Source organism: Vibrio sp. NFR (assembly GCF_027587095.1).
Classification (GTDB): Bacteria; Pseudomonadota; Gammaproteobacteria; order Enterobacterales; family Vibrionaceae; genus Vibrio; species Vibrio harveyi.
Genome location: NZ_JAPPTN010000011.1, coordinates 115,344 through 173,014 on the forward strand (window position 1 = coordinate 115,344; position 57,671 = coordinate 173,014).

At 45.5% G+C, this 57,671-nt stretch carries 50 protein-coding genes and 2 tRNA genes (1 of these 52 only partly in view); 24 read left to right on the forward strand and 28 right to left on the reverse strand.

What is annotated here, in order from left to right:
* Positions 1 to 184: 184 nt before the first annotated feature.
* Genes OH463_RS19540 through citC form a run of 7 tightly spaced genes read right to left on the reverse strand, consistent with a single transcriptional unit; the run spans position 185 to position 6,293 of the window.
* Entirely contained in the window at positions 185 to 1,012 is an 828-nt protein-coding gene (locus OH463_RS19540; RefSeq protein WP_269992212.1) for a DUF5718 family protein, read from the reverse strand.
* A gap of 18 nt (positions 1,013 to 1,030) precedes the next feature.
* Positions 1,031 to 1,990 (reverse strand): triphosphoribosyl-dephospho-CoA synthase CitG, encoded by a 960-nt coding sequence (gene citG, locus OH463_RS19545; protein WP_269992214.1) that lies wholly within the window; start codon positions 1,988 to 1,990, stop codon positions 1,031 to 1,033.
* A complete protein-coding gene (gene citX / locus OH463_RS19550; protein ID WP_005446098.1) occupies positions 1,971 to 2,507 on the reverse strand; it encodes a citrate lyase holo-[acyl-carrier protein] synthase in 537 nt (178 codons plus the stop codon). Before citX ends, citG begins: the two co-directional genes overlap by 20 nt.
* Positions 2,504 to 4,012 carry a citrate lyase subunit alpha gene (citF, locus tag OH463_RS19555; RefSeq protein WP_422456095.1) on the reverse strand — a complete coding sequence of 503 codons (1,509 nt, stop codon included), beginning with the start codon at positions 4,010 to 4,012 and terminating at the stop codon, positions 2,504 to 2,506. Before citF ends, citX begins: the two co-directional genes overlap by 4 nt.
* Positions 4,013 to 4,030: 18 nt before the next feature.
* A complete protein-coding gene (gene citE, locus OH463_RS19560; RefSeq protein ID WP_269992217.1) occupies positions 4,031 to 4,906 on the reverse strand; it encodes a citrate (pro-3S)-lyase subunit beta in 876 nt (291 codons plus the stop codon).
* Positions 4,903 to 5,199, reverse strand: a complete 297-nt coding sequence (citD, locus tag OH463_RS19565) for a citrate lyase acyl carrier protein (RefSeq protein WP_017818060.1) — start codon at positions 5,197 to 5,199, stop codon at positions 4,903 to 4,905. Before citD ends, citE begins: the two co-directional genes overlap by 4 nt.
* Before the next feature lie 41 nt (positions 5,200 to 5,240).
* A complete protein-coding gene (citC, locus tag OH463_RS19570) occupies positions 5,241 to 6,293 on the reverse strand; it encodes a [citrate (pro-3S)-lyase] ligase (protein ID WP_269992220.1) in 1,053 nt (350 codons plus the stop codon).
* 270 nt (positions 6,294 to 6,563) lie between these two features.
* Here citC and citS point away from each other — a divergent pair, with 270 nt between their 5' ends.
* The 6 genes from citS (at position 6,564) to OH463_RS19600 (ending at position 13,802) form a co-directional block, all read left to right on the forward strand.
* Positions 6,564 to 7,907 carry a citrate/sodium symporter CitS gene (citS, locus tag OH463_RS19575; RefSeq protein ID WP_017190260.1) on the forward strand — a complete coding sequence of 448 codons (1,344 nt, stop codon included), beginning with the start codon at positions 6,564 to 6,566 and terminating at the stop codon, positions 7,905 to 7,907.
* A gap of 68 nt (positions 7,908 to 7,975) precedes the next feature.
* Entirely contained in the window at positions 7,976 to 8,227 is a 252-nt protein-coding gene (locus OH463_RS19580) for an OadG family protein (RefSeq protein WP_005445447.1), read from the forward strand.
* An 11-nt stretch (positions 8,228 to 8,238) separates the two neighbouring features.
* Complete coding sequence (gene oadA / locus OH463_RS19585; RefSeq protein WP_269992225.1) at positions 8,239 to 10,050, forward strand: sodium-extruding oxaloacetate decarboxylase subunit alpha; 1,812 nt, start codon at positions 8,239 to 8,241, stop codon at positions 10,048 to 10,050.
* A gap of 15 nt (positions 10,051 to 10,065) precedes the next feature.
* On the forward strand, positions 10,066 to 11,367 hold the full coding sequence (locus tag OH463_RS19590; RefSeq protein ID WP_005445449.1) for a sodium ion-translocating decarboxylase subunit beta: 1,302 nt from the start codon (positions 10,066 to 10,068) through the stop codon (positions 11,365 to 11,367).
* A gap of 112 nt (positions 11,368 to 11,479) precedes the next feature.
* Positions 11,480 to 13,135 carry an ATP-binding protein gene (locus tag OH463_RS19595; RefSeq protein ID WP_269992227.1) on the forward strand — a complete coding sequence of 552 codons (1,656 nt, stop codon included), beginning with the start codon at positions 11,480 to 11,482 and terminating at the stop codon, positions 13,133 to 13,135.
* A complete protein-coding gene (locus OH463_RS19600) occupies positions 13,122 to 13,802 on the forward strand; it encodes a response regulator (RefSeq protein ID WP_005445452.1) in 681 nt (226 codons plus the stop codon). The genes OH463_RS19595 and OH463_RS19600 overlap by 14 nt, the downstream gene beginning before the upstream one ends.
* A gap of 81 nt (positions 13,803 to 13,883) precedes the next feature.
* On the opposite strand, the gene OH463_RS19605 is transcribed toward OH463_RS19600, so the two are convergent.
* Positions 13,884 to 14,153, reverse strand: a complete 270-nt coding sequence (locus tag OH463_RS19605; RefSeq protein WP_005445453.1) for a hypothetical protein — start codon at positions 14,151 to 14,153, stop codon at positions 13,884 to 13,886.
* A 555-nt stretch (positions 14,154 to 14,708) separates the two neighbouring features.
* On the opposite strand from OH463_RS19605, the gene OH463_RS19610 reads away from it, so the two are divergent.
* Positions 14,709 to 15,068: a hypothetical protein gene (locus OH463_RS19610; protein WP_049535930.1), complete on the forward strand. Its 360-nt coding sequence runs from the start codon at positions 14,709 to 14,711 to the stop codon at positions 15,066 to 15,068.
* Between the two features lie 146 nt (positions 15,069 to 15,214).
* Here the strand turns inward: OH463_RS19610 and OH463_RS19615 are convergent, their stop codons facing one another.
* On the reverse strand, positions 15,215 to 15,928 hold the full coding sequence (locus tag OH463_RS19615; protein ID WP_269992229.1) for a hypothetical protein: 714 nt from the start codon (positions 15,926 to 15,928) through the stop codon (positions 15,215 to 15,217).
* A 615-nt stretch (positions 15,929 to 16,543) separates the two neighbouring features.
* Between OH463_RS19615 and OH463_RS19620 the strand changes: the two genes are divergently transcribed.
* Complete coding sequence (locus OH463_RS19620; protein WP_269992231.1) at positions 16,544 to 17,341, forward strand: DoxX family protein; 798 nt, start codon at positions 16,544 to 16,546, stop codon at positions 17,339 to 17,341.
* A 105-nt stretch (positions 17,342 to 17,446) separates the two neighbouring features.
* Here the strand turns inward: OH463_RS19620 and OH463_RS19625 are convergent, their stop codons facing one another.
* A complete protein-coding gene (locus tag OH463_RS19625) occupies positions 17,447 to 19,081 on the reverse strand; it encodes an ABC transporter substrate-binding protein (RefSeq protein WP_009697438.1) in 1,635 nt (544 codons plus the stop codon).
* A 360-nt stretch (positions 19,082 to 19,441) separates the two neighbouring features.
* Between OH463_RS19625 and OH463_RS19630 the strand changes: the two genes are divergently transcribed.
* Positions 19,442 to 20,551 carry an L-dopachrome tautomerase-related protein gene (locus OH463_RS19630; protein ID WP_269992234.1) on the forward strand — a complete coding sequence of 370 codons (1,110 nt, stop codon included), beginning with the start codon at positions 19,442 to 19,444 and terminating at the stop codon, positions 20,549 to 20,551.
* Between the two features lie 112 nt (positions 20,552 to 20,663).
* Entirely contained in the window at positions 20,664 to 21,029 is a 366-nt protein-coding gene (locus OH463_RS19635; RefSeq protein ID WP_269992236.1) for a cupin domain-containing protein, read from the forward strand.
* 125 nt (positions 21,030 to 21,154) lie between these two features.
* On the opposite strand, the gene OH463_RS19640 is transcribed toward OH463_RS19635, so the two are convergent.
* Entirely contained in the window at positions 21,155 to 21,583 is a 429-nt protein-coding gene (locus tag OH463_RS19640) for a nucleotide triphosphate diphosphatase NUDT15 (protein WP_005445461.1), read from the reverse strand.
* 95 nt (positions 21,584 to 21,678) lie between these two features.
* Entirely contained in the window at positions 21,679 to 22,059 is a 381-nt protein-coding gene (locus OH463_RS19645) for a hypothetical protein (RefSeq protein ID WP_017190266.1), read from the reverse strand.
* A gap of 278 nt (positions 22,060 to 22,337) precedes the next feature.
* Between OH463_RS19645 and OH463_RS19650 the strand changes: the two genes are divergently transcribed.
* Together OH463_RS19650 and OH463_RS19655 are read left to right on the forward strand one after the other, a co-directional pair.
* Complete coding sequence (locus tag OH463_RS19650; RefSeq protein WP_017190267.1) at positions 22,338 to 22,676, forward strand: YceK/YidQ family lipoprotein; 339 nt, start codon at positions 22,338 to 22,340, stop codon at positions 22,674 to 22,676.
* A 107-nt stretch (positions 22,677 to 22,783) separates the two neighbouring features.
* Positions 22,784 to 23,506 (forward strand): peptidase, encoded by a 723-nt coding sequence (locus OH463_RS19655; RefSeq protein WP_104026131.1) that lies wholly within the window; start codon positions 22,784 to 22,786, stop codon positions 23,504 to 23,506.
* Positions 23,507 to 23,616: 110 nt separating this feature from the next.
* On the opposite strand, the gene OH463_RS19660 is transcribed toward OH463_RS19655, so the two are convergent.
* The 9 genes from OH463_RS19660 to hppD all read right to left on the reverse strand — a co-directional run bounded on the left by OH463_RS19660 (position 23,617) and on the right by hppD (position 30,569).
* Positions 23,617 to 24,087: a hypothetical protein gene (locus tag OH463_RS19660; RefSeq protein ID WP_029791034.1), complete on the reverse strand. Its 471-nt coding sequence runs from the start codon at positions 24,085 to 24,087 to the stop codon at positions 23,617 to 23,619.
* An 819-nt stretch (positions 24,088 to 24,906) separates the two neighbouring features.
* Positions 24,907 to 24,983 (reverse strand) — tRNA-Val (locus OH463_RS19665).
* A gap of 46 nt (positions 24,984 to 25,029) precedes the next feature.
* Positions 25,030 to 25,106, reverse strand: a tRNA-Val gene (locus OH463_RS19670).
* 179 nt (positions 25,107 to 25,285) lie between these two features.
* Positions 25,286 to 25,624, reverse strand: coding sequence for a hypothetical protein (locus OH463_RS19675; protein ID WP_009697431.1), 339 nt, complete (start codon positions 25,622 to 25,624; stop codon positions 25,286 to 25,288).
* Positions 25,625 to 25,777: 153 nt separating this feature from the next.
* On the reverse strand, positions 25,778 to 26,440 hold the full coding sequence (locus tag OH463_RS19680; protein WP_009701558.1) for a DUF2726 domain-containing protein: 663 nt from the start codon (positions 26,438 to 26,440) through the stop codon (positions 25,778 to 25,780).
* A gap of 196 nt (positions 26,441 to 26,636) precedes the next feature.
* The gene (maiA, locus tag OH463_RS19685; protein WP_009697429.1) at positions 26,637 to 27,305 is read right to left on the reverse strand and encodes a maleylacetoacetate isomerase; all 669 of its coding nucleotides are present in this window, start codon (positions 27,303 to 27,305) and stop codon (positions 26,637 to 26,639) included.
* 20 nt (positions 27,306 to 27,325) lie between these two features.
* Positions 27,326 to 28,363 carry a fumarylacetoacetate hydrolase family protein gene (locus OH463_RS19690; RefSeq protein ID WP_009697428.1) on the reverse strand — a complete coding sequence of 346 codons (1,038 nt, stop codon included), beginning with the start codon at positions 28,361 to 28,363 and terminating at the stop codon, positions 27,326 to 27,328.
* A 9-nt stretch (positions 28,364 to 28,372) separates the two neighbouring features.
* Positions 28,373 to 29,503 carry a homogentisate 1,2-dioxygenase gene (locus OH463_RS19695; protein ID WP_033008437.1) on the reverse strand — a complete coding sequence of 377 codons (1,131 nt, stop codon included), beginning with the start codon at positions 29,501 to 29,503 and terminating at the stop codon, positions 28,373 to 28,375.
* Positions 29,496 to 30,569, reverse strand: coding sequence for a 4-hydroxyphenylpyruvate dioxygenase (gene hppD / locus OH463_RS19700; protein WP_005445472.1), 1,074 nt, complete (start codon positions 30,567 to 30,569; stop codon positions 29,496 to 29,498). Before hppD ends, OH463_RS19695 begins: the two co-directional genes overlap by 8 nt.
* Before the next feature lie 388 nt (positions 30,570 to 30,957).
* Here hppD and OH463_RS19705 point away from each other — a divergent pair, with 388 nt between their 5' ends.
* From OH463_RS19705 to OH463_RS19745, 9 genes are all read left to right on the forward strand, one after another.
* Positions 30,958 to 31,422: a TetR family transcriptional regulator gene (locus tag OH463_RS19705; protein ID WP_009697426.1), complete on the forward strand. Its 465-nt coding sequence runs from the start codon at positions 30,958 to 30,960 to the stop codon at positions 31,420 to 31,422.
* A gap of 682 nt (positions 31,423 to 32,104) precedes the next feature.
* Positions 32,105 to 33,211, forward strand: coding sequence for a M20/M25/M40 family metallo-hydrolase (locus tag OH463_RS19710; protein WP_005445476.1), 1,107 nt, complete (start codon positions 32,105 to 32,107; stop codon positions 33,209 to 33,211).
* 317 nt (positions 33,212 to 33,528) lie between these two features.
* The gene (locus OH463_RS19715; protein WP_269992246.1) at positions 33,529 to 35,139 is read left to right on the forward strand and encodes a peptide ABC transporter substrate-binding protein; all 1,611 of its coding nucleotides are present in this window, start codon (positions 33,529 to 33,531) and stop codon (positions 35,137 to 35,139) included.
* A gap of 164 nt (positions 35,140 to 35,303) precedes the next feature.
* Positions 35,304 to 36,224 (forward strand): oligopeptide ABC transporter permease OppB, encoded by a 921-nt coding sequence (gene oppB, locus OH463_RS19720; protein WP_009705956.1) that lies wholly within the window; start codon positions 35,304 to 35,306, stop codon positions 36,222 to 36,224.
* Positions 36,225 to 36,233: 9 nt separating this feature from the next.
* Complete coding sequence (locus OH463_RS19725) at positions 36,234 to 37,166, forward strand: ABC transporter permease subunit (RefSeq protein WP_269992249.1); 933 nt, start codon at positions 36,234 to 36,236, stop codon at positions 37,164 to 37,166.
* A gap of 9 nt (positions 37,167 to 37,175) precedes the next feature.
* Positions 37,176 to 38,159 carry an ABC transporter ATP-binding protein gene (locus tag OH463_RS19730; protein ID WP_269992251.1) on the forward strand — a complete coding sequence of 328 codons (984 nt, stop codon included), beginning with the start codon at positions 37,176 to 37,178 and terminating at the stop codon, positions 38,157 to 38,159.
* 9 nt (positions 38,160 to 38,168) lie between these two features.
* Complete coding sequence (locus tag OH463_RS19735) at positions 38,169 to 39,164, forward strand: ABC transporter ATP-binding protein (protein WP_050939506.1); 996 nt, start codon at positions 38,169 to 38,171, stop codon at positions 39,162 to 39,164.
* Positions 39,161 to 40,957 (forward strand): aminopeptidase P family protein, encoded by a 1,797-nt coding sequence (locus tag OH463_RS19740; RefSeq protein ID WP_269992253.1) that lies wholly within the window; start codon positions 39,161 to 39,163, stop codon positions 40,955 to 40,957. Before OH463_RS19735 ends, OH463_RS19740 begins: the two co-directional genes overlap by 4 nt.
* A gap of 395 nt (positions 40,958 to 41,352) precedes the next feature.
* Positions 41,353 to 45,063, forward strand: a complete 3,711-nt coding sequence (locus OH463_RS19745) for a M66 family metalloprotease (RefSeq protein ID WP_269992329.1) — start codon at positions 41,353 to 41,355, stop codon at positions 45,061 to 45,063.
* 115 nt (positions 45,064 to 45,178) lie between these two features.
* On the opposite strand, the gene OH463_RS19750 is transcribed toward OH463_RS19745, so the two are convergent.
* Positions 45,179 to 47,623: a collagenase gene (locus tag OH463_RS19750; protein WP_269992255.1), complete on the reverse strand. Its 2,445-nt coding sequence runs from the start codon at positions 47,621 to 47,623 to the stop codon at positions 45,179 to 45,181.
* Positions 47,624 to 48,118: 495 nt separating this feature from the next.
* Between OH463_RS19750 and OH463_RS19755 the strand changes: the two genes are divergently transcribed.
* Complete coding sequence (locus OH463_RS19755; RefSeq protein WP_230544367.1) at positions 48,119 to 48,613, forward strand: beta/gamma crystallin-related protein; 495 nt, start codon at positions 48,119 to 48,121, stop codon at positions 48,611 to 48,613.
* Positions 48,614 to 48,687: 74 nt separating this feature from the next.
* On the opposite strand, the gene OH463_RS19760 is transcribed toward OH463_RS19755, so the two are convergent.
* The 5 genes from OH463_RS19760 to OH463_RS19780 form a co-directional block, all read right to left on the reverse strand.
* Complete coding sequence (locus OH463_RS19760; RefSeq protein ID WP_017190284.1) at positions 48,688 to 49,947, reverse strand: sensor histidine kinase; 1,260 nt, start codon at positions 49,945 to 49,947, stop codon at positions 48,688 to 48,690.
* Complete coding sequence (locus OH463_RS19765; RefSeq protein ID WP_017818034.1) at positions 49,944 to 50,633, reverse strand: response regulator transcription factor; 690 nt, start codon at positions 50,631 to 50,633, stop codon at positions 49,944 to 49,946. Before OH463_RS19765 ends, OH463_RS19760 begins: the two co-directional genes overlap by 4 nt.
* Positions 50,634 to 50,686: 53 nt before the next feature.
* Complete coding sequence (locus tag OH463_RS19770) at positions 50,687 to 51,184, reverse strand: winged helix-turn-helix domain-containing protein (RefSeq protein WP_047516943.1); 498 nt, start codon at positions 51,182 to 51,184, stop codon at positions 50,687 to 50,689.
* A gap of 200 nt (positions 51,185 to 51,384) precedes the next feature.
* Positions 51,385 to 54,474, reverse strand: coding sequence for a multidrug efflux RND transporter permease subunit (locus tag OH463_RS19775; RefSeq protein ID WP_009697411.1), 3,090 nt, complete (start codon positions 54,472 to 54,474; stop codon positions 51,385 to 51,387).
* 5 nt (positions 54,475 to 54,479) lie between these two features.
* Positions 54,480 to 55,619: an efflux RND transporter periplasmic adaptor subunit gene (locus OH463_RS19780; protein WP_047516949.1), complete on the reverse strand. Its 1,140-nt coding sequence runs from the start codon at positions 55,617 to 55,619 to the stop codon at positions 54,480 to 54,482.
* A gap of 224 nt (positions 55,620 to 55,843) precedes the next feature.
* Between OH463_RS19780 and OH463_RS19785 the strand changes: the two genes are divergently transcribed.
* Both OH463_RS19785 and OH463_RS19790 read left to right on the forward strand, forming a co-directional pair.
* Positions 55,844 to 56,272, forward strand: a complete 429-nt coding sequence (locus tag OH463_RS19785; protein ID WP_269992263.1) for a hypothetical protein — start codon at positions 55,844 to 55,846, stop codon at positions 56,270 to 56,272.
* A gap of 9 nt (positions 56,273 to 56,281) precedes the next feature.
* Entirely contained in the window at positions 56,282 to 56,956 is a 675-nt protein-coding gene (locus OH463_RS19790) for a Crp/Fnr family transcriptional regulator (RefSeq protein WP_038873229.1), read from the forward strand.
* A 72-nt stretch (positions 56,957 to 57,028) separates the two neighbouring features.
* Here OH463_RS19790 and tsgA read toward each other — a convergent pair whose 3' ends face one another.
* Positions 57,029 to 57,671 carry the 3' portion of an MFS transporter TsgA gene (gene tsgA, locus OH463_RS19795; protein ID WP_269992268.1) on the reverse strand. 524 nt of this gene lie beyond the right edge of the window, so the window shows 643 of its 1,167 coding nt (coding positions 525–1,167); its start codon lies off the right edge, out of view; its stop codon occupies positions 57,029 to 57,031.

Consider the following 57,671-nt stretch of genomic DNA (forward strand, 5'->3'; position numbering starts at 1 on the left):
TGCACTTAACGAATCTGTGATTCACTGTCCACTTTTAAAACTTGAACAAAATACATTAAATATCAATAAGACAAACACTAATATAAACACTAGATATATATCACTCCTTTTATTTCACCCAGCGAATAAGACATTAAAAAGCCCGCTAATTTGCGGGCTTTTTTTGTTCTCTATTGACTTAAACTCAAAGCACTTTTTGACTCACATAAGAAAAGCCTGTCGCTTCATACTGCGCCTTCTGTACCATGCCGAGCACATCTTTTGGTTGGTATAGGTGACTGTCATACACAACAACCACACTTTCATCACCTCTTTCCAAGAAATTCTGCTCACCATATTCGGTGTAGCGCGTTGCACCCACTGCGACCACTAGCTGGCTTGGGAGATTTGCTTGTTTGAGTAATGCGTGAATGTTTTCCATCGGACCACGATCCACTTGATGATTCATCTGATCACGTATCCAATCCAGCAGATCCGCATAGAAATAGGAGTATTCGTTTACCGCGCAATCTTCCCCGTAGGCGAATACCTGCTCTCCTCGCTTATGAAAGCTCGCGATTCTAAATCTGCCGATATCGCTATCAGGAGTGAGTCGTTCTAGTTCAATAAGTTGCGATGCCAAGCCTTTTGACGCTGCACCCCAATTTTTCTTCTCACTGATTTTATTCGCATCAGGGCGTCGAATCGAACAATCATTAAATGCGCCAAAATGCGTCGGCGTGAGTTGTAAGACCTGACCACCTTCATAAGTAACATCACAGATCAGAGCAAGCTCTGGTTCAATTTGTAAGTTCAAAATATCATTTGGCAACTTGGTCGTATCGGCACTTATTGGATATGTCGACAAATACGGATGTTCGATAAAAGGCACATAAATGGGGAACAATGCTTGGGGCTTATTAGCGTTCACATCTCCGTAGAGAGCAAAGTCATCAGCCTCACCAGCTTGTTGCAGGTGACCTGCGAAGTTTCCCGCGATACCTAAGATCATCGCATCTTCAAAATTGTGCATACGTTTACTTGTTCCTAATTATTCGTCGTTATTCGCGATGATATGTCTCGTCAAATCATCAATTTCTGCCAGCAACCAAGTCAGCGCGAGCAAATCTGCACTGCCGCCCGGACTAACGTTTTTTTCAGTAAGCTGGCGGTCAAAATCCAGTAGCTGCTCTTCAAGGTTTGGATTATGCCAACCACCACTCTCAATAAGCTTCGATGCTATGTTCTGCACATAACGCAAACCATGCATTCCACCACGAGATACCACGTTGGTATCTTGATTGTGCACCATTAGCGTGAGCAACACTTGCCATAACGCTTGTTCTGCGGACGCGCCTTCATACAGCGCTTGTTGGTATGCAGGCAAACTGTAAGTCATGATCGTTTGATAGCCAGACGCCGCCTCACCTCTCGCTCCAGTTAAACCAAATTCTCGATACAGCCGCTCACCATGAGTTTCCGTTTTAGAGTCGGTATTTTTCAGCTCTTGAAATACCATTAACGCACAGCTGCGCTTAATAACTTGGCTAATGTGCAGAGAGTCAACCGCAATGCCTTTGCCTTTTAACCAGCCGATCGCGCCACATACCAGTCCAAGTCCAAAGATCATCCCTTTGTGCGTATTCACACCACCAGTCGCGGCAAACATTGCGCGTTCAGCTTGAATTCCAACCGGACGCAACACATCCAGTAATGTCTCTGCCGAGTGCGTTGAATGCGCAAGACCAGCGTTAAGAAAGCTATTGAGAAAAGGACGAATTGCACTCGCGCTGGCTTCAAACAGCGGCACATTCATATCTGAGTGAGCACCGTTGCTAATAAGGTCAACAAGCCCCGGTTTTGGGGACAAGTGCACTTCCACCAGCATCGCGTGATACGCTAACTCAGAAACCAAAGAGAACAGATTCACCTTTACAGCAGAGTGATGCGTAACGCTTGGAACACGCTCGATATTTTGGTCGAGCAACAGTTTAAGAGCAACATTCGTCATAACACACCATCGACTCTATGTGAGAAACCAAGGTTTGAAGATCATGTTTACGCGAGCGCGCGCAAATCACAGCATCTTGTTCGCAAATAAGGCATTTTCTTCGAGTCATCCCTTGCCCTTTTCTTGAGATGATCTTTCCATCGACATCGATCACATCTAAATCCATTAACCGACCGAGACGATGGTTATTCTCTATCTCAATCATGGCTCGTTTGAGCGCCATGGCATTCGGTGCTTGGACCGCAAAAATTGCCTCTGGACCTGTGACTTGTCGCAGCAATTGTCGTCCTGCCATTGACCAGCCTTTTTCGAGACAAATGGCTTGAATCGCTTGCACACCCTGTTCGAAGATTCGCTCCGTGCACTCCGTCATTTTCTGCGGACCTGGCATATTGACGGTAAACGACAGCAAAGGAAGGGAGTGGCGTTTTAACCACTCACCTTGTCGTTTCACACGAGCTTCTTTGTTACTCAAGACATCATCGAGACCAACTTTCAGCCCATAGCGAATGCTCATTCAGATTTAACCTTTCTGATGACATCAATCACAGAGCCATCGCGATAACGTACATAACCCACCACTTGATCGTCATATTCAATTGGTCCCGCTTTGCCCGTTAATGATTGCGCTCTCGCAACCAAGGCTTCCATATCAAGCACAGGCAGTCCAGCGTCCAACAAACGCTCTTTTACTTCTGGGCGTCGAGGATTCACTGCAATACCATGGTCAGTCACCAACACATCTATCGATTGACCCGGCGTTACCACGTTTAACACTTGCTCTACGACAGTTGGAATACGACCACGCACGAGCGGAGCAACAATTACGGCAAGGTTTGCGCCTGCCGCTGCGTCGCAGTGACCACCAGACGCGCCACGAATCACACCATCAGAACCGGTGATAACGTTGACGTTGAAGTTCACATCAATTTCAAGCGCGCTGAGAATGACCACGTCTAGACGATCAACCACTGCGCCTTTGGAAGATGGGTTAGCGTATTCATTCGCTGAGATTTCAATATGGTTTGGGTTTCGAGCAAGTGAGTCCGCAGCACCAGAGTCAAAACACTGCACGTCGATTAGATTTCGGATCAGCCCTTTCTCGTGCATAGAGACCATAGTTGAGGTAATGCCACCCAGCCCAAACTCAGCAGTTATACCTCGTTTTTCCATGCTATTTTCTAGAAAACGTGTGACGGCAAGCGACGCACCACCAGACCCAGTTTGTAAGCTAAAGTCTTGCTTAAAGTAACCAGAATTAATAATCACATCGGCAGCACGTTTTGCAATAAGCAGTTCACGTGGGTTACTGGTAAGACGCGTTTCACCGCCACCAATTTTGCTCGCATCACCAACTTCTTCGACTTCGACTACGGCATCCACCAAATCTTGTGTGATTGATGCTGGGTGATTTGGATAACCGACGATAGATTCAGTAAGCATGACCACTTTACGCGCGTGTTGAGCATCGATTTTGGCGTAACCCAAAGAGCCGCAGCGAGATTTGCCGTTCATGCCATTAGCATTGCCAAACTCATCGCAACAAGGCACACCGATGAACGCCACATCGATGTTTAGCTCGCCTGATTTAATCAAGTGCACACGTCCTCCATGGGAGTGAATATGCACAGGTTCTTTGAGCAAACCATGAGAAATGGCTTCACCAAGCTCACCGCGAATACCTGATGTGTAAATCTTACTCACTACGCCGTTTTTGATGTGCTCAACAACCGGCGAATGAATACCCGTTAAAGAGCTTGAAGCCAGTGTCAGATTCTTATATCCCATCTGAGCGATAGTATCTAACACCAAGTTAACCACCTTATCGCCACCTCGAAACGCGTGATGGAAAGAGATCGTCATACCGTCTTTAAGCCCAGAATCTAAAATGGCGGAACGCAGATCTGACTTTAGCTTTCTCGACTTTTTAGAGTTTGAGTCTTTGAGATGAGGCGTTAACGCATTTGCCTCTGAAAACAGTGACAACGTCTCTGGCAGCAATGCTGGTTTGATGGATTCCATTTGTTTCATGTTCGTGCCCTACTCTTTAATTCCAGATTGCGCTTTTTGTAACGTCCAACGAGCTCGCTCGATAATTGGTCCATCGACCATTTTTCCGTTAAGTGAAACCACACCAAGCCCTTGCTCTTGCGCTTCTTCTGCTGCCTCGATAACTTGAATCGCGTAATCCACCTCTTTTTGAGTCGGTGCAAATACGTTGTGAAGTAGCTCGATTTGCCTTGGGTTAATCAGCGATTTTCCGTCGAAACCTAACGACTTGATGTGTTCCGCTTCGTTGAGGAATCCTTGCTCGTTATTAGCGTCGGAATAAACGGTATCGAACGCCATAATGCCCGCAGCACGCGCAGCTTGCAGAATAGAACAACGAGCGAACAGCAACTCTGTCCCTTCTGGGCTACGTTGCGTTTTTAAGTCCCTGACATAATCTTCAGCACCCAGTGCAATGCCAATTAAACGCGAAGACGATTGAGCAATTTCGATGGCGTTATTCACACCTTGCGCACTTTCGATTGCCGCCATCATTTTTGTGCTGCCAACTTCTCTGCCACATACACGTTCGATGTCTTCAATGCAGCGCTCCATTTCTTGCACGTCTTCTGCACTGTCTGTTTTTGGTAGACGAACCACATTGACGCCCGCACGCACAACGGCATGCAGATCTTTCAAACCAAACTCAGACTCTAGTGGGTTCACACGGACTACTGTTTCAATATCTTGATACAAAGGATGTTGCAGCGCGTTAAACACCAACATACGGGCGGTGTCTTTTTCTCTCAGCGCCACAGAGTCTTCCAAATCAAACATGATTGCATCAGGCTGATAAATGAAGGTATTACTTAACATGGCGGCGCTTGCCCCTGGAACAAACAACATGCTACGGCGTAACTTACTCATGATAATTTGCTCCATTGAATGTCATTGCTGTCTGCCGCGCGCATGACTGCAGCCTGAACGCGAGCTTTAATCACACAATCTAGTGCGCCTTTGTCTTCCACTTCTAACGTTGCGGAAGTCACGCCCATCGAATTGAGCACATCATGAATCAACGCTTCAATGGCTTTGCCAAACTGCTTTTTCACTGTGCTATCAAGAGAAATGTCGATGTCACCTTCTGGATTGGGTGAGATACGAACTTGCAAGTCACTGGATTCCAGCGTCCCTGCAAAAGCGGGTTTTATTATTTTCATTGAAAGACCTTTAACACCTTGGTTAAAAATTAATTGGGCTGTTAAGCAGCCACTGTTTCTTGGGTAAGACACGGTAAAGCGTCCGTGTGCCTTTGTAGGTAGTCGATAGAGGTTGAGGGTAAAAAGTGAACCAGTTGATCCAATTGCCCTTTCTGCAAGAGTTTTCGCACCGTTGACGCTGAAATCGTGGTTCCTGACGCACACTTACGCTCTATTTCAATAACGCTGATTGGTGCGCCGTTGAGATCCTTGGTGGTTAATCTGTGTTTCATTTGTTGGTTGTAATACTGAGTCACAACACAGTCTGGCTCCGTCCCAACAAATCGGTGTGTAATGCCTAATGCTGGCGCAATATGCTGACGATATAAATTTAGATCAATAGCGGTATGACAATAATCAATCAGTCGCTTCTCTTTAATAAAGTAAGTAGGAAACGTTGCTTTAGATATTATATATTTTGAACCATGATGAATCGTAAGATTAGGAATATGTTTAGTGCCACTTTCAATCATGTTCAAACGATCGTGATAAGAAAAACCTTTACCCTCTTCGCTGACGACAAATAAATGTAGCCAATCGCATTGTGACGCCGCCGTTTCAATTAAGTATTGATGCCCTAAAGTAAACGGGTTTGCATTCATCACAATGCTGCCTATTTTATCACCGTCTTTCTTTTTCTTTCTTAATGAACGTACAAAGTTTCTTAAATTGGTCTGACTATTTTCCATCAAGACTAATTTATCGTCTGCAAAAGAAATGGGGAAAAAGCCAGATTCACGAAACCTTTGCATATTCTGAGGCTTGGTAAACAAGAATAGATCAAAACGCCCCATTTCATAAGCCATCGTGGTCAACTCAGTCATTAATCGCAGAGAAAATCCAGTACCTTGTAAGGCAGGATCAATCGCAATAGATTTTAGTGTTGAGTCAGCAAGACCGCCGCAAGCAATGATTTGACCTTGAGACTTCGCCACCACAAATCTCTCTACATCAGCGTCAACATCCAAATCATAACAAGTTAGAAACTCGGTAATAGCACCAAACTTCTCGTATTGATTTCGGTTCACTCGACTAAATGCGTAGGTGTCAAACATGATCATCATCCTCTTTCGTGTTGCCGCCATCATGCGTCACTTGAATTTAAAAAATGATGATCCGTATCGACTATTTTCTTCTACTAAACGTCATTTATGAATTTAATGAATTTAATTACTTAACTATCTGTAAATTAAGTGATTGAATAATTAAAAACTTTAAATTCATAAGTGTGTATATATTCCACAAAGTAAAATGATCACACTCACAGTTAGGTTTTTCATTCAAATTTAAATTACGCCATGTTAAATCAACACGGAATAATAATGATGAACGAAAAGACCCTTTCAATAACTGAAACAAGAAGCCCGGGATTAGACTTATTATCTCAAGTCCGAATCTTTGGCTTACCATTACCGCTATATGCATTTATGTTCGCGGTCATGTTAATTGCACATATGACAGACACCATCCCTGATAATATTGTCGGCGGTTTTGGTTTTATGTTTGTTGTTGGTGCGCTATTTGGCGAACTGGGTAAACGCCTGCCTATTTTTAACAAATACATTGGCGGTGCGCCTGTTATGATCTTCCTTGTCGCAGCTTGGTTTGTTCATGCAGGTTTATTAACCCAAAACGAAATTGACACTGTTACTGCAGTCATGAAGAAGACCGATTTCCTCGACTTGTTCATTGCCGTTCTGATCACTGGCTCGATTTTGGCGGTTAACCGTAAGCTACTGCTTAAATCATTAGTTGGTTACATTCCGACCATTCTTGCAGCCGTTGCAGGTGCTTCAATTCTCGGCATTCTTGGCGGCATGATGTTTGGCATTTCTATCGACAAAATCATGATGCTTTACGTACTGCCTATCATGGGTGGTGGTAACGGTGCAGGTGCGATTCCACTTTCTGAAATCTATGAGTCAGTCACGGGTGGCTCTAAAGAACAGTACTACTCGGTTGCAATTGCAATTTTAACCATCGCTAACATCGTAGCGATTGTCGCAGCAGCCGTTCTAAACAGCATCGGTGAAAAAGTACCGTCTTTGACTGGTAATGGTGAGCTATTGCGTAAGTCTAATTTCGATGTTGAAGAGAGCGAAGCTCCAAAAATCACTCCACGTGAAATCGCGATTGGCTTGATGATGGCGGCATGTATTTACACCTTCTCATCCGCCCTTTCTAAAGAAATACTGCCAGGTTTTGGTGACGTAAAAATCCACACTTTCGCTTACATGGTCATCATCGTTGCGATTGTTAACGCCTGTGGTATCTGCTCTGAAGAAGTGAAAGAAGGCGCAAAACGTTTGTCTTCATTCTTCTCAAAACAATTGCTTTGGGTGCTCATGGTGGGCGTTGGTATCGCTTATACCGACCTTGGCGAAATCATGAATGCACTAACCTTCACGAACTTAATCATCGCAACATTGATCGTTGCTGGCGCAATCATTGGTGCCTCTGTCGGTGGTTGGTTAATGGGCTTTTACCCAATCGAGTCTTCAATCACTGCTGGTCTATGTATGGCAAACCGTGGTGGCTCTGGTGACCTTGAAGTTCTTGCTGCGTCAAACCGCATGAGCTTGCTGTCTTACGCGCAAATCTCATCTCGTCTTGGTGGCGGTATTGTACTAGTCATCGCAAGTGTCGTGTTTGGCATGTTGGGCGGTTAATCCCCTTCTTATTTTGTCAAAGAGCAAAGTCTTCCTTTGCTCTTTGTTTTGTCCAATGGGAGATATTAATGGAAGTTAATTTATTTGCCGAAGGCTTAAACCTCATGACACTGGGTATGGGTTTTGTCTTCACTTTTCTTGTTTTCTTGGTCTTTGCTGTCAAAGCCATGTCTCGCTTTTTGGGGCGCTTTCATGTCGAACCAACTCCCCCTCCGCAAAAGAAAGTGTGTGCTGCCAAACCATCAAACGATGATAACCAACTCGTCGCTGTGATTGCTGCCGCTATTCATCATCAAAAAATCAAACAAAGCTCGCTATAAGAGGAATTCGAATGTCTGAGTCTACTAAACGCATTGGTATCACTGACGTTGTATTACGTGATGCCCACCAGTCGTTATTTGCCACCCGTTTACGCATCGACGATATGCTGCCAATCGCCCAACAGTTGGATGACATCGGCTATTGGTCACTTGAGTGTTGGGGTGGCGCTACGTTTGATAGTTGCATTCGTTTTCTAGGGGAAGATCCTTGGGAAAGACTGCGAGAGCTCAAAAAAGCGATGCCAAAAACGCCGTTGCAAATGTTGCTTCGAGGTCAAAATCTATTAGGTTATCGCCATTACGCTGACGACGTCGTTGATAAGTTCATTGAGCGCTCCGTGGTAAACGGCATGGATGTATTCCGCGTATTTGATGCGATGAACGATCCACGAAACATGCAACAAGCGATTGCTGCGGTGAAAAAACAAGGCGCACACGCTCAAGGTACACTCTGTTACACCACTAGCCCTGTTCATAACCTACAAACCTGGGTAGACATCGCGCAACAATTGAGTGAACTGGGCGTTGATTCGATCGCAATCAAAGACATGGCGGGTATCCTGACGCCAACCTTAGCCAGTGAGCTGGTTTCAACATTAAAACAGCAAGTGGATGTTGACCTTCACCTGCATTGCCACTCGACCGCTGGCATGGCTGATATGACGTTAATGAAAGCCATTGAAGCTGGTGTAGATCGTGTGGACACAGCGATTTCTTCCATGAGCGGCACTTACGGTCACCCAGCAACAGAATCTCTGGTTGCATCACTTCAAAACACTGAATACGACACAGGTTTGGACATTTCAGCGCTGGAAGCTGTCGCTGCATACTTTAGAGAAGTACGTAAAAAATACGCCGCTTTTGAAGGTCAGTTAAAAGGCTCAGACTCTCGCATTATCGTGGCGCAAGTCCCTGGTGGAATGTTGACCAACATGGAAAGTCAGTTGAAACAGCAAAACGCCGCAGACAAGCTTGATGCCGTGTTAGAAGAGATCCCGAAAGTCAGAAAAGAGCTGGGGTATCTGCCGCTTGTCACGCCAACGTCGCAAATCGTCGGCACACAGTCTGTCATCAATGTCCTTATGGGTGAGCGCTACAAGACCATTACCAAAGAAACCGCGGGGGTCTTGAGAGGCGAGTACGGCAAAACGCCTGCCCCTGTCGACACGGAACTGCAACAGCGTGTGTTGGAAGGTTCAGAACCAATTACTTGCCGCCCTGCCGATAAGTTGGAGCCAGAACTGGAGCACCTGACCACAGAAGTGACCACTCAAGCAAAAGCGCAAAACATTCCGCTCTCCGGCAGCGCCATTGATGATGTACTTACTATCGCGCTTTTCCCACAAGTGGGTTGGAAGTTCCTAGAAAACCGCAACAACCCAGACGCCTTTGAACCCGCACCTTGCAATGAAGCAGCAAGAGCAACAGCACAAACAAAAAATAAGACCAAACCAGAGAAACAAACCATGAATGCTACCTCAGAAAGCGGTGTTTACACCATTACCGTCAACAACCAAAGCTATGTCGTTCAGGTTGACGCAGGTGGCGATATTCAAGCCGTGTCAGCCCCCCAACCTGCACCATCAAAGCCAGTGACAACCGCTCAAGATGCCGAGCCGATGAACGCCCCACTTGCGGGTAACATTTGGAAGATCCACACCAAGCCTGGTGATGAAGTTGAAGAAGGCGATGTGCTGCTGATTCTTGAAGCGATGAAGATGGAAACAGAAGTTCGTGCACCACGTTCCGGAAAAATCGCCAGCATTGATGTGTCTGAAGGCGACGCAGTAGATGTAGGCGAACCTTTACTTCAACTGGCGTAACGAGGCATTAGTCACATGGAAAATGTCTTAGCGTTAGTGAATGACTTTGGTTTGTTCCACCTCGAATGGGGACAAGCCATCATGCTTATTGTTGGCTTGATTTTGCTTTATCTCGCCATTGTTAAACAGTTCGAGCCTTTGTTGTTGGTGCCAATCGGTTTTGGTGGGATTCTTGCTAACCTACCTGATGCAGGCTTAGCCTTGTCAGCGGTAGAAAACGCGCTCCATGCTGCCAAACCAGAGGTAATGTCAGCATTTGGCTCTGTGTTGAACATTGCGACGGACTCCGCTGCCGAAGTAAAAACGGCACTTGCAACGGCGACACCAACTCAACTTGCCAATATCCACTTACTCGCAGAAGAGTATCAATACTCAGATGGCATGCTGTACCTATTTTACAGCATTGCAATTGCATCTGGCGCTGGTCCTTTGGTGATATTCATGGGCGTAGGCGCAATGACGGACTTTGGTCCATTGTTAGCCAACCCTAAAACCTTGCTTCTTGGTGCGGCAGCTCAGTTTGGTATCTTCGCAACTGTGCTCGGCGCTTTGGGTTTGAGCTCTATGGGCTTGATGGATTTCAGTGTCGCACAAGCCGCTGCTGTGGGCATCATTGGTGGCGCAGATGGTCCAACAGCAATTTACGTATCTAGTCTGCTCGCACCAGAATTACTGGGTGCTATCGCTGTAGCAGCTTACTCTTATATGGCACTTGTACCTTTGATTCAGCCGCCAATCATGCGTGCGCTGACCACAGAATCAGAACGCCAAATCACGATGCAGCAATTGCGTAAAGTAAGCAAGTTAGAAAAGATATGCTTCCCTTTGCTCCTGTTGATTCTGATTGCCATGTTGCTTCCTTCGGCGACACCGCTACTAGGTATGTTCTGCTTTGGTAACTTAATGCGTGAATGTGGCGTAGTTGAACGTTTATCGGATACTGCTCAAAACGCGTTGATCAACGTCGTCACCATCTTTTTGGGTCTTTCTGTGGGTTCCAAATTGGTTGCCGATAAGTTCTTACAGCCGCAAACCATCGGTATTCTCGCACTTGGCATCGTCGCGTTTTGTATTGGCACAATGGCAGGCGTATTGATGGCAAAACTAATGAACCGTTTCGCGAGTGAAAAAGTGAATCCACTGATTGGCTCTGCGGGTGTCTCTGCGGTTCCGATGGCAGCAAGGGTGTCAAACAAAGTGGGTCTAGAAGCAAATGCACAGAATTTCCTACTAATGCACGCGATGGGACCAAACGTAGCCGGCGTTATTGGCTCGGCGGTTGCAGCAGGCGTGATGATCAAATATGTGATCGGTTAGACAGTTACACAAGGAACGAGGCTCGATTGACTATCTTCAATAGATCTCGATCAGGTCTCTTCCTTGTTTCATTTGATAATTTACCCTTCAATCAATAAGAAGCTTACCATTCATGCCAGACCGAACATTTCACGACTACCTCTGCCGTAACCTCTCTTTTAGACAGCGTGTATGGGCGCTGCTTTTTGTGGTTGTTTCATTTCAATTACTCCTTATCGGTGGCTATTTCCACCACATCCTTTCTGATACGTTAAACCATCAGGTCAGTGCGCGCGCAGTCATACAAGCTCGTGAAATTGCCAGCGACCCTCAACTGATCGAAGCTGTCTCTTTACGAGATACAGCGCGGGTACAAAAACAAATTAAGCGCCTACAAGGGATTTCCGATGCCAACTTCATCGTCGTCGGCGATAGTAAGGGCATTCGCTTAGCGCATCCAGACATCAAAAAAGTTGGCTACCCGATGCAAGGTGGAGACAACATACGCGCCCTTCAACAAGGATTGCATTACTACTCAATACGAGAAGGTAGCTTAGGCTTTGCGATACGTGGAAAATCCCCCATTATTTCCTCAACTGGCGAGATCATTGGTGTTGTTTCAGTAGGCTATTTACTGGATACCGTTAGTAATTTACTGCTCCTCTACTCCACGCCGTTTTTCTTTGCCTTATTGATCATTCTAGTTTGCTCATCTTTGGGCGCTTGGTTCTTCTCCCGTCATATCAAAAGTCAAATGTATGGTATGGAACCAGAAGAGATCGCCCTCTCCCTCCGCGTGCAAAACTCGGTATTCGAAGCAGTTTACGAAGGCATTATTGCGGTCGACAAACAAGGTCGTATTTTGTCGGCAAACCAGAGGGGACTTAAGATTCTAGGAATTGCGCGTAATCTATCCCACCTCCAAGGTCGAATGGTCAACGAATACGTCACCCCTGCTGACTTTTTCTTGGGAGCGAAGATGGCAGAAGACGCGGAGGAGTCACAAAGACAGCATCAAGTGATTACCTGTAACGGCGAAACTTTGGTCGCAACTCGCGTAAAGATTTGGGAAGACAATCAACACTCCGGCTGGGTCATCAGCTTCAGACCGCGCAATGATTTAAGCACGCTCACATCACAACTTAGCCAAGTTCAGCAGCAAACCGACAATTTACGAGTATTGAGCCACGAATACGCAAATAAGCTTTCTACAGTCAGTGGGTTGATTCAAATTGGCGCGTACGAAGAGGCGCTCAGTGCTATAAGGCAAGAAACAGAAACACATCAAAAGCTGATTGATTTCATTTCTCGTACGTTCAACTCCAAAGTGATTGCGGGTCTGTTATTAGGCAAATACAGCCGAGCAAAAGAACTTGGTCTCGCTCTCCATTTTGATCCGTACTGCCACCTGAGCGGTACACCAACCAAGCTTACTGATGATGAGTTAGCCGCCATCATAGGTAACCTACTCGACAATGCTTATGAAGCAACGTTGAAAAACCCTGACAGCAACAAATGCATCTCGATACTAATTTCTGACGCCAACGAAACGGAATTAGTTGTCGAGGTTGCTGACAATGGCACTGGAATACCCGATGAAATCGCAGAATCCCTATTTGATAAAGGGATCACCAGCAAATCGCAACCGGGACACGGTATTGGCTTGTATTTGGTCCACCAGCTTGTCAATAACGCTGGCGGTGCAATCCTTGTCGACGATGCCGAACCAACCGGAACAATCTTTTCTTTATTTATTCCTAACGAGAGTTTGAAAGATGGAAATTTATGACGTTTTGATAGTAGAAGATGAATCCAATATCGCGGACTTTCATTCTTACTATCTTCAGCAAACACAACGTTTCAGACCTATCGGAATTGCAAAAAGTATCGCTGAAGCCAGAAAGATGATTCAGTTACTGAAGCCAAAACTGGTCTTATTGGATAACTACTTGCCTGACGGCAAAGGTATCGATTTATTGAAAGACATAACCGCTGCCAAGCAGTCACCAGATGTTATTTTTATCACCGCCGCCAATGACATGGAAACAGTAAGAGAAGGCGTAAGGTGTGGCGTGTTCGACTATCTGCTAAAACCGATCTCTTATGATCGCTTAACCGATTCTTTAGAGCGCTATCTGAAGTACACCAGTTCGTTAAAAGCAAATGACAACATCAATCAACGCCACGTCGACGAGCTGTTTAACTTTCAATCCAAATCATCACACATGCAAGCCTTACCCAAGGGGATCGATGAGCTCACGCTCGATAAAGTCACGAATGCCTTTGATGATGGCGAAATTATTTACACGGCGGAGTCTCTAGGCAATGAAGTCGGCATCAGCAAAACAACAGCAAGACGTTATCTTGAGTTTTTAGCCGCAAAAGGGTTTCTACTTGCTGTGATTCAACATGGTAAAGTTGGTCGCCCTGAAAGGGTTTATCAAAAGAAAATGTAACCTCCCCCTTGCTTAGGAAGAACGCTTTGAAACCCTACGATTCAAAGCGTTCCCTAAACGTCGTTGGAGCAACAACGTAAATCACAAGGTCAGATCCGCGGAGATAATTTCTGTGCCGTCGGAGACTTCCAATCGTTCAAGATTATCACTGTGCGCCTTGCATAAGGGCACCACGAAAACCTTACGCTCTTCCCCGTCTTTTCTAACCAGAACACCATAATCATGCTCTGCGGTACAGTTGGCTTCGCAGCAAAGGCGATGCTTAACGGTACTGAAGTGGCGCCAATACGCTAGCCACTCTAGTTTTGCTTTTTCCGTAATCAGCTCATCAGATATCTTACTTACTATCATACTCATACCATTTGTTTAGTAGACAGAAGCATTACACCGGATCATCGAGTTTGAGTTTCTAAGCGCGTTCAAAGAAAAGCGCAGATTTAATGCATGATTTAATTTCTATGGTTTTTATTCTCTTTACGCTCCCAAAGGGCACTCTTTGCAAATATAAGGGCCTTGGCTTGTATACTTTGTTGCCGATTCTTGATTTAGAATGACTAGATCTTTAAATCGCCGCGCGTCTACAAACCAAGTCATTTTCGCTGAACCTAGCATCTCGAGGTTACTTGGGTATAGAACACCCATTAAAAACAAAGCGTATTCAAATGTTGATTTCAAAAAAGATCACTAAAAACAATAATATCAACAATGATTTTGTCGATATGCAAAATCTAAGATTCAAATAATAGCAAGTGAAATTTAGTTCAATAAAAATAAATAAAGCAAAATCCAATCAGTGTTATATCTATGGTAAATAAAACATAGAGAATGGCTTATTGACACAAATGTAACAATATGTTTCCATAAAAACATCAAGTTCAACTTTTCATCAAAAGGTGCCTGATAGCCATGGAAAAACTAAGTAAAGAAGAGCTTAATGCGATTGCAACAAGAATGCTGCAAGACCTTATTATGTGTCGGATGCTTGATTTCCCCGAGCAAGGAAAAACAGCAAAGGAAATATCATTACTAACGAGGATCGATATATTCTCTGCATTTAGCATGCTCAACAAGCTAATCGATTGTGGTTTGATAGAAGAAAATAAATATCGGGATGACATTTATTATCGAGCGATCAATATTCCCGAATATTTTCACGTAAGTGTGCATCCCAATATTATTCTTGATTATGCAACAAGAAAAACAGAGCACATAAAGTTCTCTGGCACTTCAAAGCGATTATACAAAAAGCACTATATTTCTGACTGATACGAAGGCTAGTCGTTATCCTAGCAACAACAAAAATGAAGGCTTACCGTGGCAAGCCTTCATCTTGATGATGTTTAGATGAATATTGATTTAAGAGACGTGGTATCGAAAGGACTAACGGCTAGGAGCTAGAGCTAGAGCTAGAGCTAGGAGCCATTTTTGTTAATGTAAACGTCCGGCATCAAACAAGACGTGATGTCTGAGTTTTCGTACTCCACACTGTTCATTAGCTTTGCGCCTTGTAGATCAACGTTTTTCACTCCCATTTGTTTAAGGTCGTTAAGTGAGTAGTACCAACCTTCTGTGAGCTTGTTTTTTTGGCAACTTCTGTCTCTTATCTGACCATAAACCGTGATATATGGGTCGACATTGATGTAATTAAAGTACGCCTTTTCTTTGACCCTCAGATGGTTGAGGTAACCTTCATATTGATTCCAATAACCGTTTGGAATGGTTTGTTTCCACAGTTCATCAGATTGTAACGCACCACCGTGCCACCCTATCAAGGCGTCCTTTTTAATGGTAATACTATTGGCAGCCGTTAAGACATAGTTTGCGCATGCTGAAAAACATAGACGGCTGACTTCCACATCAAGATTATTTTCTTTTACAAAGTACCCAAACTCGATACCGGTATCAATCTCGCCTCCAGGACTGGTAATTCTGAGCTTTTTAATCTTCTTATCGCTAGATTTTACTAACCGAATTGCTTTTAAAACATCACCGCCAGAAATGACACCATCATAAACCAAAGTATCACCAACAATGATGACTTTACTCGCGGTTGGAACCATCAATTGTTGTGATGCACAGCCTGACAATATTACTGACAAACCAACAAGAATATGCTGACGCTTCATAAACTGTTCTCGTTTTATATTTCGATTAAGCCACAGAAAAACAGCAAAAAGAGACACTTTACATCTTTTTTGCTTAGTCTTTTCATGAGGAAATAAAGACACGAGAAGAAAATTCGTTATATCTTCTCCAATTGATTCATAAAAGCACAGTTTGATCTCACAAGATAATAGATATCAGATAGTTATGCGATCAGGTTCAAACATTAATTGCAGGGAAATATATTTACCCCATTGACACATAAGACATAAATATAGTTAAGCACAGAATCTAATTGAATATATGAATGACATATTCTCAAGTGACTTCAAGATGCAGGGTTCAGAGCATTGTCATTGATTCCCTGTTTACCGAAATTAAGTAATAAAAGTCAGTTTTTATCAATAGTCGACAACGTGTTGAATTGAAGGATACTTATTAACATCGGCTTCACGTTCTGCCTCTCCTCTCTTCCACCTTAATTACTCGCTGTCTTGCAGCTGTCACTCGCTTTGTCTGTGTATTGTTCATCTCAGCCAAAGAATGATTTCACTTATTCCCTAATTATCAGAGAGTTAATAAGGCGTATTTTATTGTTCAGACACTCACTACAAATTCATAAACCTGATGAGGACAGGATGACTGCTCTTACTGGTCACGAGATGGAGAAACTATCAATGAACAATAAAAACAACACGTGGGTCGGGTTACAAATAACGTCTTTAGCGTCACTGGCAGCGATCGTATTTAAACTCAATACCTACAATGATATGTGGCTAACCACATCCCTTCTATTCTTTGGCGTATTGACACCTATCCTTGTTTTCGCCCTGAGAAATCGAAACAGACTGTCATTTTTGATGACCATTGCTCCAACCATAGTCATCATTCGTATCGGTGATCAAAATGACATTTCATTGGTTGGGTGGTTAACCGCCTTATCGTTGATCCCGTTGCTTGTTCAGTTCATCGGCATTGCGAAAGCGATATACAAAGAGAGCCCAAACGAATTTGCCCTTACCTGTATACGCCTATTTCTCGGATTGAACTTCTTAACCCACGGAACGGAAAAGTTGTTTGCAGGAACCCAGATACACAATGGAATGCGAGGTTACTTTGGGCAGGTTGCTGGCTTTGATGCGGTCGGTCCTTGGTTCACTGACTTAATGATCTACGTAGGTGGTATAACGGAAATTTCCGTGGCGCTATTGATTGGCTGGGGATTGTTTACACGCATCGGCGTTTTGTGGGCAATTGCGTATTTAATTGCAGCGGAGCTCTTCTCGGGTCACTTCTTCACAGGATATACGTGGGCACTGCCGGGCGGCGGATGGGAATTTCCTTTCTTCTGGGCAATGGCATTGTACCCATTCTTGTTCCTGCACAATCAAGGGGCGTTATCTCTAGATAGCATGCTTCGTCGAGTTCGCGCTTAAGCTGGTTTTCTCAGCTTAGCCACCCTTGCCGATTTCCCCCGTCCAAAAAAGAGAGTTTGAGTTTCGCAAATCTCACGAAACTCAAACTCTTATCTAGCAATAAGCTTATTTCGCTTTGATGTACAGATCTTTGGTGTAGATCTTATCCTCAGCGTTGCCTTTCGGATAACCACCGAGAAGTGGAGAAACTAAACGAGTCGTCACGTACTGATAGATAGGCGCTAATGGCATGTCTTTCGCCATCTGAGTTTCTGCCGCGTAGTAAAGCTTGGTTCGCTCTTCTTCTGAGGTCGAGTTCAACGCTTTTTCTATGATGTCATCGTACGCTTTGCTCTTATAGTGAACTCCACCATTAACGTTAGATCCGATCATCAAAGTCAGGAAGGTTGATGCTTCGTTGTAATCCCCACACCACGCGGCGCGCGTAACATCAAAGTTCCCTTCATCACGACTGGCTAAATAAGATTTCCACTCTTGGTTTTCTAAGTGAACTGTCACGCCCAATGTTTTCTTCCACATTGATGAAATGGCAACGGCGAGTTTCTTGTGGTTTTCTGATGTGTTGTACAGCAGATTAATATCTAGAGGATGTTGTTTGTCATAGCCCGCCTCTTTAAGCAGTGCTTTTGCTTTTTCATTACGCTGCTTTTGAGTGAGTTTGCCGTATTCAGGCAACTGAGGGGAAAATCCGGCCGTGATTTCTGGCGTCAGGAAGTACGCAGGCTTTTGTCCCTGCCCGAGGATGGCTTTGGTAATAATGTCTCGGTCAATCGCATAAGACAGCGCTTTACGTACTCGAACATCATCAAACGGTGCACGTTGAGTATTGAACTGATAGTAGTAGCTACATAGATTGCCTTTTATCGACAAGTCCTCAGGGTACTCTTTTTGAAGTCGACGGAAGTGTTCGTTTGGCACTTCGTTAGTCATTTGAATCTCACCTGACAAGAAGCGGTTCATTTCTGACACCTGATCTTCAATAGGCAGATAAGTCACTTTGTTAATGACGGTGTGTACATCATCCCAATACTTTGGATTTCGCTTAAGCACGAGACGCTCGTTGACCACCCATCGGTCTGGCACATATGCACCATTCCCCACAAAGTGTTCTGGCTTGGTCCACTTATCTCCCCACTTCTCTACCGTTGCTTTATGGACTGGCATCATGGTGGTATGAGCGAGCATCTTAACAAAGTATGGTACTTCAGCATCGAGCTCGACCTTAAGGGTATAGTCATCAAGCGCTTGGACACCTAACTGACTGATGTCTTTCTTGCCTTCTATGATGTCTTGCGCGTTTTTCATTTTGGTCGAAGAAAGATACCAAGCGTAAGGTGACGCAGTTTTTGGGTCTACGACTCGACGGAAGCTATAAACAAAATCTTGCGCCGTAACCGGGTCACCATTAGACCATTCTGCGTTGTGTCGTAAATGAAAAACGAAGGTGCGATTGTCCGTTGTTTCCCAAGACTCCGCGACGCCAGGGATGGTTTTACCATCGGCATCTTGCGTTACTAAGCCTTCCAGTAAATCGCGAATCACATTAGATTCTGGAACGCCCTCGGACTTTTGTGGATCAATGGTCGCGACTTCGGTGCCATTACCTCGAACAAACTCCTGCTTTTTAGCCAGCTTTACTCCGTCTGGCACGTTCGCGGCGAACGCAGGTTGAGTAACGGCATAGCCGATGATACTGGTACTGATAAGAAGTGTAATTTTAGTATTGTTATTAATGAACATGGTTGTGCCTGCTTGTTTGCTGTGAAACTTTTTATTAACAACCACTATTCACTACAATATCTCTCTTCAAAAGATAATAATTATTCACAAAATCAGACGCTTTACATCACTTCATCACCACAACTTATCTCTTGCTAATTAGATTCAATAAAATAGTCACGTTGGAGCTTTGAGCTTTGAACTTTGAACTTTGAGCTCACGGATTATCAAAAATTATTAGAAAATAAATCAAATACAGAACTGTTTTTAATGGACTATTCCGAGGCTAGGATTTCAATACGCACTGAATGAGACGCTCAACATCTCATTCGAGTCGCCAAAATCCATACATCAAACTGTTCATTTCAAAATGGAAATAAAATGAAAAAGCATCTTTTAACTACCAGCCTCTTCACTGCTGCTGCCGCAATTTCAGCGGTGGCATCCCATTTAACTTACGCTGCGGAAATCGGTTCTCTAGAAGCCGTGACACAATTTAACGACTACCGCGGCGCAGGTGTCACCGTAACACCCGAAGGTCGCTTGATCGTAAGCATGCACCCTTTGGACAATCCCAAATATCGAGTCGTCGAAGTGATGGCGAATGGTACTAAAAGACCCTTCCCAACCATGGACTGGTCAGACGGACCAGAGGTCGGCGATGTAGGCTTAAGTGCGGTTATTGGCGTTCACTCCGACAGCAAAGGTACGGTCTGGATGCTCGATATGGGCAGCGAAACCTCACCAGCACAATTGGTCTCGTGGGACACGTCTAAAAATAAGTTGAGCAACCAAATTACAATTAACTCATCTGCGCTAAGAGACAACTCGTTCCTGCAAGATTTTGCCATCGATGAAAAGCACGCGAAGATCTACATCGCTGACATGACCTTTGGCAACTTCATTGGTGCAACGAAACCCGCTATTGTCGTGGTAGATTTAAAAACGGGTCAGTCGACACGTGTATTAGAAAATGCCCACCAACTTATGCCAGAAGACAGAGATATAGTCATCGAAGCTTCTCTATTGGCATCGAAAACAGAACAAGGTGCCACGAACCACTTACGTTTTGGGTTAAACCCAATCGCTATTGATGACAATAACGAATGGCTCTACTTTGGCGCATTTACTGGCACAAAAATCTATCGAGTTCCGACTTCAGCCCTAGAAAATGCAAAAAACACAGATAGTAAGCTGCAGAATAAAATCGAAGTATATGGACCAAAAAGACCCAGCGATGGCATTGCGTATGCGCCAGGGGGTGGCATTTTAGCGACCGATCTCGAACATAGTGGTGTTGGTTTGGTAACCAAAGGCAAATATCAGACACTTATTCAAGACAAAAAGCTATCTTGGCCGGACAGTATGGCAGTCAGCGGCGATTACATTTATGTCACCCAAGACCAGCTTCATCAGCACCCAGCATTCAGTCAAGGTCTCGGTAATGCAAAGGCGCCTTACACCCTGTATCGCTTCAAATATCAACCTTAACGGTCATCTATTACGTGTGAACAATGTTTCTCTTTACATACGGTCAGTAGCGACATAACGTCGAAGGAGATAAAAAGCGTTTCAATCCCAAAAATTCAAGGAGTTATCATCAATGAAGAAGATCAACATTAATGAGAAATTTGGGCTTTTTTCAGAGCAGTGGACACCCAAAATATTAGCTGAGTCGAACGGTCAGCTAGTTAAAATCGCAAAAGGCTCTGGCGAATTAGTTTGGCATAAACATGACAACGAAGATGAACTATTTATCGTCTTTAAGGGTGAACTGACGCTGAAATTACCAGAGCAAGAAGTGGTACTAAAGCCGGGTGAAATGTTTGTTGTACCGAAAGGTGTCAAGCACTGCCCTGTCGCTGAGCCAGACACTCACTTCATGATGATTGAGCCATCCACAACGGCGCATACTGGTGAGCTGAAAAGCGATATTACCGTATCAGTTGAAGAACAAGAGTGGATATAGCGCGATAAAATTAACCACTAGTCATTATATCCCTGCACCTTGAGGTGACTTAGGGATTAGTATCAAAGCTGGTCTAGAGCTCAAAACTAAACCAGCTTTTACCAAAGGGGCAACGCTACGGCTCTCTATTCAGCGCTAGCTTGGAAAAGCACATCTAGTTCGGTTTGTGCTTTTAGCAAATTCTCTAAAGGCAAAAATAGAGGTTCCGGAAGCTTGTCTAAGTCAAACCATTTCCATTGCTTACACTTCTCCGGTTCAGCGACCTGAGGCTCTCCGACCTCACATGAAGCAGCAACAAACAAAGTGACATAGTGCTTACCCTCTTTCTCGAAAACATCATTCGTGAAGCTCAACTTCTTAAAAGACCCAACAACTAAGCCGGTTTCTTCGAGTGTTTCGCGCTTAGCACAATCTTCAATAGATTCACCCCATTCAAGGTGTCCTCCGGGTGTAGCCCAAGTATGAGCCCCGTGTGAGCCAATACGTTCACCAAGTAGCACTCGTCCTTCGCGCACAATCACTGCCGCGACACCTACTCTTACTGCTTTATCCAATCTAATCCCCTTTTTAATTACTACATAACGCCGCAATACTTTGCTATGTATTTAATACCGATAGAAAAACATCCTGCTACAACGAGTAATGTTGCCTAAGCGCCTGCCATAACGCTGTTTTGTATCAATGCAAAACCAAAAATCAACAGTCCAAATGCTTGGCAACCTGCCCTAATGCGTATGTAGATTTCTTCGTTATCTCGCTTATCGAAATGGTCGATGATTTCTACCAAACAGTAGATACAGCCAAGTATAAAGGCAGCAAAAGCGATGTATATGGCATCACCGTGTAGCGTTACCTCTGTACGCCTTCCTAAAAACACATATAACTCGCCGGAATAGATGCCATAAGCGCCATACACCACCAGAAAGACGCCGACTACTAAGTTGAGGACTAACTTATGTTTAGGGAACGAGTTAGGAACATGTTTTTCTCCCGCTTTTCTATTTTTCTGTATGAAAAAATCAGTAAACATAGTTATTCCCAAATTAAGTTGGAACGTAAGTGGTATCGCGACGTCAATCGTTGATTAAATTGCCACATTACACATTTCTAGGGAGGTCTGTGGAGAACGATGACAATCTAAGAGCGAAACCTTTCATTTCCCTCTCTCTTAAACGCCACTATGTACCTAAACACTCTAAACTTTGTTGCGTAGCGCATATTATTGAACACAAAAAAGAATATCTACTCGCAATTCATTCTTTTGGGCTATAGATTCAATTTCAACGTTTATGTTTATAAAATATTTAAATGAAAATGAAAAACAATAACTTTAAGAAACTACGAACTGCATTACTTCTTACGCTTACCACTTCAATGATGGGTTGTTCTTCTTTGGATACTCACCTTGTGGGAGGGTATGGAGCGCCGTTTTCAGGAACAACACTGGCAGTCGCGTCCCAACCTTGCGCTTTTAGAAACGACTCGGTGGTCGACTATGTCTTTTACCCTTTGACTTTCATCGACATCCCGCTCTCTTTAGCAGCAGATGTCGTCTTTCTTCCGGTTGATTTAGCAATGGTGTTTACGCCAACGACGGACTATCGATTTGCATTAACACAAGGCTGTGGCACACATAGCATGATCTAAAGTTTGTTGTTAACTCGACAGCTAGCATTTTTATAAAAGCCCTACACATAAGGAACCAGACGCAGATAAACATGTCTATTAATGCGGTTCATTAATCAGGTAAATTTATGTGTGTTAAGTTAACAAAAATGGTTCTCCCTTTTCTATTGCTGCCGGGAGCGCCCGTTTACAGCGCAGAAACAACCAACGTTACACTTGTGGGTGACTCGATTCACTACACCGGTACATTAACCTCCGAAGCAAACGACGCTGTTGTGGAAATCTATGCTGATGCGGCAGTGAAACCAACCACTCTTGTGATCTCAAGTGACGGCGGTGATGTGGAACTGGGAATGGCCTTAGGTGAATGGGTTTTTGCAAATAAAATAGATATTGAAGTCAACGACTATTGCCTTTCCTCTTGTGCAAACTATGTATTTACCGCAGGCAAAAACAAATATATATCAAACAAAGCAATTATCGGTTTTCACGGAGGCTTAAGCAGTCAGGAGTTTGATACCTCAGATATTGAGGCTTCATTTAAGGACTTACCCAAAAGACAAAGGGAAGAAGAAATTCAAAAAGTCTTACATGAAATGCAAACGTATATTGGCAAAACTAAGGAAAAAGAAGATTCGTTCTTCAAAAAAATCAAAGTAAAACAAGAAATAACAACCCTTGGTCAATCTCCCCGCTACGATAGTTTTTCCGATTCGGATTACTCCGGTTGGACCTATAACCCAAACGATTATTCGAAACTTGGAGTGAAAAACGTTTTTGTTAAACAGCCACCTTGGGAACTCGAACAACTCAAAAAATTTGGAAAAGTTTTTGTAGTCGAAGTCGAATAAACTTCTCGCTAAAGCCCTGAAAAATAGCACCGGGAAAACCCGAGAATAAGAGATATCTAGGCTTGATAGTGCATTCAATCAAGCCTATCTGCGAGATACGCTTCAAACCTCTATTGCCAGGTAGAAATAATCTGTCTCAGCTTACGTTCTTGTCTTAGTGCTTCAAACCAAAAACCACCACAAGTCAACGCGATTCCAAACAAAAACATACCGAGTGGTATGAGCAAAGGTAAGCTAAAAGTATCAACACTCAGAAGAATGTAAATACCGGCACCTCCGGTAACGGCAAGCCAGAACAGCATAAAACCCATCACAAACAAGTTTAACCGCATGGAGACGCTCACCCGAGTACCATCTTTATTCGCCTCTACCTTTCCCTTCATGACAGGTAAAAATGAATTTCTGTAACGAATGTTTCCCACAAGATCGAAGCCCGTTTCGTCTACCTTTCCACAAAATGCTGAAGAGGAACTAGGCTTGAAAAAAGCTCGTTCTGATGTGTTTTCTTGTATTCGCTTTAAAACTTCAGGTGCAGACAAGAACGTATCGATTTGAAACCTATTATAGGGAATTAACTTCATAATGATCTCTATATTGAACATATACCCAAGTGACTTCAAGATGCTGGATTCAGAGCGTTGTCATTGATTCGAGTGCAAGGAAAACAACGAAGCGGAATAGCACGCTCTTTCCAAGTTGTTTGACGTAGCAATCGGGTCAATGACACGCTCCCAGAGGGCGAGTTGTCTTGGTTTGTATACTTTGTTGCCGGTTCTTGATTTAGACCCACTAAGCCTTCAAATCGCCGCCGCGTCTACAAACCAAGTCATTCTCGCTGACCCAAGCATCTCGAGGTTACTTGGGTATATCATTCAAAACTACTCAAAAATGCCACACGTTGCGAATCAACATTAAAAAACTGTATCCGTTCAAACCTGAGAAATAACAGTTTACCACCCTTATAACATTGAAATAATTGATAATTTCCAGATTTATTATTGAATATTCCAATTACCGCAAAATAAGCTTGAGCGATTGTGGAGGTAAACCGTTCACCTCCGCTTGACCTTTACCTTGGGTGAAGCCCTAGCCTTTCTTTATCAGGTAATGAGAAAGGGGATTTCTTATGGGCATGTGTCATCACAACGGTTCAGATGTTTCTGAAACCAAGCCAATTTGGCGAATACTACTCATCCTAAGTTCAATCGTTCTATTGCTCGTTTTGTTGTTTGGATAAAAGGCGGGATGGCATGTGAAAGTTGCGTACGTCAGGACACTCGATGAATCACGTACCTGAACATCGAATAGCGGAGAGCTGTGCCTTAGAGGGAAATTAGCGCGATTTGACAAATTTCAGGTAAAGAAAAGCCCACCTAAAAAGGTGGGCGCTTCTTTAAATTTGGTGGGTCCGGGCGAACTCGAATCGCCGACCCCTACCATGTCAAGGTAGTACTCTAACCAACTGAGCTACGGACCCAAATTTTATGTTCGGCATGCTTTGGTTTTAGCATGGCTTTAAGGAGTGGTGGGTCCGGGCGAACTCGAATCGCCGACCCCTACCATGTCAAGGTAGTACTCTAACCAACTGAGCTACGGACCCATTCCTTAAGAACGAGAAGGATATTAGCTATATCCCATTGGGGGTGCAAGCATAAATTCACTAACTTTGGATCGTTTGGCGAAAATCTAAACTCAACACCCGTTTTCAGATGATTTTATCGTCAAGGCTCGACCTGAACGGTGTTAAAAGTGTGATCTACTTAACTTTTGTTGTTTGACCTAATTGTCGTAAGGCACTTCACTGAGCATCCAAATTTGCAAAACTTGCGATACGTTTGGACAATCACCAAACAAAATTTGGTATTTAGGCTCAAATGGTTCACCAATAAACGTCGTACGTATCAACTTGCCCGTTTTGAGATCCACTTGAGTACTGACTCGCCCTTTGAAATTTTGAAAAATCGCAAACTGCTCACTGTGGTAAACCATCTGTTCACGATAAAACAAGAAGTGATCCTGAGGTGTATCTGTTAATTGGCATTCAAGTGGTTTGAGTGACTGCTGTGCATGGCTACTGAACGTGAGCAGTAGTGCTGAAAGAATCCATCCATATCGCATAACGCTTCCCTATTCTTCTTTCTTTATCAAAGTATAGGAGCTACCAGAATGGATGCTGCGAAGTGCTCTTCTTTGTTCAACGGTAAAACAAAAAAGGCTTCAACTAATCCAGTTGAAGCCTCTCTCTATTTCACTATCTAGGGAACAAAATGCTTATTCGTCTTCGGTATCAAACACTACATTGTAGTTTTCTGTGTAGGTACAGTTTGGTTGGCGACTACAAGTAAAGAAGCGTCGACCTTTAAACTCGCCTTGGCTTGCGGTTCTGATGATCATCGGACTGCCACACTTTTTGCAAAAGCGGATTTCTTTGTCCGGCTCAATCAGATCAATGTGTGCTGCCAATAAACGACGTAAACGTCCCACTTGGTAACTGTGTTTTACCGATGCACCAATCAAAGGAAGGTTCGCCGATTTACACACGTGCATCAGCAGTTTTTGGCGCTCGACTTTGCCTTTATGCAGCTGCTGACCATTATCAAGCTCAATAATTACACGAGGTTCAAGCGTTCTAGGATCGCAGATAACGTAATCAAAGTAGCTGCGTGAAATTCGGTTACTGGCAATGAAGAACTGCTTCTTATTTTTGACTTCTTTTGGTGCGATCAGCGTTGCCATGTTTACTTTGGCAAACACCACTGCGTGATCACCAACCGCTGCTCTCAAGGCATTAAAAAACGCCCCTTCCTGCCCTTTTAATAGTGGGCCTTTCGAACGGTATGGGAAGTCTCGCGTGTCATCGTTTTTGATCACGTACTTTTGAATGATAAAGAAGAAAACAACAAGAAGAACAACAATGATAAAGATGTTGGTCATAGATAAAGTGCGCCCAAAACAACTAGTTGCTCAAAGCCTAAATGGAAATTCTAACCAGAGCAACAAAACCGGTAAATTTTGCGGAGTGATAATAACAGCCGCAAAGCTTTTGAGCACGATTTACGTTAATCAAACAAGAACAAAAACGGGCTCCGTCAAGAGCCCGTTTGTTATTCGTTAAAATATAGAGAAAGTACTAGCTGTTCGCGTCGGGTTGGTTTTCTGGCATGGCATCAATAAACGCTGGCAGTTGATTACATGCTTCTACAATCGAGCTAATTACCGGATAAGGTGTCATATCCACCCCAAAACGTAATGCATTGTACACTTGAGGCACTAAGCAAATATCAACAACAGAGGGAGAGTCAGTCACACTGTAGATACAGTTTCCATGTTGTTGTCGATGCTGATTTAGCTTCTCTTCTAATGCCATAAAGCCTTGGTTAACCCAATGATGAATCCACTCGACTTTCGTCTCTTGACCACACGACAGCTGCCTTTCTAGGTACTGCAATACACGCAAATTATTGAGTGGGTGGACCTCCATCGCGATATCCTGAGCCATAGCCAAAGCTTGGTAACGAAGCGGCGATGGTTCTGGAACCACTCGAACTTGCGGATATTGCTCATCAAGGTACTGAATGATGGCAAGAGATTGGTTGAGTTGAATATCACCATCCACCAGCACTGGCACAAGCTCGGAGGCGTTTAACTCATGGTACTCCGCGCTGTGCTGCTCGCCGCCATTACGTACCAAGTGAACCGGTTTAGATTCATAACTCAAGGCTTTTAAGTTCAAACAAATGCGAACTCGATATGCCGCCGAAGAACGCCAATAGCCGTAGAGAGTGATGTTATCGCTCATACTTCCCTTGCCCCTCACTCTCAGTGTTTTAAGTATTGGCTGACTTGTTGATCAATCGCACCAAAGATCGAGTTACCATCTGCGTCAAACATCTCAAGCTTGATGGAGTCACCAAATGACATAAAGCTCGTCGACGGTTTGCCATCACGAATGGTTTCAATCATGCGCACTTCTGCAATGCACGAGTAGCCTACGCCCCCCTCTTCGATAGAGGTACCATGCTCCATGCCCTGTTTGTTCGATACTGTGCCCGAACCAATGATTGCGCCCGCAGAAAGTGGACGGGTTTTGCTGGCATGGACAATCAAATCAGCGAAATCAAACGTCATATCTACACCTGCATTCGGGCAACCAAATGGTGCATTGTTGTAGGTTGAAACAAGCGGCAGATGCACTTTGTTCTCATACCATGCTTCACCCAGCTCATCTGGCGTTACTGCAACAGGAGAAAACGCCGACGACGGTTTTGATTGGAAGAAGCCAAAGCCTTTCGCCAACTCCGCCGGAATCAAACCACGCAACGATACATCGTTTACGAGCATGATAAGGCGAATGGATTCTTGTGCTTCTGCAATGCTTGCTCCCATCGGCACGTCACCAGTGATCACGGCAACTTCACCTTCGAAGTCGATGCCCCACCCGTCGGTGGCAAATTCGATGTTGTCGCAAGGACCAATAAATGCGTCAGAACCACCTTGATACATCAAAGGATCGGTCCAAAAGCTTTCTGGCATTTCCGCACCACGCGCTTTGCGGACTAATTCGACGTGATTGACGTAAGCACTGCCATCCGCCCATTGATAGGCGCGAGGCAATGGTGACTCTAGATAGTGGGATTCAAACTCTTCACTTCCTGAAACCGAACCATTGTTTAGCGCGTTATAAAGCTCTTCCAGTTGTGGCGCGACTTTATCCCAGTTATCCAATGCCACTTGCATGGTTGGCGCGAGATGCATCGCATGGAAAATTTCGGTTGCCGGAACACATTGTGTCAGGTCTTTGCTCACGACCATCAACAGACCATCGCGAGTGCCATTTTTCTTGGTTGCTAATTTCATCCTTGCCCCTTACTTCTCTTGCCAGCTATAGACGTATTCTTTGTTTTCAACCTTATCGAGCTCATCAGAGAACTCGAGCGCATGGCGTGTATCAATCATCACTGCCACTTCATCGGTAAACTTCTTCTTATATTCCTGCCCTGCTTTGAACGCTTTCGGATGAGGGCCATGAGTAAAGCCTGCCGGATGGAAAGTCACCATACCTGCTTCTATGTTGTCACGGCTGAAGAAATCCCCTGCGTGGTAGAACAAGACTTCGTCATAATCGTCATTGTTATGATAGAACGGCACCTTCAGTGCGCCAGGGTCGCTCTCGATTGGACGTGGCACAAACGTACACACCACAAATCCAGCACCAACAAATGTCGTGTGGGCAGAAGGCGGCAAGTGATAGCGATGCGACATCAAAGGTCGAATATCACGCCAGTTCACTTTCACCACTGCCAAGTCACCGTGCCAACCAATCGCATCAAGCGGGTTGAATGGGTAAGTAATCACACTGACTTTGTCATGGCGCTTCACATGAACTTGGGTTCGCTCTTCTGAGTATTGCGCGCGGAATTCGTCATTGATTGACGGCGTTTCCAGAACCGCCGGGTCAAATACAGCATGATTACCCACCATGCCTTTTTCTGGCAAAGAATAAGCAGCATCGGTGTTTTCAATCATCAGAACAAACATTGGCTCGCTTGGTTCTAATCGCCAACTGGTTGAGCGTGGAATCATTACGTAATCACCTTCGCTCACTTTGAGGTGACCATAGTCGCAATAAAGGTCTGCTGTACCGTGATGGATGAACAGCAACTCATCGCCATCGGCGTTACGCACCAAGAAGTCCATCTTCTCATCCATACGCCATACACGGATCTTACAGTTGGCGTTGTGTAGAAGATGCGGCACTGCCCAAGGCGAAATCTGACTCGCCGTTTCGACTAGGTTGAAATCGAAAGCTCGCGGACGTAAATCGCCTTCCCACTCAGACCAACCTGTCGGTGCGTGTTGATGATGAAAGTGTGCCGCAGGACCGAAGAACCCACTTCGACCTGCTTCACGTTCGTAAATTGCCTCTTCCGGGAAATCAGCATGTGCTTGCTTGGAGCACACTCCCTCCCGGTGAGGGAATGTGATCCATTTATGCATCGCTTAGTACTCCTCGGCGGATTTGGTCTTCTTCAATCGATTCAAACAAGGCTTTGAAGTTACCCTCACCAAAGCCCTCGTTGCCTTTACGTTGAATGATTTCGAAGAACACCGGACCAATAACGGTCTGGGTGAAGATTTGCAGCAAGATGCCGTCTTTGGTTGGCGCGCCATCGATAAGGACTTGCAGATCGCGCAGTTTGCTGACGTCTTCCCCGTGTCCTTTTACGCGCTCGTCGACTTTCTCGTAGTACGTATCTGGTGTCGGCATAAAGTCCATGCCGCGATCACGCAGTGTTTGAACGGTTTGGTAGATGTCATCGGTGGTCATCGCGATGTGCTGAATACCTTCACCGTTGTATTCACGGATGAACTCTTCAATCTGGGATTTGTCGTCAGAAGACTCATTGATTGGAATGCGAATCTTGCCACACGGTGCAGTCATTGCACGGCTAACAAGCCCGGTTAGCTTACCTTCAATGTCAAAATAACGAATCTCGCGGAAGTTACCAATGCGCTCATAGAATCCAGACCACACGTCCATGTTACCTTGCTTCACGTTATGAGTCAGATGGTCGATTTCGTACATACCAACATCTGCTTTCGCTAGGCGCTCGTCTGCATCGTCATAGAAACGGAAGTCGACATCGTAAATGCTCTGCTTGCCGTAACGATCCACGAAGTACAGAAGGCTTTCACCAATGCCGTAAATTGCTGGGATGCTCAGCTCCATAGGACCGATTTCCGTTTTGTACTCTTCACCGCCGTTATCCAGCGCCTGCTTGAGTGCTACGTTCGCGTCTTTCACACGAAAAGCCATGCCACAAACTGAAGGACCATGAACTTTAGCGAAGCCTTCTGCCTGACTGTGCGGCTGAGCATTAACGATAAAGCTGATGTCACCTTGTCGGTACAGCCAAGCCTCTTTAGAACGGTGTTTTGCGATCTCTGCAAAACCCAACGAAACAAACAGCGCTTTCAGTTGTTCAATACCTTCGCTATCCGCCGCTGTGTATTCCACAAATTCGAATCCATCCGTGCCTAATGGGTTGTAGGTGTCCACCATGACTTTCTCCTTATGTCATTGTTGTGTTTGAACATACGTTCTCGTTCGATATTTCTAACTTGGCGCAGGAGGAGGAAAATTGGAATACACGAATGGAAATCTGACTTTACGCAGTTTTAGCTATTGATTGTAAAATTTATGTTACAGCAAATTTAAACATCGCAAACGTTTACGACAACCATAAGGAAAGCAAGTTATATCAATGCATTATCATATCCCTCATCAATTTACACACCCCACCCAAATGTAAACGGTTTGTTACCATGGCTAAATTTATGGGCAGTAACGCGCATTTATCATGCAAACAACGTCAATATTAGTTTGTTTATATGGAATGACAGACGATAAATGTTAGTATGATTTTTTAATCACAATACTGGCAATAGTTATGGCACGCCGAACACACGAAGATACCCAGATCACCATCAACACCATTCTCGATGTGGCAACAGAGCAGTTGATCACGCTTGGTTACGAGAAAATGTCTTACACAACGTTGAGTGAACAAACAGGTATATCGAGGACGGGGATAAGCCACCACTTTGCAAAGAAAGCCGACATCCCGCGCGCCCTGCAAGGTAGACTACTTAAGATGATGATGGATAAACTCGACCTCTCTAACAACGAAGTCACTTTTATCCAAAGTTGGAAAACTCGCTTAGAAGACGCCGAGTTCATGGCGATTTGGCGTTTGGCATTCTTGATGACAGTTTGTGAACATCACACACCTTATCTCTGTGACTTCCAAAGTCAGGTAGAAGCGGTTACCTCTTTTAAGCTAAGCAAAGACAGTCAACGCACTATTGAATGGCTGATCGGATTAACCCTATTGGCTCTTCACAGTGACAAATAGAAAAGAACCATCAAAAAAGCCGAGCACCCTGCCCGGCTTTCTTGTTTTTGTTTTTTTAGTTATCAAGCATAATCCGTTAATAGAATTCTAATTAAAGCGACCGAACCCTTTGCAGAGTTCGGTCTATCCAGAAAGGCAGTGCGAGAGGACATGAATAAACAGAGACTGTATTAATCCACATTTGTGATATTGCTTCAATAAATAGACGGTAAATTACAATCCACCCTACAGATATATTGGTAACTTTTCATCAGTTACAAAAATAGCTCGACTCTGTACATAAATGCAGCATTAATTCTGTTGAATCATAGACTTTCCATCTCTCACTAAATTCGTCAAAAGCTCATACTATACCCAAGTAACCTCGAGATGCTTGGTTCAGCGAGAATGACTTGGTTTGTAGACGCGGCGGCGATTTGAAGGCTTAGTGAGTCTAAACATTGATTGACTAAGTAAACTCGCTTTTAACTCGCTTTCGCATATTTCTACATTCATTGTGTACTTTCGTGACCGCCGCATCAGATCCGGTAATTAGCAGGTCAGAATAATGTCAGGCAGAGGCGTTTTTTGATTCAAAACAGTTTTCACTCGGATTAGCTGTGTAATAAGAGGTGTTCTGTTCCCTTTCGGGCTCGCACTCTATACTGCTGCGGTCTCGACCAAGAAAGAAAGAGACATCCAAATGACACAAATTAATCAAGAACGTCTAGTTGAACATTTCTGCCAACTGGTTCGCATCGACAGCGAATCTATGAATGAAAAACAAATTGCAGAAACTCTGGCTGAGCAACTGGGCGAACTAGGCTTTACTGTTCACAAGCTACCTGTACCAGAACACATTTCTAACGGCTTTAACGTGTACGCACGTCTAGAAGGTAAGAAAGAAGGCTCTATCCTAATGAGCTGCCACATGGATACAGTAACGCCTGGCATCGGCATTGAGCCGATCATCGAAGATGGCATCATTCGCTCTAAAGGCAATACGATCCTAGGTGGTGACGACAAATCAGGCATCGCAGCGATCATGGAAGCGGTTCGCTGCATCCAAGCTGAAAACCTAGAGCACAAAACGTTAGAGCTTGCTTTCACTGTGCATGAAGAAGGCGGTTTGTTCGGCTCTGAGTACTTCGACATGACGCACGTAACGTCTAACGAAGCGATCGTACTGGATACAGGAGGTCCTATCGGCACTATCGTGACTGCGGCACCTGGTCAGCAAAAAATCGTTGCGACAATCAAAGGCCGCCCTGCACACGCGGGTCTAGCACCTGAAGAAGGCATCAGCGCAATCATGGTAGCGGCAGATGCAATCAACCAGATGAAACTGCTTCGTATCGACGAAGAAACCACAGCAAACATCGGTATGGTAAACGGCGGTCAAGCGACAAACATCGTGATGCCAGAACTGAAGATCGTTGCTGAAGCACGCTCTCTAAACGGTGAGAAGCTAGAAGCGCAAGTGAACCACATGATCTCTACCTTTGAGTCAGTATGTGAAAAACACGGCGCAGAAGTTGAAATCGAATCAAGCCGCGCGTACGACGCATTTGTTATCGAAGAAGACAATGCTCACGTATCAGCAATCAAAGCGGCATTCGCTGACATGGGCATCGATGCATTTACAAAAGGCACTGGTGGCGGTAGCGACGCAAACAACTTCAACAAGAAAGGTCTAACAACGGTAAACCTTTCTACTGGTATGGCGAAAGTACACACCACTGAAGAATTCATTGCCGTTGACGACATGGTGAAAATCACGGAATTCGTTAAGCACTTCCTAGTGAAATAATCTAGAGAATAGAGCGCAACTTACGCTGAATGTGAAACGCTAACACTGATCCCCTTCTTGCTTCGAGCATGAAGGGGATTTTTCGTTTCTATCCGCTTTATTCTCTTCACTCTCTCTTTACCCTGCCTTCTTGGCAGATAATCTGACTGTGCCAAGTCGGTATAAATTCACGAATTGAAATTCTATTGGCTCACTTTTTGAGACCAAAAAGCTCAGCTTTCAACACCCTGTTACAGGTATGTTAAAACTCGATTGTCTGAACAATTTATACAATATACATTCAACTCACCTTCAAGGATGAATCGAGTGAGGAAAGGATGAAACTACCCAAGCTACTTTTGTTGGCATCTATCATGAGCCCAATGTTTGCCGCTCCGACTTACGCCGTGCCGTACCCATCGGGCGTGACACTCGCCGAAGCACAAGAGATCACGCTTAATAACGGTGCAGAAGTGACGTCTATCGATCCGGCGAAGCAAGCAGCTGAGCCCGCATTTAACCTTGGTCGAGACTTGTTCGAAGGGTTAACCATTCAAGACAAACAAGGAAAAACCATTCCCGGCGTTGCGAAATCTTGGTCGGTGAACGACAACAATACGGTCTACACCTTTCAGCTTCGTGATGCAAAATGGTCGAATGGTGACAATGTCACTGCACAAGACTTTGTCTACAGTTGGCAGCGCCTACTCGACCCCAATACGGCTTCCCCTTACGCTTGGTTTGCCGCGATTCCAAACATCCAAAACTCACAAGCGATTATGAAAGGCGAAGCAACACCGCAAACACTTGGCGTAAAAGCACTGGACGAAAAAACCTTCCAAGTGACGCTTGAAAAGCCAATTCCATTTTTTATCAAGCTGCTTAGTCATCCTGTTCTTGCTCCAGTGCATCAAGCCACGGTTGAAAAATACGGCAGCAACTGGACGCAACCAAAACACATTGTTACTAATGGCGCGTTTACCGTTTCTGAGTGGAAGGTAAACGAAAAAATGGTGATGGTGAAAAATCCATATTATTGGGACGCAAACAACGTCGTGTTGGATAAAATCACGTGGCTGCCGATTGGTGATGCCAATGTTGTGCTCAATCGCTATTTAGCGGGGGAAATAGACCAAGTGATGTCGATTCCTTCTGCGCAAAAGAAAAAGCTGATCACCAAGCTGCCACAAGAAGTCGCAGACACCAGTGCGTCACTTGGCTCGACGTTTTATTACCTCAACACCCAGCAGGGGCCAACCAAAGACCTGCGTGTTCGACAAGCCCTATCCTATGCCATTGATCGCAAGATCTTAACCGATGCGATCTTAAGAAACGGAGGTATCCCAATGTTTACATTGGTGCCGCCACAAACCGATGGCTTTCAATCACACACCCCAGAATACGCGACATGGACAACAAATCAGCGTATCGACAAAGCCAAACGCTTATTGGCACAGGCTGGTTATAACAAAGCGAATCCACTCAAACTCACTTTCACAGTTCCTACCTTCTCTAAAGACGTGAAAATGGCAACAGCAATGGCAGGCATGTGGAAAAGCCGCTTAGGCGCCCAAATCACCATTAAACAACTCGAGCCTAAAGTGTTCTACGCATTAAAAGAGCCAACTGAAATCACTCGTGGCGGCTGGACCGCAGACTACAACGAAGCTTCAACATGGCTCGATATCTTCGTCTCCAATGGCGAGTACAACGATTCACGCTACAACAACCCCAAATATGATGAGTTGATGTCGCGTTCTAAAACCATGAATGACCCCTCAAAGCTGTATCTACAAGCAGAAAGCATGCTGATTGAAGATATGGCGATTATCCCGGTTTACCGTCCAGGCAACGATCAATATTTGATCAAGCCTTATGTTGGTGGCTACGAGCGTACTAACCCCGAGTCCTCGTACTACCGCAAGAATGTCTATGTGAAAGTCCACTAATGGCATGCTTTCGGCCTGAGTCGGCTCGGTAACACGCACTGACATTGCGAGTACATGGCATATCGTGTCGAACTTCTCTTCTCTCGGTGATGAGCTCAGGCCAATTTTTTTCTCTTTCTCGACGTGACGACATGTGACGTCGAATGACCAAAGGATGATGGATCATGATTTGGTACATTCTCAAACGATTAGCCATCGCGATTCCGACGTTGTTGTTTATCGCTTTGGTCTCTTTTTGGTTGATGCATATCGCACCCGGCGGACCGTTTGACATGGAGCGTCCTATGCCGGAAGTGGTTCGCGCTAACATCGAAGCCAAATTTCACCTCGACGAACCATTTTTGGTTCAGTTCTGGATTTATATTACCAACTTCGCTCAAGGCGATTTAGGACCAAGCTTTGTCTATCAAGACTTTACGGTGACTCAGTTGGTCGCTCAATCTTGGCCGGTCTCTGCCCTACTTGGCGTTCTGTCTTTTTGTATCTCCGTACCACTTGGTATGTTGCTCGGCACCATTGCTGCGTTAAAACGCAATAGCCGCTTAGATTACGGGTTGATGACCCTTTCCATGACGGGTGTTGTTGTGCCTGCTTTCGTCCTCGCGCCAATATTGGTGACGATATTTGCGATTCATTTAGGTTGGCTGCCTGCCGGTGGTTGGGAAGGAGGACAACTCGCTTTTCTCGTTCTACCAGTGCTAAGCCTTGCGATTGGCTCTATCGCCAGTATTGCTCGCGTTATGCGCGGCGCCATGATTGAAACACTGAATCAACCTTATATTCGTACTGCAAAAGCCAAAGGGTTATCGACCGCATACATCTTGTTCCACCATGCACTGCGACCGTCATTGATCCCCGTCGTCGCCATGCTGGGTCCAGCTTTTGTCTCGGTTGTCACAGGCTCGGTCATCATCGATATCTTTTTTGGTACTGGCGGTATGGGACAACACTTTGTCTCCGGCGCACTGAATCGCGATTACGGCTTAGTCATGGGTATTACTCTGATCGTTGCTTCACTGACGATCTTTTTCAACCTTGTGGTCGACTTACTCTACACCGTTATCGACCCGCGTATCCGAGTTTAGGAGCCGAGCATGTTATCGATTAAAAAGCTGGATACTCAATCCTTACAACAACGAGTTGTTGATAATATCGAAGCTGTAGAAGGTCGAAGTCTATGGCAAGACGCATGGACTCGCTTTCGCAGAAATCGCGCGGCAATGACCTCCGTTTACGTGCTGGCGTTCATCATCTTGTGTATCACCTTTGGTCCTTCACTTGCTGCCTTTGGACATGATGAGATTGATTGGAACATCCTTGCTGACCCGTACGAGTTGGGGAAACCCTCTTTGAGCAGCGGGCACTATTTTGGTACCGACGACCTAGGACAAGACCTATTTGCCCGCACGATGCAAGGTGGTCGCCTGTCGATTTTGGTTGGCTTTGTTGGTGCCTTGGTTGCCGTTGTGATTGGCACCATTTGGGGCAGTATTTCCGGCTATCTAGGTGGCGTGGTAGACAGCGTAATGATGCGTATCATCGAAGTGCTCGACTCAGTGCCATTTATGTTCATGGTCATCCTGTTCGTAACCTTATTTGGCAACAACATCTATCTGATCTTTATCGTGATTGGCATGGTCTCATGGCTGGGTATTGCCCGAGTGGTAAGGGGCGTTACCTTCGGTATCAAAAAGCGCGAATTTATTGAAGCAGCACATTCCATCGGCGTATCTAAATTCACCATTGTGCGTCGTCATGTGCTGCCAAACGTGCTTGGGATCGTGATGGTCTATTCGTCCTTAATGGTGCCCGGCTTCATCATGTTTGAATCCTTCTTGAGTTTCTTAGGCTTAGGAGTTCAACCGCCAGACACCAGTTGGGGAATCTTGATTTCAGAAGGCGCAAAAACCATCGACGTGGCATTGTGGATGCTACTTTTCCCATCGCTGTTTTTGGTCGCTACCCTGTTTTGTTTTAACTTCATCGGCGATGGCTTACGCGACGCCCTTGACCCGAAAGATCGATAAGGACTTCCCATGCTGTCAATTGAAAACATGAACGTGCGCTTCGATACGCCAGACGGACAAGTGCAAGCAGTCAGCAACCTCTCTTACACGATTCAAGCGGGAGAAACGCTAGGCATCGTTGGCGAGTCCGGCTCAGGCAAAAGCCAATCGGTGTTTGCGCTGATGGGGCTAACAGCTGATAACGGGAACGTCTCGGGCGAAGCACGTTTTCATGGCGAGAACTTACTCGCGATGTCGAAGAAGCAGCTCAACCGCATTCGCGCAGAGAAAATCGGCATGATCTTTCAAGATCCGATGACGTCTCTTAACCCGTTTATGAAGATTGGCAAACAACTCAGTGAAGTGCTGATGGTGCACAAAGGCATGAGCCGAAAACAAGCCATTGCAGAATCCATTCAGATGCTAGATGCAGTACGGATTCCTTCTCCGGAAACGCGCATGAACCAATATCCACACGAGCTTTCTGGTGGCATGCGCCAACGTGTGATGATTGCCATGGCGTTGCTGTGTAAACCGGAACTGCTTATTGCCGATGAGCCCACAACCGCACTCGACGTGACAGTACAAGCGCAAATCCTGACACTATTACGTGAGTTACAACAAGAGTTCAACACCGCCATCTTGCTCATCACTCACGATATGGGCGTGGTCGCTGAAATGTGTGACCGAGTTTTGGTCATGTACGGCGGACAGAAAATGGAACAAGCCGATACGGACACCTTGTTCACCCAGCCAGCTCACCCGTATACCCAAGGGCTTCTAAAGGCGATCCCATCGATTACAGAAGATATGCCTCGTTTACCAACCATTGCAGGTAACCCACCGAGCGCTCTGATTAATCACAAAGGCTGCCCGTTTAGAGATCGCTGTGACTATCGTGAGCCACGTTGCCAAACACAAACACCTCGGTTCGCGCCCCTTAACGGACGCCAATCCATCGCCTGTCATGTCAAAGCGCAAGGCAGTATTTCTCTTATTCATCAATCGGCTTAAGGAAACGTTATGACCCAGCAAGAAGTGTTATTGTCTGCCCGCGACCTGAAAGTCCACTTTCCAGTATCGCGCCATATCATTCCTAGTCGAAGAAAGATCGTCAAGGCGGTGAATGGCATTGACTTAGATGTGTACCGAGGCGAAACCCTTGGCATTGTCGGTGAATCCGGCTGTGGTAAGTCCACATTAGCGCGCGCACTACTTCGTTTGATTGAACCGACACATGGCACCCTGACGTGGAAAGGTGAAGATATGCGTGGCTTTGGCAAAAACGCACTCGCCCTTCGTCGTCGCGAATTCCAGATGATATTTCAAGACCCATCAGCCAGCTTAAACCCGCGTTTAACCATTTCAGAATGCATTGCCGAACCACTGCTAACACACGAACCAGGGCTTAAACGTGCCGAAGTTGAAAAGCGAGTCATCGCCATGATGGACAAAGTAGGACTGCTCGCAAGCCAGCGTAACCGCTATCCGCATGAGTTTTCTGGTGGTCAGTGTCAACGTGTCGGCATCGCACGTGCGTTGATTCTTAATCCTGACTTGGTGGTGTGTGATGAACCCGTTAGCGCACTTGATGTGTCCATTCAGGCGCAAGTGATCAATCTACTCGATGACCTCAAACAAGAGATGGGACTGACACTGGTAATGATTGCTCACGACCTCAGCGTGGTACGTCATATTAGTGATCGCGTAATGGTGATGTATCTGGGTAAGCCGATGGAAGTCGGACGTTACGACCAAGTATTTGATGATGCGCAGCACCCTTATACCAAAGCGCTGCTTTCTGCTGTGCCAATCGCCAATCCTCAATTAGCACGCAACCGCGAGATCCAATTGCTGCCCGGCGATCTCCCTTCCCCGCTCAGCCCTCCGAGCGGTTGCGTTTTTCGAACCCGATGTCCAGAAGCAACCCAACTCTGCGGGCAGCAAAGCCCTGCAAAAATTGGCTCTGAGCAACATCATATCTATTGTTCAAACATGATTTCAGGAAGTCTTTCATGAATACAACAAACTTGGTAAATCAACGCCTTTCATCGCTGCGAGATGCGATGGCAACTTATAACGTTGCAGCCTACATCGTAACAAACAACGATCCTCACAATAGTGAATACTCTGCGGATCATTGGGCTGGTCGAACATGGATTTCTGGTTTTACCGGCTCGGCAGGCAACGTTGTTATCACTACTCAAGGCGGTGGATTATGGACCGACGGTCGTTACTACATTCAAGCTGAAGAACAGCTTCATGGTACTGGACTCAACCTATTTAAAGCACGTCAACCAGAGACGCCAAGCATTCCAAAATGGTTAGCCAGCACGTTAGAAGCCAACAGTACCATCGCAGTAGATGGACGCTCTATCAGCTATGCATTTTACCAAGAACTCAAACAAGCGCTTGAGCCTAAACACATTCAGATTATCCTCGACCTCGACTTACTGACACCAATCTGGCATGACCGTCCTAGCAGACCAACTGAAAAGATCTTTGAGCACCCTGTCGCCTTTGCCGGCATAGACACTAGGCAAAAGCTGGCAGACCTTCGTTCTTGGCTTGGCGACAACCACGTTGACAGTTTATTGGTGTCCACGTTAGACGATGTAATGTGGACGCTAAACATTCGCGGTGCAGATACTCCTTACTGCCCAGTATCTGAAGCGTATCTTGTGGTGGAACAAACGCGCGCTACCGCATTTATCGACAAAGCGAAGTTGCCCGTAGAGATAGAAAAGCATCTCAACGAGCAGGGTGTCAGCGTTCGTCATTACGACTACGTGAACCAATATTTGAATCAGCAATGTGAAGGTCTTTCTCTTGCGTTTAACCCAAGTTACACCGATAGCTTATTGGTCAGTGCAATTGAGCAAAACGTTTCACTAAAGCCAATGGCTTGCCCGGTCACCGACATGAAAGCCAGCAAAAACCCGACCGAGCTAGCCAATCTCGAACAGTCATTGAAGGACGATGGTGTGGCAGTTGTCAGGTTCATGAGTTGGCTAGAAGACCAAGTCCCAAGTGGGCTTGTTACTGAATTGTCTGCTGAGGCGCAGTTAAAAAGTTATCGCCGTCAAACTCGCCATTATGTGAGCGACAGTTTTCGCACCATCGCAGGCTTTGCTGCCCATGGTGCCAAAATGCACTACGCTGCCGATGAAGAAAGCAATGCCGTCATCAACGAGAGCAATTTCTTTCTTGTCGACTCTGGCGGTCAGTACCTTGGCGGCACTACGGATATCACCCGTACTTTCCATTTCGGGTCACCGACCATTAAACAGCGCAAAGATTACACCTTAGTGCTCAAAGCGGTCATCCGACTGACTCAGACTCGATTTATGAAAGGCTCTACGGGTGCCAATCTCGACATCATGGCTCGCGGAATGTTGTGGCAGCATGGTATCGATTATAAATGCGGCACGGGACATGGTGTTGGTATTTGCTTAAATGTTCATGAGGGTCCACAAAACTTTTCGCAAAGCCATCGCGAAGTGGAACTGAAACCAGGCATGGTGATCACCAACGAACCGGGCGTGTATCGCGAAGGTGAATACGGCGTTCGTATCGAGAACATCATGAAAGTCGTGGAAGTCGATCAGAATGAATTTGGCACATTTTACGGTTTTGAGACCATTACCCTCGCCCCAATTGCCACCAGCATGCTCGATGTCACCTTACTTAACCAAGACGAAGTGGATTGGTTAAATCACTATCACACCCAGGTTTACAAAGCGCTCAGCCCATCATTAGATGCGCATGACAAAACTTGGCTACAAGGTGCAACCCAGATGGTTGAAAAATAGCGTTTTATTCATCACCAATTTCATTTTCATTTCAAACTCTTGTTAATTTCAAATAACTTAGTTTGATTGCCAGCCCTCGGGCTGGCTTTTTTCATTTAAAGTCTAACTTATTATAAAATAAAGGCATTTTATTAATTTACTATATAAAGAACCCTATTTTGTATAGATAGATAAATACGAATTTGGACATAAGATATCAATTCGATTTCGTGATCAAATCAGAGCTGGAAGCAGAGTCACAAGTCCGATTTATCCCACCTATTTAAAACTCAAATCCCATCAGATAATCAAATTTATCATCCGTTCATATTGAAATGGATGATGCAACTCCCCTAAGTGCCGAGCTTCTGGCGGCATGTTTAATGTCTATTCCATTGGCAAAAGTAGAGTCTCATATGAAGAAAAATACGCTCGCTTGGCTGATCTCTTCACTCCTAGGAAGTACAGCCGCTTTCGCAAACGCGAACCACGACCTAACCTTGGTCGAAATCGGAAATCAAACCTTTGAACGCATTGAAATGCTCAAGCAGTTAGCAGACAAAGGTCAAGACACCTATCAACGTGATGGCAAAACCTATCTAAATTTCCAAGGACATGAATACTGGGTTAACTTCGATAACTACCCTAAGTTTCCTTTTATGTTTGGAGAGCAAGACCAAGCTTATCGCAACGTAGTGGACTTCGTCGGTCCGGAATGGGAATTTATTTGGTATAACGGTGGTTTCTACCTGATCCACAAAGAGTTTGGTGTGATGAACCCAGACGACACAGGTTGCTACGTAGAATATATCCCTGCTGCCCGAGGCTCTAAGGGTCCAAATGGCGAATACATTTGGCAGTCAGATATGATTCAAAACATCGAGACTTCTGACTGTGATGACCTATCTGCGCCAAGCATCAATGCATTGAACGTAGCCAGCGTTTCAGATCAAGGTGTTCAGCTAAAATGGGCTACGCAAAACGCGAATGACAACGTGGTTTTGACGTTGACCGAATCAGGTTCAGAGCCCGTTCGTTATGACAACGTTCAATCTGGCTTGTTCATTGGCAGCCTGAAACCAGACACTCGGTACACGGCGGAGCTTTCTTCGTGCAATGCGATTGATTGTATCGAGCCACAAAAGATTGAGTTCACGACAAGTGCCGCACGCCTTGGTTACGCTGACGAATTACCGCTAGTAAATCACTTGAATGGCGATTTGACTGGTTCTATCCATTTTGCTCAAACCCATACTACCACCGCCCCGAATCAAAACGATGTGAACCTGTTCCCTGACTTGGTGATCGACCGTGAAGCTTTGCTTCTATTCACACCAGAAGACAAAACCGTTCAACAAGTTTGGGTAGAAGTGAGCTTTGAAGGCACTGTAATCACTCGCCTCCCAATGCTGCCACCAAGCGCGCTTGCGGCTTCTGATCAGCCAGATAATGGACGTTCTAAAGTGGTATTCTCCCATCACGCGTGGTCACTGCCGCTGCAATGGGATTGGATGAAGCCAGGCTTGTCGCTGCGCTTAACCGATAACACTGATCGCCAAGGCGATTTAGCTGCTAATGAACTTGTCTTTGGCGGCGCGCCGGAGCTTATCATTCAAAACATCGACATGGGTATGCTCACGGCGCCACGTGATGGCAACACCATGATCAAAAACATGGCAAAACTCAGCGCCGATTACTTCCAGAAAATCCCAGCATCTAAACTGGTGATGGCGGATTACACTGCCGCTTATTTCCCGAAAGTGACGCTGCCAAACGGTAAGGTTTACACCACAAGCTCAGACAGTGAAGGTGGTTGGCACGGCGGTGATATGCGTGAAGCCATTGGTAAAGCACTGGTATCTACAGGTGTGAATAATGCTAACGTCGGCATTACCGATAGTGCTGGCTATTCGCAAGCTTACAATAAACGCTTCAACCACATTACTGCGCACACCAACCGCGGCGTGTACACCAACGGTATTATTGACCATGGCGGCAGTGGCGGCGGTGGCATCGTGACGTTAACGGCAACAACAGGTAACGAATGGTCGCACGAGCTGGGTCATAACTACGGTCTCGGTCACTACCCTTGGTATGCTTCTACGCACGACTTGGAATCTGGATGGGGTTGGGATGCTCTGCATCGCCGCTTTATCGGTAACTTACACTGGACAGGTGAAGCCACGACTAACGATGTGGGTGGTGAAGTGGTACCACCATTTGCGGGTGAATTCCGCTTTATGCGTGACGCTCAAGCCGGTGGTGAAGCCGCACTATTAGGCACCATTAGTCATTACACGTTAGAGCACCCTTCTCAGTCTCGCCGTGTACAAACGTGGCTCAATAACGGCTTTAACGTCAATTTAAACAGCTCGACTGGTTATGTTCGTTGGAATCAAGAAAGCCAAAGTTACGAAGAAGCACAAACCGACACGCCAGTACCTACTGCAGCAGGCGTGCCTGTTGTCACCATGTTAGGCATTTACGATCCGCGTAACGAACTTGCAAGCCAAGTTTACCCGCTGATTTACTCCAACTACGGCAACGTGTTTGAGCTGCCTTCTGCACCAGACGTAACTTATCATCCGGAAGGCTGGCAAGCGGTGTCTTCTTTGTCTGACGAGCAAATTCAACAAGATTTGTGGCAGACGATGAAGGTCAACAATCAGCAAGCTCGTATTTGTCAGTTCACCTACACGGCAAGCAACGGCGAAAGTGCAAACTTCGTCGGTACAGTCAGTACGGATATGGCGCGTTGTGAAAGCAGCGAAGACATGTACTGGAACATCAATGGTCAGCGTGAGCGCATGATATCTCAAGATCATGACTACTCATTGCTGTCTAAATACGGTGAAGGTGCTGTGACTTACACGCCGAACACCGAAATTGGCGAAGTGCCACTTTGCGTGCTTGATAAATCTGGCACGAGCCATGATGGTGCGGGCTACTTTACCTCTTCCCATTGCCAACAGTTTAGCGGCGTGAAACACAACAACGGAGCAGATTGGCGTTACGCACGACATCAAGGTGGAATGCATCAGCCAAGTATGATCTCTCAACGTAGCTGTGCAGTTACGGTGGAGCGCCAGGATGGCTCAGTACAAAACATTGCAGTTGCAAGTAGCCGATTAAACGACTCACAAAGCAACAAGTTCCACTTTAACCTAGAGCAACTGCCACTGCCGACTCGTGTCACCTTAAGTTGTACTGACGTGAATGGTGAACAAGTGCTAGATAGCTTGATCACTGATCAAAACCCAGCGATCGATAAGCTTGTTGGTCCTATCTTTGTTGGTCAGGAGCACAGTTACAAACAATACGTTGATGAACAAGTCATGTTTGCCGACAACGCAGCGTTAAACCGCATCGACTTTGGCTTTGTGGCTGACTTCGACAAGTTCGTAGCAGACAACTACGGAGCGGGTGTGCTGAACAATGGTGAGACAAGCGCAGAACGCCGCGCTGGTGCACTTTACGTGTACCCTAACCCAGTCACCGGCACTCGCGATTACTTCCTAATGCGTGATATCTCTGCGGCGGATTTCCCAACCAACCAAGCAGGCAATGAAGGCTGGAAGTACCTAGGCTCAGCGGAAAACCATGTCCAGTTTGGTTTTAACCCACTGAAAGTCGATCGTAGTAACATCGACAATGCACAGCGCATTGCCAACTACTTCAATCAACCGCAGTTGCTAACGTGGGAACAAGCGAGTTCAACGGCATGGGGACAATCTGAGAACGCTATTTTCATTGATACAGATGAAAGTGGTGAGCGCCGTTACTTTATGCAAAAACGTCCGGGAGTGAGCAGCGCGTTGCCAGTTCAAAACACCTCTGACGCTGATTGGCGCTTTATTGGTAGCGATACGGATATTGAACAGTACATTGCTGAGCTCAACAGTGACCTAGCTAAGTTTGAAGCCGAAATCTTAGCGTGGCACAAACAAGATCGCATGGGAGTTTGGGGCGAGAACAACAACACGGGAACGATAAACGATATTTACGTGTACCACTTCCGTGGTGGTTACCATTACTACCGCCTCATTGACGGCAAGTACTGGTACTTCCCTTGGCCAACGGAGGCGAACCCAAACAACGCTGATTGGCAGTACTTGGGGCACTTCTAAGCCTTAACCGATATTCAATATGAATAAAAACGCCCAGCACAATGTAAACTCGTGCTGGGCGTTTCATTTTCTGTTGTTACTAGGACCAGTTGATCTTAATTAACAGAAACAACGTTTACTGACGACAACCTGAGGTATCAAAGTCCACTACAATCGCGGCATTTTCAAACTCACCAGAGACTTTAACATACCCCCAGTAATTGCGCTGATTGGACAAGGTAATACACTCAGCATTACCCGCATTGTCTGACCACGCATGGTGATTTGAACCGTTTGGCCAACCATCATTGCTGTACTCAATTTTCAGGTCGCCTACCCCATTTGCCGTGGTGATTGCCATGCTGGTGTGCTCATTGACCGCTGGGATACTCAACCAAATGGTTTGTTGCGTCGCCAAACACGCCGCTTGTCCCACAGTTAAGCGTCCACCACTGATTTTACTTTGCACTGCACAATCTTGTGGTAGCGCATCAGAACCGCCCTGCGCCGTAATAGTAAGACTGTGTGTCGTGCTTGCGGTTAGCCCATCATTATCAGTCACGGTTAAGCTGATCGTGTACTGCCCTTCACTGCCATATTGGTGCGACGGCTGGGTTTGTGTGCTGGTCGTGCCATCACCGAAATCCCACAAGACGCTGACGATCTTCCCGTTTGCATCCGTGCTGTTCTCACTGCTAAATGTAATGCTTTCACCGACTTTGCCCTCACTGTTTGCGGTTATGACTGCATTAGGAGCATCACCAGAAACAAGAGCTTGTTGCCACTGTTCAAACTCGCTCTGGTATAAGATTGCCCACTGATTAATGGTTGCTTTGTAATTTGCCCAGTTACCCTGACGAGTTTCTATCAGCATTTGATTTACGTCGTCTTTATGTCGCTCAAACATGAATCGAACCGCCAAGTAACCCCAGCGATAAATTCTATCGACATCAAAGCCATCATAACTGGTCTCAAAGATCTCGCTGAGCGTAAACGTTGACCCATCTTTGATGGTGTCTATCGCAGCTTGGTTATCGTTCTCCTTCGACACATATTCGGCAATGCCCTCACTCCACCACACGATTCTTTCAGTTGGATGACCGAAGCCACCATAAAGGTCAAATCGTCCATCAAGGTAATGAACATACTCGTGCTCTAGGTTCCACACAAAGTGATCTGGGTTGGCGTAAGGCGCTTCATAAGCAACAAAATTAGGGATGTTCCCCGGCGTTGATGGATCGCCCTCAAGGTACATTCCTCCATTGTTGGTACTGATGTTAAAAATCGGTCCAGCGTATTTGCCGTAATCATCGCTTGAATCAAAGATATTGACCTGCAACTGCGTGTTGTAGTCATCCGCAACAGGCTGTCTTCCTGTCTCAAGTGAAGTGTGGAAATACCCCTCTTCGTACCCCATCTTCGAACAAGCCGCGACGTGCTGATCTTGCGTCATGTTCTGCGACAAAATACGAATGGTAGGACTACACGTGTACGATTGAGAAAGCACTAAACCCTTCAACTGGGACTCAAAGTTACAAATTCCATAGTCACTACAATCCGCGTAATAAGAGACTGTATCGGCAGCGCCAAGCCAAATGGCATCGCCTCTACCGTACATCTCGTATTGAGCAAAGATCTCGGTCAGTTTGCTTTTCACTGTACTGGAAGCACTACCGGAATATTTGGTTAATCGTCCTAACTCACGACCAGCATTCGCTGCCATAAACTCATCACTAGCACCGATAGCTGACGAGCGTAGCGCAAAATCCCCTAGTGCTTTAACAAGCTCAGTCTGATTACCGATGGTTTGCACAAATTGCTCATTCCACTGACCACCAAACAAAATGGTAAATACGCCATTCACTGCATTACGCATGTACCAGTTCTGAGCGTATTGACTGTCCCAGCGAGTGAGCCACTGCGTAACCTGTGGTAGGTAGGCATGCTGGAGCCCTGCACTGTCCATAGTGATAATCACTTCACTGAGCACCTTGCCATGTGGGTCACTGTTCTCATAGAAGTTCGCATTGTTAACGAAGGCATCGACGGCTTCTTTTACTGCAGGGGTCACCCAAGAAAGAAACGAGACCTTGCTGTTGTAAAACTCAGCGTAATAACCTGCTCGCAAATACAGGAACAAAGCTTCAAGCTCATCACTGCCGCCCCCAGCGTAGGCTTTCGCTAAATTGGTCGTGTGCTTTGCAATGTTGTACATGTGCCCAGATTCGAACGCCGCTTCTTGTATTCGACTCTCAGCTGAGAAAAGCGCATTAACACAACTTGCTCCTTGGGTTTTGATTGCGTTGAGCACATCGTTGCTACTGTTTGAAGTGAAAGCTTCTACATCACACACGTTTGCTGCCTGCTCCGCAGACCGAGTAGAAAGGGTACGAAGGGTCGGTTTCGGTTGCTGGGGAAGCAGCTTAGTTGGTGCATAATCTGGCAACGCTCTATCATTACCGTTTTGATGAGCGTGATGTTGATATATTTCTGTGACTTGCTGCGATGGCTCACTTAAAGCAAGCGCGTTCGTACTAGCAAAGAAGGTCGCTATTGCGACGGTGAGATTTTTTAGTTCCATCTTTATTCTTCTATATGATGAGTTCCTTAAATGCCGTTACCACTTAGGCATCACCATTTACTCTTCTCACGACAAAGAGCACTCTCATATAAAGCACCTTGAGCTTTAAAAGAAACAATTCATTAACAATCAAACGCTTTGGTCTCAGTTTCTAGTACTCAATCTGCCAGAAGACGAACTTTATAAAATTCACTTGCTTGATAAGGATTTCTCACCTATTGCGCTTTTTCACCAGGATTACTTAACGACGTGACTTACCATAAATGGTTTCACTTTCGTTGAGCTTTCTGGCTGCCTTTCTTTCCGCTCAGAAATGCACTTGTCAATAAATCGCCGAAATAATGAGCAACAACATGCGCTTGTGTAATTTTAAGGTGAATTTTCAAGCCATAACACTCCGTTCTCATTACCTAAGCACAAAGTTGTGGTATTCATTCTGCGATTATTTGATCGACTTAAATTAGGATTGTCAATATGACTTTGGTTAAGAGATTTATGTTAGGAACATTGCTGTTTTTACCGTCGCTTAGCTATGGCGGTGATTTTGTTTACGTTTGCTCTCTAAAACCTTTTATGGATACATTTTCTCAAGCAGGTCGAACTGAAGCAGAGGCAAGACAGAACGTACGAAGCAGTTGTGAAAAGCAATATGGGGAAGGCAGTATCTTTTGTAAAACGTCTGATGCGAAATGCGAAGGCTCCTCTCTTCGTGGCAGTAGTGATAGTGATGTGAGTGATAATGCGTCAGCCGTGATTTATCAGTATCGACACCAAACAGGTCCATCACTGATGCTTAGCCATGACATTTCCGACCTCAGTATGTACAAATTCGATGACAAAATGAGCTCGTTTTCTATCCCTCGCGGATGGCGTGTCCGTTTCTATGTCGATAAAAACTTCCGAGGTGATTACTACACCCGCGATCATGGCTCATACAATGCCGATGGCTTTGAAGATAAGATCAGTTCAATCAAGATCATTTCTCGTTAAGCTTCCACGTTTGTACTTTGCTTAAAACAGCCCCTCGGTAAATCGAGGGGTTGTATTATCAAAAAGCGTCGAACTTAATTTGGAAGAAAATCAATAAAAACATCATGACCATTATCAATGGCTCGGTTTTTATACAGCCAGTTGTTCTGCTTGATGATTCGTTCAGTCAATTCAAGCCCTAAGCCAAAACCGAGATTGTTCTCTTCTGCATCTTGAGTTGCACTTTGATTGAATATCACCACCGAACTGCCCTCTTGCTTTACTTGCACAAAACCATCTGCCGTGTGTTGGAAAGCGTTGCGAACCAGATTGGTGCAAACCATTCGCGCTAACGGTTCGACCAATAACACTTGTTGTCGATCAGTAATAATATCAACGGTTACTTGCTTGCCTTGCAGCAAATAGGACAATTCATCAATGATTTGGGCTAATAAATCTCCCAACACCACTTCTTTGGCAGGGATTTGAGGCGCGTTACCTCGGTTGAGCCACAGTATTGCTTCTGTTAAGTCGGTCATCGTCGCATTTGCACGCGATATCCGTCTGAGCACCTCCTGTTGTTTTTCCACCTCAACTTGCTTTTCACACATCTTCTTTAGCAGTTCGGTATTGGTTTTGGTGACCGCAATAGGTGTTCTTAGCTCATGACTCGCGTAGGCAAGAAATTTTTTCTCACGCTCAACACTTTGCTGCACTGACTCCATGCTTGATTTAACGATATTCGCCAGCACGTTGAGCTCACTGTAGTGAAAATCTGGAATAGGCTGACTAAGTTGATCCGTCGTCATGTTCTTTGCCCAATTCTTTAACTGTTCAACAGGTGTTGTGACCTTGCGAAAGATGATGATCAAAACCAAATAGAACAGCAATATCGCCACCAACGCGGTAGAAAAAATAATGAAGAAGTGAGGAAACTCATCATCAACGGGGAACTGCTCAGAGCTGTCGTAAAAAGACACTGAGACATATTTCAGCATGCCATTATGCTGCACTTTCATCGCAAACAATGCCATTTTTGGTGGCGAGAAGATCGAACCATCAACAAAATAGTTGGTAAGTGTATTCGTTTCCAAGCTATCACGAGGAATATTCTCACGCACATCTTGGGGCAGATCGCGCCAACGTGAAGCAATGGTAAAGTCGCTGATTTTTACTGGTTCTCCAGGTTGGGTCTCTATAGAGATCGCGTGAGAGAACATCGAGTCTCTTAGTGCGATGTCCATGCCGGAGAAAAAGTAGTGCATAGTTAAAACGGACAACACCACGATTGTCGTAACGCCTGTGAGTAATACCGCAAAAAAACTGTATAAACGGATACTGGGTCTGATCTTCACGACACATCTCCTTCTGAGATAACAAAGCCTTGCTTCACCACGGTCTTGATGAGCTTTTTCTGGTGCCCTTGGTCGACGCGCTGACGCAGGTTAAACATGTGAACTTTAAGGCTGTTGCTGTCGGGCTGTTCTTCACCCCAAATTTTGTACATCAACTGCTCACGAGTGACAGGATTAGGGCTCTCACGCATCAGCACTTCTAATATCTTAAAAGAAATCGGAGACAGTAAAACGGACTGCCCTGCTCGATTCACAGTCTTCTTTTGTACATCGATGGTCAGATCGGCAATGGTTAACTTGGTGTTTTGCGCACTACGTCGTTTAGATAAGGCAATAGTTCGGGCAATCAACTCTTCCATCGCAAAAGGTTTGATAAGGTAGTCATCTGCCCCGCGCGAAAATCCCGCAAGTTTGTCGCTCAGCGAGTCTAATGCTGTGAGCATGATGATTGGCGTTTCCAACCCTTGTTCTCGCAGTTTTTCACATACATCTAAGCCGTTCATTCTTGGCAAATTGATATCCAAAATGATCACGTCATAGTCGGTTTTTTCAATCATCTGCAAGCATGCCACGCCGTTCGCCACATGGTCGCAATGGATGTCTTCCAAGGCGAGATAGTCAATCACAGCGCTCGCAAGGTCGTGATCATCCTCTACGATGAGAAGCTGTAAGTGATTGGATGACATGAAATCCCCTTAAATGTTGTTTAGTTGGTGGAATGAACGCTTTGGACTGTGTTTTACCATATCGCAAAAGCGTCCCTAATTTTACTTAACCAACTTTTGGTATTTTGATAAAACTCGACCGCATAAGTGGTCTCTTCACGATGCAAAGAAGGCATCTCGATTTGTGTTTGCTGTTTAAGGCTCTCTTCAACAATGAGCTTATCTGGAGGCAAACGCTCTACAGAAGCGATGAAACGGTAACCGCACTTAGGCACAGTAAGAATATACTCAGACTTTTGACGATTGTCGCACAAGGTCCTTCTTAGCGTTGCAATGGCTTGGGTCAAACTCGCTTCAGTGACTTTAACGTCATTATCCGTCCAAATTCTATCAAACAGAATTTGCCTCGATAGAGTTTGGTTTGGGTGTTCAATCATCATACTAAGTAACTGATTGCTGTTTTTGCCAAGCACTTTTGTCTCTTCTTCTTGCTCGGTATCCACAATGGTGCCATCAAGAAAAGAGTAAACAAATCGACTACCGATAAGAACCGTCACGCTACCACTCTCCATGCTCGTTATTATTTTCGCTTTTTTCGAGAGTGGATACTAAAAAGGGTCAGGTTAAGGTTGGGTTAAGACGACCCTAACTGAACGCAAAAAGGGGCGAATTCGCTCGCCCCTATTATTTTTGAATCGCCTAGCGTAGTAATGCCTTGTTAGACAAGAGCTTACTGTGGCATCGCTCCTACTTGGCTAACCATTGACGCAACTTAACGCTTAGTTTTGGTTAGCTTGTTCACAAACACAAAGAAGGTCGGCACAAACAACAAGGCTAATAACGTCCCTGATACCATGCCACCAAATACGCCTGTACCAAGTGAGTTCTGTATCTCTGAGCTTGCCCCACTTGCGAACATCAGTGGCACAATACCAAAGGTAAATGCCAGAGAGGTCATCAAGATTGGTCGTAATCTCAATTTCGCCGCTTGAATTGCCGCTTCAGCAACCGACAATCCCAACTTGCGTTGTTGGTTGGCAAACTCAACAATCAAAATCGCGTTTTTAGCCGATAAACCGATCAGGGCAATTAAGCCCACTTTAAAGAACATATCGTTTTGCAGCCCACTTAATGATACCGCCCACGCAGAACCCAATAGCCCAAGCGGTGCGACCAAGACAACTGCAATTGGTATGGTCCAGCTCTCATATAACGCAGCAAGCACTAAAAACACCACCAGCAAAGAGAACAGCAACAAGATCTCCACTTCAGATTCTGCCTGGCGTTCTTGTTTAGACAAGTTGGTCCATTCAATACTCACGCTGTCATCGACTTGGCTAGCGACTTCTAACACTGCGTTCATTACCTGTCCGGAGCTGTAGCCCTGAGCCGCCATCGCAGAAGTGTCCGCCGCTTGCATACCATTATATCGCGTCAACTGTTGTGGCATGGACTGCCAATCGGCTTTGATCAGCTCGGATAAGTAGACCAATTTTCCACTGCTGTTTTTCACCGCAATGCCCAACACATCTTCGATGTTCATGCGGTATTTCTGGTCCGCCTGCACAATCACCTTCTGCATCCGCCCATGGTTTGGAAAATCATTGACGTAGTTTGACCCCATAGCGGTGCTCAGAGTTTCGCTAATGTCAGAGAACGAAACACCCAACGTCATTGCCTTTTCACGGTCAATATCTAACGCCAGCCCTACCGTATAAGGAGTTGCGTTATAAAACAGCCCTGTCACTTCTGGTCGAGCCGTCAATGCTTGGTTGAACTTCTGTTTCAGTTGTTCAAAATCGGCTGCACTTCTATTTGCTCGGTCTTGCAGTTGAAAGCTAACACCATTAGTTGCGCCCAACCCTTGGATTGCAGGAGGTAAAGCCGCAAACACCGCACCATCATTAGAGTGCTCACTCATGTACGCGTTAAATGCATTGGCAATGTCAGCACTCGAACGCTCACGCTTATCCCACTCAACTAGGTCTGTAATCATGAGTGCAGAGCCGGAGCCAGAGCCCGCAAAACTAAAGCCCAAGACTACGTTGGAAGCGCGCACCTCTGGCTGAGCTAATAGGAACTTTTCAGCAATCGAAACCACTTCTAAGGTTCTTTCTCGGCTCGCATCGGCTGGCAGTTGGATCGACGAAAAGAAGTAACCTTGATCTTCTTCTGGGAAGAAAGTGCTGTTGAGTTGCTGGAACATGTACACCGCACCCACCGATAACACGAGGTAAATCCCCATCATGCGCATCGTTTTATTGGTTGTCTTCGCCACCAACGAGCCATAACGCTGGGTGGAGGATTCAATCGCGCGGTTAAACCAACCCAATAAACCCGTACGCTTATGCGCATCTTCCTTAATGGGTTTTAACATGGTCGCACACAGCGCTGGCGTCAGGGTTAGCGCCAAAAATGCAGAGAACAAAATCGCAACAGCGATCGACAGCGCAAACTGCTGATAGATTTGCCCAGATGTCCCCGAAGCGAAAGAGATTGGCACAAACACCGCCACCATGACCGCCGTTACCCCAATTACGGCACCGGAGATTTCTTTCATCGCTTTTTTAGTCGCTTCTAAAGGCGATAGTCCTTCTTTTGCCATCAAGCGTTCGACGTTTTCCACCACAATGATCGCATCATCCACAATGATACCGATCGATAGAACAATCCCGAACATAGTGAAAACATTAATCGAAAAGCCCATCAACTTCATGATCACGAACGCACCGCACAAGGCTATCGGCGCAACAATGGCGGGGATAAAGGTGTAAGTAAATCGCTGCAAAAATAGGTACATCACGATAAACACCAAGATCATCGCTTCAACCAACGTCTTAACCACTTTCTGAATGGAGATTTTTGCAAATGGTGCTGCGTCACCCGACGCCATGTAGTCGATATCTTCAGGAAAGGTTTTCTTGAGCTCCTTCATCCGCGCATGAATGCGGTTCGACGTCGCCACCGCATTCGCGCCTGACATCATCTTAATCCCGATACTTGCCGACGATTTGCTATTGATGCGACTGCCAAAGTTATAGCTTTCTTGCCCCAATTCAACGCGCGCCACATCTTTAAGTCGCAGTTGTTTACCATCGGTCGAAGAGCGCAAAATGATGTTCTCAAACTCTTTGACGTTTTTGAGCTGTCCCGACGCGGTCAACGGCGTTACGGTTTTCTGCCCTACTTTTGCAGGCTCTTGCCCTACTTGCCCCGAAGCGATTTGTACGTTTTGCGCGCTGATGGCGCCCGTCACGTCAGACATGGTAAGGTCATAAGAAACTAGCTTTTGTGGATCGACCCATATACGCATCGCGTGCTCGGCGGAGTAAACCGTCACTTTACCAACCCCAGGTATACGCTTGATTTCATCGGTCACATTACGCGCTAAAAAGTCACTCAATGCCCCTTCTGTCATCTTGCCTGATTTGGAGTACACGCTTAAATACATCAGATCGGAGCTTGAACTCGACTCAACATTCAAACCACTTTGTCTTACGTCTTGAGGTAAACGAGGCTCAACGGTTTTTATTTTGTTCTGCACCGCAATTTGCGCCAGTTCAGGGTCAGTCCCGTAGGCAAACTTCACGCTGATCTGCCCATTACCAGTCGAATCTGAGCTGGATGTAAACGACTCAATGCCATCAGTACCAAACAACTCACGTTCGATGATCGAAATAACGGTGTCATTGATGGTTTCCGGCGAGGCTCCTTGGTAGCTAAAAAAGACGTCAACCTGCGGCTGACTCACCGACGGAAATCGCTCCACTGCGAGCTGCGTAATCGACACTAAACCCAAAAGCGTAATAAGGATGCCGATCACCCACGCAAAGATGGGGCGGCGAATAAAAAAGTGCGACATAATGATTACCCATTCAACTGCTTAGTATTGTCGTGCCATTCCATTGTTTCGATACTGGTACCGGGAAAAGCGTTCTCACCACCAACGACCACCACTTGCTCTCCTTCATTGACACCACTGGTCACTAAGGTCATGCCGCCAGTATTACCATCGGTCGTTACAAGCCGTTCTTCCAATTGCCCATTTTTCACCACCAACAAGTAAGCCTCGCCCGTCGATTTGTGTTTCACGGCTAAATTGGGAATAGCAAAAGCCTCAACTTCGCCAACGGGGATCTGTGCTCGTACAAATTGCCCAACCAATAATCCGCGTGATGTGTTATCTACGACGGCACGTAATGTCACGTTGCTGGTTTCTTCATCCACATACACAGCGGAATAGACCACCTTACCGGAGAGGATCTGACCGCTGGGCGATATCACTTTTAAGCTGCGATCGGATTGATGGATGTCATCGGTTAAGCGAGAAGCCATAGACGCCGGCACTTGCACGTCGAGATACACTTGATCAACCTTACGAATCACCGCTAGCGGCGACGAGTCACTCGGCTTGACCAACGCACCTTCAGTGATCAGCTCTTCACCTATCACACCGTCAATTGGAGCGGTTACGACGGTACGCTCTAAATCGAGTTTGGCTTTATTAAGCTGCGCTTTGCGGCTCATCCATTGCCCTTTCGCTGTACCAACACTAAAACGCGCATCATCTAAGTTCTGCTGACTGGCAAAATCGGTCTCACTGAGCTTTTTCAATCGCTCATATTGCGCCTGTGCTTTTTTATAAGCGTTTTCAGCTTCAACCACGTTAGCACGCTGGGTTTCGACTTCAATTTGGTAGGAGTCAGCATCGATTTGATATAAGGGTGTGCCTTTCTTCACAAAGTCCCCTTGGGTGAATAACCTTGCTTCGATGATCCCCTCGACTTGAGGGCGTATTTGCGCAATTTTGATGGGATTTACGCGCCCTTGCACTTGCTCATACAACGCCGTAGTCGTGGATTTGGCAACAACAGTAGAGAGTTTTACAACCTGAGCAAATGCTGCCGGACCTTCTTGACTGGCTTCTTCAGAAGCGGAAGATGGATTGCACCCTGTAGTTATAAGAGCGGCGGCAATCATCACCGCAACCAAAGACTTTCTGTACATGTTTCTTTCTCACAATCAGATGACACGTTTTCGTCACTTAACTTGAATTCGCTCCCAAGGATGGAGCAGTGTGAGAACGGAAACTAGCAGCGGCTTGGTTAAGACAGGGTTAAGAGACCAAGCAATATCAGGCAATAACGTAAAGAGGGCGACATGCGTGTGACTTTTCGAATACCTTAAACGCAGTTACACTACGCCCTCTTTTCCTTTTCTGACGCATTCCCATGACTGACGCTGATATCGAGCTGCAACACCTTTGGTTAGAAGTCCAAGCTGAGCGCTGGCAGAACCTGTCACGCTTTTTGTTTAGCTATTACTGCTACAAACACAACCTCGTGAGTAAAACCAATAAAGTATGTTGGGAAACTGCCCGTGCTTCACTACCTTGTTCTAAGACAATTACCGAGCGTAAACATGCGGTTATCGAACCATTGATACCAGAAGATACGGTCGTTGGACTATTAAAAACCATCAGTAAAGATGGCGATATGAGCTTTGAAATAATGGCGAGCACACTCGACACATTTTTGCGCTATGTTGTGATCAGCAAACAAGAAAAATCCCAGCTAAAACCCAACATGCCGGCAAGCTGGTATCAGCTAGAGAACAAGCCATTAATGGCACGTTTTGAGCTCGCGGGTATTGTCATTTAAGGTACGTCGATGCAATTACAAACCCTAGGTAAAGGACGCTTCGAGGCGCAATGGAGTGAAGACAAGCATCTCATCGAAAAAACGATCCGAGATTGCATCTGTACGCGCCGAATTTTTGATGAAAACGAAAAGCTGCTCACCCAAGGTGAGCATGTCGAAAACTTATATCTGGTCGACTCTGGTCGTATTTCTATGGGCGTTACAGCAAGAAACGGCAAAACCTTTCTGCTTGGTACACTTGAGTGCGAACAACAAGTCTTTGGTGAGATGGAATTCTTTACTGGCTACCGCTGCCAAATGGATATCGTTCCGGTAGAACCGGTTGAAGTTGCGATTATTGACGCGCAAAAGCTGCAAAAATGCCTGTTAGAACAACCTCGACTGTCGCTTTACTTTGCCAGCGCCATCGCGATTGATTACCAAGATACGGTGGAGATTCTTTCTCGTCGATTACTTTACCCAATCACCTATAACGTGGCATACGACATCTATCATCAGTATTTAAATGACCTGCCAGTGGATGGTTTCCAAAAGAACTATTTGGAAGCGGAGCGATTTGCCACCTCAGACCGTGTTTATCGCCGCGCAGTGAAAGAGCTTGAAAGCAAGGGCTTTATCGCTAAAGAAAAGAAAGGATTACGTATTCTCGACTTGGACGGACTGCGTAATTTTGTCGAAGAATAGCTGAGTTCTTCAATCGTAAATGAGAAAAGGTCTGCGCAGTGCAGACCTTTTTGTTCTCTTACTTAATTTCATTTAAGCAGTTTGCGTTTGCTCTACTGTCTTAAACTTCATTGAAACCAGCAGCATTGCGACGACTACCGCGTAGATAACTGGGATGGCGTACATCACGGTTTGCAGACCAACCACGCTTTCCATTACTGAACTGATAGCTGGGCTGAACATCGCACCTGCACTGCCGCTGATTAAGATGTAAGACACGTTCTTGCTGGTTGCATTGCGCACAAACGAAACACCGTAAGCGATGAAAGCATTGTAAAGCGCTGCACAAGCAAAGCCGTAACCGTAAGTCAGGTATGACAGCCATTCTAGTTTATCCGTGGTGACGATAACGCTAGTGATCACCATAGCAACAGAGATGATAGTCAGTAGGAATGTCTGAATCTTCATGCGCGAAACAATCACGGTAGAAACCAATGCACCAACCAGAGCGGCAGACCAGTATTGAGTGATGATATTGCCTGCTTGTTCAAATGGGATATCAAACTTCTCTTTCACGAACATTGGTGCCCAAGTTAGGAAGGTGTACAACGCAAGCATACCTAGGAACAAACCTACGCCACCGCTGATGATGCCAAAGTTCCATTCAGATTTTGCTTCTTGCTCAGCGCCGCTTTCACCACCGCATTGGTTAAAGTTGGTCAGCAGAGCAACAAAC

What these genes read in the sequence shown, in the direction of transcription:
- OH463_RS19540 (WP_269992212.1), bottom strand. Translation starts at nt 1,012, where the DNA reads ATGCACAATTTTGAAGATGCGATGATCTTAGGTATCGCGGGAAACTTC.
- citG (WP_269992214.1), bottom strand. Translation starts at nt 1,990, where the DNA reads ATGACGAATGTTGCTCTTAAACTGTTGCTCGACCAAAATATCGAGCGT.
- citX (WP_005446098.1), bottom strand. Translation starts at nt 2,507, where the DNA reads ATGAGCATTCGCTATGGGCTGAAAGTTGGTCTCGATGATGTCTTGAGT.
- citF (WP_422456095.1), bottom strand. Translation starts at nt 4,012, where the DNA reads ATGGAATCCATCAAACCAGCATTGCTGCCAGAGACGTTGTCACTGTTT.
- citE (WP_269992217.1), bottom strand. Translation starts at nt 4,906, where the DNA reads ATGAGTAAGTTACGCCGTAGCATGTTGTTTGTTCCAGGGGCAAGCGCC.
- citD (WP_017818060.1), bottom strand. Translation starts at nt 5,199, where the DNA reads ATGAAAATAATAAAACCCGCTTTTGCAGGGACGCTGGAATCCAGTGAC.
- citC (WP_269992220.1), bottom strand. Translation starts at nt 6,293, where the DNA reads ATGTTTGACACCTACGCATTTAGTCGAGTGAACCGAAATCAATACGAG.
- citS (WP_017190260.1), top strand. Translation starts at nt 6,564, where the DNA reads ATGAACGAAAAGACCCTTTCAATAACTGAAACAAGAAGCCCGGGATTA.
- OH463_RS19580 (WP_005445447.1), top strand. Translation starts at nt 7,976, where the DNA reads ATGGAAGTTAATTTATTTGCCGAAGGCTTAAACCTCATGACACTGGGT.
- oadA (WP_269992225.1), top strand. Translation starts at nt 8,239, where the DNA reads ATGTCTGAGTCTACTAAACGCATTGGTATCACTGACGTTGTATTACGT.
- OH463_RS19590 (WP_005445449.1), top strand. Translation starts at nt 10,066, where the DNA reads ATGGAAAATGTCTTAGCGTTAGTGAATGACTTTGGTTTGTTCCACCTC.
- OH463_RS19595 (WP_269992227.1), top strand. Translation starts at nt 11,480, where the DNA reads ATGCCAGACCGAACATTTCACGACTACCTCTGCCGTAACCTCTCTTTT.
- OH463_RS19600 (WP_005445452.1), top strand. Translation starts at nt 13,122, where the DNA reads ATGGAAATTTATGACGTTTTGATAGTAGAAGATGAATCCAATATCGCG.
- OH463_RS19605 (WP_005445453.1), bottom strand. Translation starts at nt 14,153, where the DNA reads ATGATAGTAAGTAAGATATCTGATGAGCTGATTACGGAAAAAGCAAAA.
- OH463_RS19610 (WP_049535930.1), top strand. Translation starts at nt 14,709, where the DNA reads ATGGAAAAACTAAGTAAAGAAGAGCTTAATGCGATTGCAACAAGAATG.
- OH463_RS19615 (WP_269992229.1), bottom strand. Translation starts at nt 15,928, where the DNA reads ATGAAGCGTCAGCATATTCTTGTTGGTTTGTCAGTAATATTGTCAGGC.
- OH463_RS19620 (WP_269992231.1), top strand. Translation starts at nt 16,544, where the DNA reads ATGACTGCTCTTACTGGTCACGAGATGGAGAAACTATCAATGAACAAT.
- OH463_RS19625 (WP_009697438.1), bottom strand. Translation starts at nt 19,081, where the DNA reads ATGTTCATTAATAACAATACTAAAATTACACTTCTTATCAGTACCAGT.
- OH463_RS19630 (WP_269992234.1), top strand. Translation starts at nt 19,442, where the DNA reads ATGAAAAAGCATCTTTTAACTACCAGCCTCTTCACTGCTGCTGCCGCA.
- OH463_RS19635 (WP_269992236.1), top strand. Translation starts at nt 20,664, where the DNA reads ATGAAGAAGATCAACATTAATGAGAAATTTGGGCTTTTTTCAGAGCAG.
- OH463_RS19645 (WP_017190266.1), bottom strand. Translation starts at nt 22,059, where the DNA reads ATGTTTACTGATTTTTTCATACAGAAAAATAGAAAAGCGGGAGAAAAA.
- OH463_RS19650 (WP_017190267.1), top strand. Translation starts at nt 22,338, where the DNA reads ATGAAAATGAAAAACAATAACTTTAAGAAACTACGAACTGCATTACTT.
- OH463_RS19655 (WP_104026131.1), top strand. Translation starts at nt 22,784, where the DNA reads ATGTGTGTTAAGTTAACAAAAATGGTTCTCCCTTTTCTATTGCTGCCG.
- OH463_RS19660 (WP_029791034.1), bottom strand. Translation starts at nt 24,087, where the DNA reads ATGAAGTTAATTCCCTATAATAGGTTTCAAATCGATACGTTCTTGTCT.
- OH463_RS19675 (WP_009697431.1), bottom strand. Translation starts at nt 25,624, where the DNA reads ATGCGATATGGATGGATTCTTTCAGCACTACTGCTCACGTTCAGTAGC.
- OH463_RS19680 (WP_009701558.1), bottom strand. Translation starts at nt 26,440, where the DNA reads ATGACCAACATCTTTATCATTGTTGTTCTTCTTGTTGTTTTCTTCTTT.
- maiA (WP_009697429.1), bottom strand. Translation starts at nt 27,305, where the DNA reads ATGAGCGATAACATCACTCTCTACGGCTATTGGCGTTCTTCGGCGGCA.
- OH463_RS19690 (WP_009697428.1), bottom strand. Translation starts at nt 28,363, where the DNA reads ATGAAATTAGCAACCAAGAAAAATGGCACTCGCGATGGTCTGTTGATG.
- OH463_RS19695 (WP_033008437.1), bottom strand. Translation starts at nt 29,503, where the DNA reads ATGCATAAATGGATCACATTCCCTCACCGGGAGGGAGTGTGCTCCAAG.
- hppD (WP_005445472.1), bottom strand. Translation starts at nt 30,569, where the DNA reads ATGGTGGACACCTACAACCCATTAGGCACGGATGGATTCGAATTTGTG.
- OH463_RS19705 (WP_009697426.1), top strand. Translation starts at nt 30,958, where the DNA reads ATGGCACGCCGAACACACGAAGATACCCAGATCACCATCAACACCATT.
- OH463_RS19710 (WP_005445476.1), top strand. Translation starts at nt 32,105, where the DNA reads ATGACACAAATTAATCAAGAACGTCTAGTTGAACATTTCTGCCAACTG.
- OH463_RS19715 (WP_269992246.1), top strand. Translation starts at nt 33,529, where the DNA reads ATGAAACTACCCAAGCTACTTTTGTTGGCATCTATCATGAGCCCAATG.
- oppB (WP_009705956.1), top strand. Translation starts at nt 35,304, where the DNA reads ATGATTTGGTACATTCTCAAACGATTAGCCATCGCGATTCCGACGTTG.
- OH463_RS19725 (WP_269992249.1), top strand. Translation starts at nt 36,234, where the DNA reads ATGTTATCGATTAAAAAGCTGGATACTCAATCCTTACAACAACGAGTT.
- OH463_RS19730 (WP_269992251.1), top strand. Translation starts at nt 37,176, where the DNA reads ATGCTGTCAATTGAAAACATGAACGTGCGCTTCGATACGCCAGACGGA.
- OH463_RS19735 (WP_050939506.1), top strand. Translation starts at nt 38,169, where the DNA reads ATGACCCAGCAAGAAGTGTTATTGTCTGCCCGCGACCTGAAAGTCCAC.
- OH463_RS19740 (WP_269992253.1), top strand. Translation starts at nt 39,161, where the DNA reads ATGAATACAACAAACTTGGTAAATCAACGCCTTTCATCGCTGCGAGAT.
- OH463_RS19745 (WP_269992329.1), top strand. Translation starts at nt 41,353, where the DNA reads ATGAAGAAAAATACGCTCGCTTGGCTGATCTCTTCACTCCTAGGAAGT.
- OH463_RS19750 (WP_269992255.1), bottom strand. Translation starts at nt 47,623, where the DNA reads ATGGAACTAAAAAATCTCACCGTCGCAATAGCGACCTTCTTTGCTAGT.
- OH463_RS19755 (WP_230544367.1), top strand. Translation starts at nt 48,119, where the DNA reads ATGTTAGGAACATTGCTGTTTTTACCGTCGCTTAGCTATGGCGGTGAT.
- OH463_RS19765 (WP_017818034.1), bottom strand. Translation starts at nt 50,633, where the DNA reads ATGTCATCCAATCACTTACAGCTTCTCATCGTAGAGGATGATCACGAC.
- OH463_RS19770 (WP_047516943.1), bottom strand. Translation starts at nt 51,184, where the DNA reads ATGGAGAGTGGTAGCGTGACGGTTCTTATCGGTAGTCGATTTGTTTAC.
- OH463_RS19775 (WP_009697411.1), bottom strand. Translation starts at nt 54,474, where the DNA reads ATGTCGCACTTTTTTATTCGCCGCCCCATCTTTGCGTGGGTGATCGGC.
- OH463_RS19780 (WP_047516949.1), bottom strand. Translation starts at nt 55,619, where the DNA reads ATGTACAGAAAGTCTTTGGTTGCGGTGATGATTGCCGCCGCTCTTATA.
- OH463_RS19785 (WP_269992263.1), top strand. Translation starts at nt 55,844, where the DNA reads ATGACTGACGCTGATATCGAGCTGCAACACCTTTGGTTAGAAGTCCAA.
- OH463_RS19790 (WP_038873229.1), top strand. Translation starts at nt 56,282, where the DNA reads ATGCAATTACAAACCCTAGGTAAAGGACGCTTCGAGGCGCAATGGAGT.